General features: G+C 67.8%; 47 protein-coding genes (2 of these 47 cut by a window edge). 27 read left to right on the top strand and 20 right to left on the bottom strand.

What is annotated here, in order from left to right; genetic code table 11:
- The 5 genes from CRT60_RS18845 to CRT60_RS18825 all read right to left on the bottom strand — a co-directional run.
- On the bottom strand, window positions 1-939 hold the 5' portion of the coding sequence (locus tag CRT60_RS18845; RefSeq protein WP_098738093.1) for a LysR family transcriptional regulator. The gene continues 9 nt to the left of window position 1, outside the view; the window shows 939 of its 948 coding nt (coding positions 1-939); its start codon is at window positions 937-939; its stop codon lies beyond the left edge, outside the window.
- A gap of 55 nt (window positions 940-994) precedes the next feature.
- The gene (locus CRT60_RS18840) at window positions 995-1564 is read right to left on the bottom strand and encodes a hypothetical protein (protein WP_098738092.1); all 570 of its coding nucleotides are present in this window, start codon (window positions 1562-1564) and stop codon (window positions 995-997) included.
- On the bottom strand, window positions 1561-2223 hold the full coding sequence (locus CRT60_RS18835) for a ParA family protein (protein ID WP_098738091.1): 663 nt from the start codon (window positions 2221-2223) through the stop codon (window positions 1561-1563). Before CRT60_RS18835 ends, CRT60_RS18840 begins: the two co-directional genes overlap by 4 nt.
- Window positions 2224-2371: 148 nt before the next feature.
- Window positions 2372-3016: a hypothetical protein gene (locus tag CRT60_RS18830; protein WP_098738090.1), complete on the bottom strand. Its 645-nt coding sequence runs from the start codon at window positions 3014-3016 to the stop codon at window positions 2372-2374.
- On the bottom strand, window positions 3013-3939 hold the full coding sequence (locus CRT60_RS18825; RefSeq protein ID WP_098738089.1) for a helix-turn-helix domain-containing protein: 927 nt from the start codon (window positions 3937-3939) through the stop codon (window positions 3013-3015). The genes CRT60_RS18830 and CRT60_RS18825 overlap by 4 nt, the downstream gene beginning before the upstream one ends.
- Before the next feature lie 669 nt (window positions 3940-4608).
- On the opposite strand from CRT60_RS18825, the gene CRT60_RS18820 reads away from it, so the two are divergent.
- Window positions 4609-5841 (top strand): plasmid replication protein, encoded by a 1233-nt coding sequence (locus tag CRT60_RS18820; RefSeq protein WP_098738088.1) that lies wholly within the window; start codon window positions 4609-4611, stop codon window positions 5839-5841.
- A gap of 4 nt (window positions 5842-5845) precedes the next feature.
- On the opposite strand, the gene CRT60_RS18815 is transcribed toward CRT60_RS18820, so the two are convergent.
- The 4 genes from CRT60_RS18815 to CRT60_RS18800 form a co-directional block, all read right to left on the bottom strand.
- Window positions 5846-6496: a phosphatase PAP2 family protein gene (locus CRT60_RS18815; RefSeq protein ID WP_244592606.1), complete on the bottom strand. Its 651-nt coding sequence runs from the start codon at window positions 6494-6496 to the stop codon at window positions 5846-5848.
- 99 nt (window positions 6497-6595) lie between these two features.
- Window positions 6596-7411: an N-formylglutamate deformylase gene (gene hutG, locus CRT60_RS18810; protein WP_098738087.1), complete on the bottom strand. Its 816-nt coding sequence runs from the start codon at window positions 7409-7411 to the stop codon at window positions 6596-6598.
- On the bottom strand, window positions 7408-8946 hold the full coding sequence (hutH, locus tag CRT60_RS18805) for a histidine ammonia-lyase (RefSeq protein WP_098738086.1): 1539 nt from the start codon (window positions 8944-8946) through the stop codon (window positions 7408-7410). Before hutH ends, hutG begins: the two co-directional genes overlap by 4 nt.
- A complete protein-coding gene (locus CRT60_RS18800; protein ID WP_098738085.1) occupies window positions 8943-10307 on the bottom strand; it encodes a formimidoylglutamate deiminase in 1365 nt (454 codons plus the stop codon). Before CRT60_RS18800 ends, hutH begins: the two co-directional genes overlap by 4 nt.
- Window positions 10308-10403: 96 nt before the next feature.
- Between CRT60_RS18800 and hutI the strand changes: the two genes are divergently transcribed.
- The 3 genes from hutI to hutU are packed head-to-tail and all read left to right on the top strand — an operon-like array spanning window position 10404 to window position 14117.
- A complete protein-coding gene (hutI, locus tag CRT60_RS18795; protein WP_098738084.1) occupies window positions 10404-11657 on the top strand; it encodes an imidazolonepropionase in 1254 nt (417 codons plus the stop codon).
- Window positions 11654-12382 carry a histidine utilization repressor gene (gene hutC, locus CRT60_RS18790; protein ID WP_098738083.1) on the top strand — a complete coding sequence of 243 codons (729 nt, stop codon included), beginning with the start codon at window positions 11654-11656 and terminating at the stop codon, window positions 12380-12382. The genes hutI and hutC overlap by 4 nt, the downstream gene beginning before the upstream one ends.
- A gap of 52 nt (window positions 12383-12434) precedes the next feature.
- Window positions 12435-14117, top strand: a complete 1683-nt coding sequence (gene hutU, locus CRT60_RS18785; RefSeq protein ID WP_098738082.1) for a urocanate hydratase — start codon at window positions 12435-12437, stop codon at window positions 14115-14117.
- A 50-nt stretch (window positions 14118-14167) separates the two neighbouring features.
- Here the strand turns inward: hutU and CRT60_RS18780 are convergent, their stop codons facing one another.
- The gene (locus tag CRT60_RS18780; protein ID WP_098738081.1) at window positions 14168-15496 is read right to left on the bottom strand and encodes a GH1 family beta-glucosidase; all 1329 of its coding nucleotides are present in this window, start codon (window positions 15494-15496) and stop codon (window positions 14168-14170) included.
- 212 nt (window positions 15497-15708) lie between these two features.
- On the opposite strand from CRT60_RS18780, the gene CRT60_RS18775 reads away from it, so the two are divergent.
- The gene (locus tag CRT60_RS18775; RefSeq protein ID WP_167421767.1) at window positions 15709-16734 is read left to right on the top strand and encodes a thioredoxin domain-containing protein; all 1026 of its coding nucleotides are present in this window, start codon (window positions 15709-15711) and stop codon (window positions 16732-16734) included.
- 49 nt (window positions 16735-16783) lie between these two features.
- Here the strand turns inward: CRT60_RS18775 and CRT60_RS18770 are convergent, their stop codons facing one another.
- Both CRT60_RS18770 and CRT60_RS18765 read right to left on the bottom strand, forming a co-directional pair.
- Window positions 16784-17857, bottom strand: coding sequence for a transglycosylase SLT domain-containing protein (locus tag CRT60_RS18770; RefSeq protein WP_098738079.1), 1074 nt, complete (start codon window positions 17855-17857; stop codon window positions 16784-16786).
- A gap of 234 nt (window positions 17858-18091) precedes the next feature.
- Window positions 18092-18484 carry a hypothetical protein gene (locus tag CRT60_RS18765; protein WP_244592605.1) on the bottom strand — a complete coding sequence of 131 codons (393 nt, stop codon included), beginning with the start codon at window positions 18482-18484 and terminating at the stop codon, window positions 18092-18094.
- Between the two features lie 504 nt (window positions 18485-18988).
- Between CRT60_RS18765 and CRT60_RS18760 the strand changes: the two genes are divergently transcribed.
- On the top strand, window positions 18989-20944 hold the full coding sequence (locus CRT60_RS18760; protein WP_161958092.1) for a methyl-accepting chemotaxis protein: 1956 nt from the start codon (window positions 18989-18991) through the stop codon (window positions 20942-20944).
- 184 nt (window positions 20945-21128) lie between these two features.
- Here CRT60_RS18760 and CRT60_RS18755 read toward each other — a convergent pair whose 3' ends face one another.
- Window positions 21129-22580 (bottom strand): catalase, encoded by a 1452-nt coding sequence (locus tag CRT60_RS18755; RefSeq protein WP_098738076.1) that lies wholly within the window; start codon window positions 22578-22580, stop codon window positions 21129-21131.
- A gap of 121 nt (window positions 22581-22701) precedes the next feature.
- On the opposite strand from CRT60_RS18755, the gene CRT60_RS18750 reads away from it, so the two are divergent.
- The 3 genes from CRT60_RS18750 to CRT60_RS18740 all read left to right on the top strand — a co-directional run bounded on the left by CRT60_RS18750 (window position 22702) and on the right by CRT60_RS18740 (window position 27254).
- Window positions 22702-23673 (top strand): LysR substrate-binding domain-containing protein, encoded by a 972-nt coding sequence (locus CRT60_RS18750; RefSeq protein WP_098738075.1) that lies wholly within the window; start codon window positions 22702-22704, stop codon window positions 23671-23673.
- A gap of 109 nt (window positions 23674-23782) precedes the next feature.
- Window positions 23783-26107 carry a glycogen debranching protein GlgX gene (gene glgX, locus CRT60_RS18745; protein WP_244592604.1) on the top strand — a complete coding sequence of 775 codons (2325 nt, stop codon included), beginning with the start codon at window positions 23783-23785 and terminating at the stop codon, window positions 26105-26107.
- Window positions 26108-26174: 67 nt separating this feature from the next.
- Window positions 26175-27254 (top strand): zinc-binding metallopeptidase family protein, encoded by a 1080-nt coding sequence (locus tag CRT60_RS18740; protein ID WP_098738074.1) that lies wholly within the window; start codon window positions 26175-26177, stop codon window positions 27252-27254.
- A 7-nt stretch (window positions 27255-27261) separates the two neighbouring features.
- Here CRT60_RS18740 and CRT60_RS18735 read toward each other — a convergent pair whose 3' ends face one another.
- Window positions 27262-28953 carry a GGDEF domain-containing protein gene (locus CRT60_RS18735; protein ID WP_098738073.1) on the bottom strand — a complete coding sequence of 564 codons (1692 nt, stop codon included), beginning with the start codon at window positions 28951-28953 and terminating at the stop codon, window positions 27262-27264.
- Between the two features lie 454 nt (window positions 28954-29407).
- On the opposite strand from CRT60_RS18735, the gene CRT60_RS18730 reads away from it, so the two are divergent.
- The 6 genes from CRT60_RS18730 to CRT60_RS18705 all read left to right on the top strand — a co-directional run bounded on the left by CRT60_RS18730 (window position 29408) and on the right by CRT60_RS18705 (window position 35818).
- Entirely contained in the window at window positions 29408-30505 is a 1098-nt protein-coding gene (locus CRT60_RS18730; RefSeq protein ID WP_098738072.1) for a TRAP transporter substrate-binding protein, read from the top strand.
- A gap of 326 nt (window positions 30506-30831) precedes the next feature.
- A complete protein-coding gene (locus CRT60_RS18725) occupies window positions 30832-31941 on the top strand; it encodes an ABC transporter ATP-binding protein (protein ID WP_098738071.1) in 1110 nt (369 codons plus the stop codon).
- A 65-nt stretch (window positions 31942-32006) separates the two neighbouring features.
- Window positions 32007-33053: an ABC transporter substrate-binding protein gene (locus CRT60_RS18720; protein WP_098738070.1), complete on the top strand. Its 1047-nt coding sequence runs from the start codon at window positions 32007-32009 to the stop codon at window positions 33051-33053.
- 314 nt (window positions 33054-33367) lie between these two features.
- Window positions 33368-34618 (top strand): ABC transporter permease, encoded by a 1251-nt coding sequence (locus CRT60_RS18715; protein WP_098738069.1) that lies wholly within the window; start codon window positions 33368-33370, stop codon window positions 34616-34618.
- Complete coding sequence (locus CRT60_RS18710) at window positions 34615-35445, top strand: ABC transporter permease (RefSeq protein WP_161958091.1); 831 nt, start codon at window positions 34615-34617, stop codon at window positions 35443-35445. The genes CRT60_RS18715 and CRT60_RS18710 overlap by 4 nt, the downstream gene beginning before the upstream one ends.
- 91 nt (window positions 35446-35536) lie before the next feature.
- A complete protein-coding gene (locus CRT60_RS18705; RefSeq protein WP_098738068.1) occupies window positions 35537-35818 on the top strand; it encodes a hypothetical protein in 282 nt (93 codons plus the stop codon).
- 32 nt (window positions 35819-35850) lie between these two features.
- On the opposite strand, the gene CRT60_RS18700 is transcribed toward CRT60_RS18705, so the two are convergent.
- Entirely contained in the window at window positions 35851-36417 is a 567-nt protein-coding gene (locus CRT60_RS18700) for a cupin domain-containing protein (protein WP_098738067.1), read from the bottom strand.
- 220 nt (window positions 36418-36637) lie between these two features.
- Here CRT60_RS18700 and CRT60_RS18695 point away from each other — a divergent pair, with 220 nt between their 5' ends.
- From CRT60_RS18695 to CRT60_RS18685, 3 genes are all read left to right on the top strand, one after another.
- Window positions 36638-38098: an NAD-dependent succinate-semialdehyde dehydrogenase gene (locus CRT60_RS18695; RefSeq protein WP_193548456.1), complete on the top strand. Its 1461-nt coding sequence runs from the start codon at window positions 36638-36640 to the stop codon at window positions 38096-38098.
- 23 nt (window positions 38099-38121) lie between these two features.
- Window positions 38122-39411, top strand: a complete 1290-nt coding sequence (gene gabT, locus CRT60_RS18690) for a 4-aminobutyrate--2-oxoglutarate transaminase (protein WP_098738066.1) — start codon at window positions 38122-38124, stop codon at window positions 39409-39411.
- A 180-nt stretch (window positions 39412-39591) separates the two neighbouring features.
- Complete coding sequence (locus tag CRT60_RS18685; RefSeq protein ID WP_098738065.1) at window positions 39592-40794, top strand: CaiB/BaiF CoA transferase family protein; 1203 nt, start codon at window positions 39592-39594, stop codon at window positions 40792-40794.
- Between the two features lie 45 nt (window positions 40795-40839).
- Here CRT60_RS18685 and CRT60_RS18680 read toward each other — a convergent pair whose 3' ends face one another.
- On the bottom strand, window positions 40840-41880 hold the full coding sequence (locus CRT60_RS18680; protein ID WP_098738064.1) for a zinc-dependent alcohol dehydrogenase family protein: 1041 nt from the start codon (window positions 41878-41880) through the stop codon (window positions 40840-40842).
- Window positions 41881-42015: 135 nt separating this feature from the next.
- Between CRT60_RS18680 and CRT60_RS18675 the strand changes: the two genes are divergently transcribed.
- Entirely contained in the window at window positions 42016-42495 is a 480-nt protein-coding gene (locus CRT60_RS18675; protein WP_098738722.1) for an Lrp/AsnC family transcriptional regulator, read from the top strand.
- Between the two features lie 169 nt (window positions 42496-42664).
- Window positions 42665-43567 (top strand): DMT family transporter, encoded by a 903-nt coding sequence (locus tag CRT60_RS18670; protein ID WP_098738063.1) that lies wholly within the window; start codon window positions 42665-42667, stop codon window positions 43565-43567.
- A gap of 21 nt (window positions 43568-43588) precedes the next feature.
- On the opposite strand, the gene CRT60_RS18665 is transcribed toward CRT60_RS18670, so the two are convergent.
- From CRT60_RS18665 to CRT60_RS18655, 3 genes are read right to left on the bottom strand one after another with little or no spacing between them, the layout of a single operon-like run.
- The gene (locus tag CRT60_RS18665) at window positions 43589-43963 is read right to left on the bottom strand and encodes a hypothetical protein (RefSeq protein ID WP_098738062.1); all 375 of its coding nucleotides are present in this window, start codon (window positions 43961-43963) and stop codon (window positions 43589-43591) included.
- A 35-nt stretch (window positions 43964-43998) separates the two neighbouring features.
- A complete protein-coding gene (locus CRT60_RS18660) occupies window positions 43999-45312 on the bottom strand; it encodes a hypothetical protein (protein ID WP_098738061.1) in 1314 nt (437 codons plus the stop codon).
- Window positions 45313-45314: 2 nt separating this feature from the next.
- Window positions 45315-46418, bottom strand: coding sequence for a hypothetical protein (locus CRT60_RS18655; RefSeq protein ID WP_098738060.1), 1104 nt, complete (start codon window positions 46416-46418; stop codon window positions 45315-45317).
- A 213-nt stretch (window positions 46419-46631) separates the two neighbouring features.
- On the opposite strand from CRT60_RS18655, the gene CRT60_RS18650 reads away from it, so the two are divergent.
- The 4 genes from CRT60_RS18650 (at window position 46632) to CRT60_RS18635 (ending at window position 51533) form a co-directional block, all read left to right on the top strand.
- The gene (locus CRT60_RS18650; protein ID WP_098738059.1) at window positions 46632-48671 is read left to right on the top strand and encodes an AsmA family protein; all 2040 of its coding nucleotides are present in this window, start codon (window positions 46632-46634) and stop codon (window positions 48669-48671) included.
- Window positions 48672-48741: 70 nt separating this feature from the next.
- The gene (locus tag CRT60_RS18645; protein WP_098738058.1) at window positions 48742-50517 is read left to right on the top strand and encodes an SLC13 family permease; all 1776 of its coding nucleotides are present in this window, start codon (window positions 48742-48744) and stop codon (window positions 50515-50517) included.
- Window positions 50518-50634: 117 nt separating this feature from the next.
- Window positions 50635-51114, top strand: a complete 480-nt coding sequence (locus tag CRT60_RS18640) for a hypothetical protein (protein WP_098738057.1) — start codon at window positions 50635-50637, stop codon at window positions 51112-51114.
- A gap of 128 nt (window positions 51115-51242) precedes the next feature.
- Window positions 51243-51533, top strand: coding sequence for a hypothetical protein (locus tag CRT60_RS18635; protein WP_098738056.1), 291 nt, complete (start codon window positions 51243-51245; stop codon window positions 51531-51533).
- A 53-nt stretch (window positions 51534-51586) separates the two neighbouring features.
- Here CRT60_RS18635 and CRT60_RS18630 read toward each other — a convergent pair whose 3' ends face one another.
- A complete protein-coding gene (locus CRT60_RS18630; protein ID WP_098738055.1) occupies window positions 51587-52618 on the bottom strand; it encodes a purine-nucleoside phosphorylase in 1032 nt (343 codons plus the stop codon).
- 204 nt (window positions 52619-52822) lie between these two features.
- Between CRT60_RS18630 and CRT60_RS18625 the strand changes: the two genes are divergently transcribed.
- The 3 genes from CRT60_RS18625 to CRT60_RS18615 all read left to right on the top strand — a co-directional run.
- On the top strand, window positions 52823-53986 hold the full coding sequence (locus CRT60_RS18625) for an aminotransferase (RefSeq protein ID WP_098738054.1): 1164 nt from the start codon (window positions 52823-52825) through the stop codon (window positions 53984-53986).
- A gap of 230 nt (window positions 53987-54216) precedes the next feature.
- On the top strand, window positions 54217-55809 hold the full coding sequence (locus CRT60_RS18620) for a sensor histidine kinase (RefSeq protein WP_244592603.1): 1593 nt from the start codon (window positions 54217-54219) through the stop codon (window positions 55807-55809).
- 187 nt (window positions 55810-55996) lie between these two features.
- Window positions 55997-57671, top strand: partial view of an alpha-2-macroglobulin family protein gene (locus CRT60_RS18615; RefSeq protein ID WP_244592602.1) — the 5' end (the start) only. 3107 nt of this gene lie beyond the right edge of the window; 1675 of the gene's 4782 nt are visible here — the first part of the coding sequence; it begins with the start codon at window positions 55997-55999; its stop codon lies beyond the right edge, outside the window.

Below are 57671 nucleotides of genomic sequence, written 5' to 3'. Positions count from 1 at the left end.
TTCTAATGCGTTCCGGCTCGCCCCTGTGGCGTGCGGCGCCTCGTTGCCGGTCGTCGCTTCGTAATCGGCCGCCACCGCGGCGGCCAGATCGGCGACGACCGACGCCATATGGTTCTCCGCCGTGGCGGAATGGGCGGCGCAGAAGGTCATTCCGGGCAGGGGCGCCTGCGAGCGGATCAGGCGGAGCCGGCCCTCCGCCAATTCGCGCTGGACGATCACCGTCGGGATGACGCTGACCCCGACCGCGTCCACCGCCATGCGGACGACGCTGGCGAGCGAGCTGTTGCCGAACATCCGCACCTGCAATCCGACGGCGGAGAACATCTCGCGGATCACGCCATAGGGCTGGGTGGTGCGGGAAAAGGTGATGATCGGCCAAGACGCCAGATCGCGCAGCGACACCGGTTCCTCAGGCAGGGGCAGCGTCGGGCTCGCCACCCAGCCCAGCGGGTAGTTGCCGACCGGGATCGCCCGGAACCGCACGTCGGTGTAGGAGGCCAGCATCACCGCCACGTCCAGCTCGTGGCGGGCGAGCGCATCGCGCAGGCTGGGCGAGGTTTCGACCTCGATCTCCAGAGACACGGCGGGGTAGAGGGCGTTCAACCGCTCGATCAGCTGGCTGAGCCAGGTATGGACCACCGTCTCCGCAACGCCCAGCCGGATGACGCCGCGGATGGCGCTGCGGTCGGCCACCGCGGTCAGCAGCTCCGACCGCAGCGCCATCATCTTCTCGGCATAGGTCAGCAGCACCATCGCCTGCGGCGTCGGCGCCACCCGCCGGCCGACGCGGTCGAACAGGACAACGCCCAGCTCGTCCTGCAGCTGGGCGATGCGGGCGGAGATGGCGGGCTGGGTGGTGTTCAGCCGTTCAGCCGCCCGGCGGAACCCACCGAGCCGCATCGTCCAGATGAAGGTCTCCAGCGACTTCAGGTCCAGCATGCCTCACTCATCCTCGTTTCGGATCATCGCACGCCGTACCACCGCCGCAGCCCTGTCAGTCCCGGCCGTCCAGCGCCGCCAGTTCAACCTCGATCACTGCCAGCCGTTCCCGCAGCCGGTCGCGCTCGGCCTCCAGCGCCTCGCGGCGGCTGACATGGTCGAGGGCGCGGTTGCGCAGGTCGCGCTTGAACCGGACGATCTCCGGCCGGGTCACGTCGGGCCGGATCAGGTTGCTCTGGTCGGCCAGCCGCAGTTGTTCGCCGGTCAGGGTGGCAAGCTGGTAGACGGTGGCGTAGCTCGGCGGCAGCTTCGCCCCCGGCAGGCGACCGCTGTCCACCGCCTCCGCCACCATGCGCAGCTGGTAGGCGACCTGATAGCCGAAGGGCAGCTCGTTCTCGACCATCGCCTGGAACTCGCCATGCGGCAGGCGCGCCCGCGCCTGGACCAGATAGCGGCCGATCAGCAGGAACTTCTCCTGTGCGCTGCGCCAGAGGGTGGAGATCTCCTGGACGAACTCCTCGCGCCGGACCAAATCGACCGTCGCCTCGGACATGCGCTCGATCCGCTCGTCCACCGCGATGTGGCGGCGGGCCTGGGCTTTGGAAACCTGCTTGAACCCGCTCATTGCGCCAGCTCCAGTTCGTGGCGGACAAAGGCCCAGACGCCGGCGACATGCTCGGCCCCCTTGCCCCCCTTCAGCTCCAAAAGACCGAGCCCGCGGCCGGCGGTGAACTGGATGTCCTCGTAATCAGGCACCTCGACCGGGCAGATCCGGCCGTCGCCCAGCAGCTTGCGCTGCGCCTCTGTGAAGCCGCGGGTGCGCGGCTTGACGCGGTTCATCACGAAGGCCGCGTTCTTGCCGTAGCGGCGGACGAAGCGCATCCAGGGCCGGACGGAGTCCAGATCGTCGTCGCTCTGGCCGGTCGGCACGACGATCAGGTCGGACGACAGGGCCAGCAGCTTGAATTCCTCCGGATGGTCCTCGATCGACGGCGGCGTGTCGATGACCAGCAGGTCGAAGCCCGCGATGCCGTCCAGGGCCGCCCGGATGTCGAGCGGCGTCATGCCCGCCTCGAAATGGGTGATGGACGCCATGCCGTCCGGGCGCTTGGCGAACCACTTGGTCAGGCTGCGCTGCGGATCGAGGTCGAGCGTCGCCACCGCGCAGCCATCGAGCGCCGCCGCCACCGCGATGTTGCGGCTGAGGGTCGTCTTGCCGATCCCGCCCTTCGGGCCATTGACCAGCAAGCGTTTCACCGGCACGTGTCCCGTGTCGTTGCTCATTCCCGTGCCCCTTATCGCCATCGGCTGTCCGCCCCTTTTACCAAAGCCCGGCCGTGGCGCAAATCTAAGACATGTCTTAGCTTCGCAGCGGCCGGACAGGGTGTCGCCCCTGCCACAGATTTGCGATCTAAGACAGAAAATCCTCTCATCATCGCATACGACGCATCACCGATGCCAGCACCGGGCGCACCGCACCGGTCGGGTTGCCGCTCTCCCCGGTCCGCTCGCCCGCCATGGCGATGGCGCGCAACCGGTCGGCAAGGGCATTTTCCTCAGCACAGGCATCCTCGCACAGGGCGCGGATCTCGGCGATGCTCGGCCGCCATTTGCGGGTGCGCCGCCAGCGGCGAGCCGCCTGATCGATGGCCCAGGCAGGGAACTCGCCCAGATCGTCGGCCCAATCCATCGCGAGCAATTGCTCCACCTCCGGGCTGGTCGCCTTTGCCGGAAAATGGCTCAGCAGAGCCAGCACCCGTCCCAACAGATGGTTGGCAGATGCCGGCGCCAGGATGGTGTCGGCGATCTCCGACAGAGCGCGGCGGGCCAGTGCAGCATGGCGCGGTGTCACCCCGTCCGGTGGTGTCCAGTCCTCCACGACATCGGCAAAACCGTCTTCGGTGAAGCGGCTATGGCGTCCGACCTGTCCACGGTCGAGAAGGCGCTGCAACGGTTCCGGCAGGGCGTCGCGCAGCATACGGCTGCGCAGGGCCGGCGCCATCGCCGGGTCGAAGGGCAGTGGCAGGCCCGGCGGTGCGGTGGAGGAGGATGTGGGGAACTGGTGCAGGTTGCTCATGCGATCCCCCAGGGGGTAGCGGGCGTGTTCGACACTGTGTTCGGCGGCGTGTTGTTGAGACGGGCGGCAACGCTGGCCCAGGCCGACAGGCGCTGTTCGGCGTTGGCGGCTGCGGAATTCGACCCGGAAGCGGCGGTACGGGACGTCGTTCGCGCTACCCGTTCGTTCGGTCCGCGGCTGTTCGGTCCGCGGACGGTTGCCGCGGGCTGTTGCGCCATACGGTCGGCATCCTGCAGCAGCCAGGACCGCCATGCGGCGGCCGGATCCCGGTAACGATAGCCATGGGCTTGGCATTGCTGGACGAAGCGCTCGGCATGGCTATCGACGTCGATGTCGGGAAAGCGCTCTGCCGCCCATTGCCGGTCGGCCGGAGGGGGCGCCCAATCGGAAGCAACCGGTTCAGGGTCACCGGCAGAGCTGGACGGTGTCCCTTCGTCCGCACGCCGGTGGAGCGTCTCAGGAATCTGTTCTGGTTCAGGCTGTTCATGACTCGCCGCTGAACAGGGGGAGTCCGCGGATGAGTCAGCGGGGGTGTCCATCCTTGCACCGTCCTGCGTCCCGTTCGAGGAGATCAGCGCCAGCCGGTAGCGGCAGCTGAGACGCCCGCCATTGGCTGAGCGGCGGTGTTCGATGCCGACCAGCCCAAGCGCCTCCAGCCGGCCCAGGATTCGGTTGACGGTCGGTCGGCTGCGTTTCAGCTTGTCGGCCAGCGTCGCCTGCGACGGCCAGCACACCCCCGCCTCGTCGGCGTAGGTGCTGAGCGCCGCCAGCACGGCGAGGCCGTCGGCGTCGAGATCGGGATGGTCGAGCCACCAGGCCGGAATCCGGCCCCAGCGGTTTTGCCTCGTATTATTTTGGCCGGCATGGGTTTGCCGGGTACGGGTTTGCCCGGGGCGGTTCGGGCTTGCAGTGCGGTTTGTCATCTGTAGCGATACTCCTCCGCGCCGTGGGCGCAATATTGGCCGCATGATCGGCCGTCGCGATTGGCGCAGAGGATTCGAAGCGGTCGGTGGAAGAGTCGAATCGCGGGCTCGCGCTCCATGGAGCCGCAGCCCGCGGATGGTCAGCGACAGCCCGCGACCGTAAAGCCCCTGCCCGCGACCATGGAGCATCGGCCCGCGATTGGCCGGCGATGCCGCGCCGAATCGGGATCCTGGCGCCTTTGGCCGCGGATGTGGAGCCATTGCCCGCGATTGCCGTCGGCCCGCGGCCCGCGATGCTGGAGCAACAGCCCGCGATTGACCGCCTATGCCATGACGATGGTGTGAATCGCGGGCAATCCGGTGCCGAAGCGATCCGTCTCCGTCCCCTATGGAGCGGCAGCCCGCGGTTCGCCTCGCCGCGATTCCCGGCGGGTGGGGCCGATTCTCCCCGATTCTTCAAGGGCTCGCGGAGCCCTGCCCCGGGGATGCCGCGTCCGGGCGGCTATCGCGGGCTATCGCTCTATGACCGCGGGCCGTTGCTCCATCATCGCGGGGTGCTGCACCATATCCGCGGGCTGTCGCTCCATCCCGGATGCGGTAAACTCACTGCGTTCTGTTGCACCGGCGGGTCCGCCGCGCCATGGTTGTTTCCGACACCCGGAGACGTTCATGACCAAGATGGCCCCGACCAGCGCCGCACAGCTCATCCTGTTCGAGCTGGAAGACCGTTCGCAATCGCACCTGATCGCGCTTTACGATCTGGCGCCGCGCTTCGTCTTCGTCTCCCGCGACAACGACAAGGAAAAGACCGCCAAGGACAAGGGCGAGCTGGTCACCAAGGACAATTTCATCAAGTCGGTGCGGCGCGAGTTCGCCTTCCGCGGCCGCAACTACCGCCTGACCGTGCAGCCCGCTCGTATCGACCGGCTCAGCACCGCAAAGAGGGACGACCGCGCCCCCGGCGCCGGTCCGGATCTGGTCGAAGTCGAGATCTTCCCGTCGGAGCGCGAACAGGTGGTGGAGCAGGTCGTCCGCCGCCTCGCCATGGACCGCTCGCGCCTGTCGCTGACCGGCGAGAACCGCGACAAGGTGCAGATGCGCTTCAGCCTCTACGAGATCCAGCGGGAACTGCGGGCGGTCAACCACACCCTGTCGATCCAGGACATCCGCGAATCCCTGACCATCCTGGCGCGGTCGCGCATCATCATCTCCACCGGTGGCAGCGCCGAGCCGGGCAAGAAGAGCCGGGGACAGAACCTGCTGGAATCGACCGCCTTCCCGGTGCTGGCGATCCGCTCGCGCCCCGATCTGGTCGATGAGGACGGCGGGGTCGAGGAGACCTATCTGGAGTTCAACCCGCTGGTCTCCGCCGCCATCCGCGACCTGGAGTTCAAGCCGGTCTCCTATGCCTGGCTGATGAAGCTGAAGTCGCCGGTCTCGCGCTGGCTCTACAACCGCCTGTCCATCGAGTACGACACCGCCGACGACGAAGCGAAGCCGGTGTCGATCAGCGCCGACGAGATCATCAAGAACAGCGGCATGAACGAATGGTCGCGCCGCCGCGACACCCTGCGCGTGGTGACCTCCGCCGTCGACGCCCTGGTGGACGAGGGCATCCTCGACATTGCCGACAAGGAATACACCAAGGTCGGCAAGCGCATCGACGCCATCGACTATGTGCTGACCCCGTCGCAGAAGTTCCTCGATCAGGTCCGCCGCGGCCGCCGGGTGCAGATCACCAACATCGACCTGCTCAAGCAGATCGTCGGCAACGCCATGCGGCCCGACGGCTTCGTGCCGTTGAAGGCTGGCGAGGTGGCGGAAATGCGCAACAAGCGCGCCAAGCGGCTGGCCGATCCGGCCAAGGCCGAACAGGCCAGCCTGCCGCTGCCGAAGAAATAGCGGCTCAGCGCGCCAGCAGGCGCCGCGCCGCCAGCGTGATGGCGGTTCCCAGCAGGGCGCCGGCCACCACGTCGGATGCCCAGTGCCGATGTTTCACGACACGGCCGCTGGCAATTGCTGCTGCGGCTCCGTAAATCATCAGACTTTGCGTCGGCGACCGGCTGACCGTGGCGAGCGCGGTCGCGGCGGCGAAGGCGCTTCCCGCATGGCCGGACGGCAGCGAGCGGGCGCTGATCCGCTTGCCCGGCCGCTGCCGCGGCTCGCATTCGTCGGGGCGGCGGCGCTTTACGTAGCGTTTGATCGAGCGGCTGGCCGTCGCCGTCGCCACCAGCCCCAGGACGCCGACGATGCCGGCGCGGCGCAGATCCTGCTGTCCGGTCATCAGGCCGACGATGCCGGCGATGGCGAAGCTGGGGATCAGCACATGCCGCTTTATGGCGTAATGGCCCGCGGTCGCCAGGGCCTTGCTGACCGGGCCGGGATCGCAGGTGACGATGTCGTGGACCTGCGCATCCAGCGTGTCGACGGCGGTCAGGGCCGGTTGAAGGGCGGCGGGAGCCGGGCGTCCGCCGTAGCCGATGCCGCCGCCGGGATTCTCAATCCCTTGATTCTCGATGCTGCCCTGGTCGCTGTTCTGTTCGATGATGTCGCTCAACGCCGGTCCCCTGCATGCCGCGCCGCAAATGCCGGCGCAGCAGGGGAACGCGGCGGACGCAGGGGCGGTTCCCCACCCCCGCACGCCTGTCGGCTCCTGTCAGCCTTGCGCCGGCCGCCGGCCGGTGAAGGCGTCCAGCAGCGCGGTCAGCACCCTTTGCAGCTTTTCGGCCCGGTCCGGACGGTAGGCGAAGGGCGGCGCCTCCTCGTCCATATAGCGGTCCTGCGCCAGTTCCATCTGGAGGGCGTGGACGCCGTTCGCCGGCTGGCCGTAAGCGCGGGTGATGTGGCCGCCGACGAAGCGGCCGTTGGTGACACAGGTCATGCCCTCCGCCGCAGCAGCAGCCTCCATCGCCGCGACGACGCGGGCGGCCAATGCGGGATCGACGCTGGTGCCGCGCGCCGTTCCCAGATTGAGGTCGGGCAGACGGCCGTCGAACAGCCGCGGCACATGGCTGCGGATCGAATGGGCGTCATAGAGCAGGGCGAAGCCGTGCCGTGCCTTCACCCGTTCCAGCTCCGCCGCCAGCGCATCGTGATAGGGCTGCCAATAGCCCTGCACCCGCTGCGCCACTTCGGCCTCGTCGGGAGCCTGGCCGTCGCGGTAAAGCGGCGTGCCGTCGAACAGCGTGTCGGGGCACAGGCCGGTGGTCGCCTGTCCGGGATAGAGGCTCTCGCCGGTCGAGGCGCGGTTGAGATCGACGACATAGCGGGAATAGCGGGCGCTGAGCAGCGTGGCGCCCATGTCCTTGGCGAAGCCGTACAGGCGCGGGATGTGCCAGTCGGTGTCGCGCAGGGTCAGCGCCTCCTCCGTCAGCCGCTCGGCCAGACCGGGGGAGAGGTCGGTGCCGCAATGGGGCATGCTGATGACCAGCGGCCCGTCGCCTTGCACCAGATCGAAGATGCTGTCGCTCATTGTGCGGTCTCCAGGGATACCGGCATCAGATGGTCGAGCGACCCGTCGCGCACCAGGGCACCGATGGCGGCCAGATCCGGGGCGAAGTAGCGGTCGACCTCATAGCGCGGCACCTGGGCGCGGATGGTGGCGATGGCCTGCTCCAGCCGCTCGGTGGTCTTCAGCGGGCGATGGAACTCCAGCCCCTGAATCGCGGCCAAAAGCTCTATACCGACGATGTCGGCGACGTTGCCGGCGATGTCGCCCAGCCGGCGCGCCGCGAAGGTCGCCATGCTGACATGGTCCTCCTGGTTGGCGGAGGTCGGCAGGCTGTCGACGCTGGCAGGGTGGGCGAGCGTCTTGTTCTCCGACGCGAGCGCGGCGGCGGTGACATGGGCGATCATGAAGCCGGAGTTCAGTCCCGGCTCGGCGACCAGGAAGGGCGGCAGGCCGCTGATGGTGGTGTCGATCAGCATGGCGATGCGGCGTTCGGCCAGCGCGCCGATCTCCGACGCGGCGATGGCGAGCTGGTCGGCGGCCATCGCCACCGGCTCCGCATGGAAGTTGCCGCCGGACAGCACCTCGCCGGTATCGACCAGCACCAGCGGGTTGTCGGTGACGCCATTCGCTTCGATCACCAGCGTGCGCGCCGCCTGCCGCATCTGGTCGAGCACGGCGCCCATCACCTGCGGCTGGCATCGCAGGCTGTAGGGATCCTGCACCCGGTGGCAGTCGGGGCCCTGGTGGCTGGCGTTCAGCTCGCTGCCGGCCAGCACCTCGCGGAAGGCGGCGGCGACGGCGATCTGGCCGGGCTGGCCGCGCAGCGCACTGATGCGGGCGTCGAAGGGACGATGGCTGCCCATCACCGCCTCGACCGACAGGGAACCGGCGACCAGCGCCGCCTTGAAGGTGCGCTCGATCTCGAACAGGCCGGCGAGCGCCAGACCGGTCGAGACCTGGGTGCCGTTGATCAGCGCCAAGCCTTCCTTGGCCTTCAGGTCGAAGACGGGCAAGCCGGCGATGCGCAGACCCTCTTCCGCCGGCAGGGTCACGCCCTGCACCCGGACATGGCCGATGCCGAGCAGCACGCCGCACAGATGGGCCAGCGGCGCCAGATCGCCCGACGCGCCGACGGAGCCCTTGCCTGGCACCACCGGCAGCACGTCGGCCTCATAGAGCTTCAGCAGCGCATCGACCAGCGCCGGCCGGACGCCCGAGGCGCCGACGGCGAGGCTGACCGCCTTGATGACCAGGATCAGCCGCACCACGCCATCGGCCAGCGGGGCGCCGACGCCGGTGGCGTGCGACAGGATCAGGTTGCGCTGGAGCTTTTCCAGATCGCTTGCCGCGATGTGGGTGTGGGCCAGCTTGCCGAAGCCGGTGTTGACGCCGTAGACCGCCTCGTCACCGCCGGCGATCTTATCGATCAGCGCGCGCGAGCGCTCCATCCGCGGATAGGCCGCCGGGTCGAGCGTCAGGGCCGGACGGTCGCGGTAGATGCTGCGCAGCGTGTCGAGCGACAGCGCGCCCGGAACCAGAGTGATGGTCTCGCTCATCCCAGAAGTCTCCCAAGTGTCTTTTTGAAGCGGTCGGCGATCTCCTCCTCGCGCGGGTGGCGGCGGTCGCGGACGACGGCGCGTCCGGCAATCACCACGTCCCGGACGAGGGGAGTGTTTCCGGCGAAGATCCAGCCGTCCAGCAGCGCGTCGCCCTTGCGCGCCGCCAGCAGCGGGTGGTCGGTGTCGAGCACGACGATGTCGGCGCGGAGACCGGCGGCGATGCGCCCGGCCTCGAAGCCGGTAGCCTGCGCGCCGCCGGCCTGGGCGTCCTCCACCAGCCGGCGGGCGGTGGAGCGGCGGGGGCCGCCGGCCAGCACGGTGCGCCGTTCGCTGGTCAGCCGCGTGCCGTACTCCAGCCAGCGCAGCTCCTCCACCGGGCTGACGGAGATGTGGCTGTCCGACCCGATGCCCCAGCGTCCGCCCTGCGCCATGTAGGATTGGGCGGCGAAGAAGCCGTCGCCGAGATTGGCTTCGGTGGTCAGGCACAGCCCGGCGATGGCGCCGCTGGCGGCAACGCCCGCCACCTCGGCGTCGGTCATGTGGGTGGCGTGGATCAGGCACCAGCGGCCATCGACCGGCTGGGTGTCGAGCAGATGCTCCACCGGCCGGCGGCTGCGGTAGGCGACGCAGTCCTCGACCTCCCGGCGCTGCTCGGCGATGTGGATGTGGATCGGGCCTTGCGGGTTGGCGGCGACGGTCTCGGTCAGCAACCCGTCCGGCACCGCGCGCAGCGAATGCGGAGCGATGCCGAGTTGCACGTCGGATGATTCGCCGTAGCTGCGGCGCAGCGCCGTGGTCAGCCGGTCGAACCTCGCCCCGTCATGGATGAAGCGGCGCTGCCCGGCGGTCGGCGGTGTGCCGCCGAAGCCCGACGCGTTGTAGAGCACCGGCAGCAGCGCAATCGGCAGACCGGCGGTGCGCGCGGCGGCGATGGCGCGGTGGCTCATCTCCGCCGGGTCGGCATAGGCGCTGCCGTCGCGGTCGTGGTGCAGGTAATGGAATTCGGCGATGGCGGTGAAGCCGGCCTTCAGCGTCTCGACATAGAGCTGGGCGGCGACCGCCTCGAAATCCTCCGGCTGCATGCGGTCGAGCGCCCGGTACATCACATCGCGCCAGCTCCAGAAGCTGTCGGATCCCTCGCCGGAGGACTCCCCCATGCCGGCGATGGCGCGCTGGTGGGCGTGGGAATGCAAATTGGCGATGCCGGCGACCGCCGCCCCGGCAAAGCGCTCCGCATCGGCCGGGCAGGCGGCGCCGGAAGTCGCCGAGACGATCCGGCCACGCTCGTCGACCGTGACCAGCACATCCTCCGCCCAGCCGTCCGGCAGCAGCGCCGAGGCAAAAAACAGGTTGCTCATGAGGGCGCCCTCGCTATTATAGACAACACTATACAAGTATAGGCAATCTGATGCCAAGAGGGTTGCTGCACGAACTTGTAGGAAGGAGCCGAACCGATGCCGACCAGCGCGCCGTGGGATTCCCTGTGGATCGACCTGTCCGTTGCCACGATGAACGGCGATGACGGCTACGGCGCCATCGCCGATGCGGCGGTGGGCATCAAGGACGGCCGCATCGCCTTCGTCGGCCGCCGTGCCGAGCTGACCGATGCGCCGGACGCGCTGGCGACCGAGGTGCATTCGGGGCAGGGCGGCTGGATGACTCCCGGCCTGATCGACTGCCACACCCACCTCGTCTATGGCGGCAACCGCGCCCGCGAGTTCGAGATGCGGCTGAACGGTGCCACTTATGAGGAGATCGCGCGGGCCGGCGGCGGCATCCTGTCCACCGTCACCGCCACCCGTGCCGCCAGCGAGGACCAGCTTCTGGCCGCCAGCCTGCCGCGGCTCGACAGCCTGCTGGCCGAAGGCGTGACGACGGTGGAGGTGAAGTCCGGCTACGGGCTCGACACCGAAACCGAGACGCGCATGCTGTGCGTCGCCCGCCGGCTGGCCCAGGTCCGCCCGGTGGAGGTGCGGACGACATATCTCGGCGCCCATGCCCTGCCGCCGGAGTTCAAGAACGACCCGGACGGCTACATCGACCGCATCTGCGCCGAAACGCTGCCGGCCATCGCCGAAGCCGGGCTGGCCGATGCGGTGGACGCCTTCTGCGAGGGGATCGGCTTCTCCGTCGCCCAGACCCGCCGGGTGTTCGAGACGGCGAAGCGGCTCGGCCTGCCGGTGAAGCTGCATGCCGAGCAACTCAGCAATCTCGGCGGCGCCCGGCTGGTGGCGGAGTTCGGCGGGCTGTCGGCCGACCACATCGAGCATCTGGACGAGGAGGGAGTCGCCGCCATGGCCAAGGCCGGCACGGTGGCGGTTCTGCTGCCCGGCGCCTTCTACGCTCTCCGCGAGACCAAGCTGCCACCCATCGAGCTGCTGCGCCGCCATGGCGTGCCGATGGCGCTGTCCACCGACAACAACCCCGGCACCTCGCCGGTGACCTCGCTGCTGCTGATGCTGTCGATGGGCTGCACCTTCTTCCGCCTGACCCCGGCGGAGGCGCTGGCCGGCATCACCCGCCATGCGGCCAACGCCCTGGGGCTGGACGACCGCGGCGTGATCGCACCGGGCAAACGCGCCGATCTGGCGGTCTGGCGCATCGAGCATCCGGCGGAACTGGCCTACGCCATCGGCCTCAACCCCTGCATGGCGGTGGTCAATGGCGGGGTGGTCCGCAAGCCGCGCGTCGAAGCGGGGGCCGCATGAGCGACACCATCTCCACCGCCCAGCCGCGCTACGCCCAGATCAAGGAGGCGATCCGCCGCCGCATCAGCTCCGGCGACTGGCCGGAAGGCTTCCAGATCCCGTCCGAGCACAAGTTGCTGGAGGAATTCTCGGTCAGCCGCATGACGGTCCACCGCGCATTGCGCGACCTGACCGACGAGGGGCTGCTGACCCGCGTGCAGGGGCTCGGCACCTTTGTCGCCGAACGGCCGCCCAGCACCGACGTGGTGGAACTGCGCAGCATCGCCGACGAGATCGCCGAGCGCGGCAACGTCCATGCCTGCCGGGTGGAGCGATTGCTCGCGGTTGCCGCCGATGCAGGGCTGGCCCGCCGCTTCAACCTGCCGGTCGGGGCGCGGCTGTTCCATTCCATCGTCGTCCACAGCGAAAGCGACGTGCCGGTCCAGTTGGAGGAACGCTGGGTCAACCCGGCGGTGGCGCCCGACTATCTCGACCAGGACTTCACCCGCCAGACGCCGGGCGAGTACCTGATCCGGCTGGAGTCCTCGCCGCAGGTCGAGCATGTCATCGAAGCGGTGTCGCCGACGCCGGAGATCGCCCGCCTGCTCGACATCCCCGTCACCGAGCCCTGCCTGCGCGTCACCCGCCGCACCTGGGTCGGCGGGCGGGTGGTGACGGTGGCGATGCTGGTCCATCCCGGCAGCCGCTACCGGCTGGGCGCGCGCTTCCAATTGCCGCCCCATTAGCAAGAACCGATCCCCGAACAAGCACATCCCTCCCACCAGGAGCCATCACCAGATGTCATCCCGCCTCGACAACCAGCGCGTCATCCGTGCCCCGCACGGCCCCGAACTGAGCTGCAAGAGCTGGCTCGCCGAGGCGCCGATGCGCATGCTGATGAACAACCTCGACCCCGACGTCGCCGAACGGCCGCAGGAGCTGGTCGTCTATGGCGGCATCGGCCGCGCCGCCCGCGACTGGGAAAGCTTCGACCGCATCGTCTCGGCGCTGAAGACGCTGAACGACGACGAGACCCTGCTGGTCCAGTCCGGCAAGCCGGTCGGCGTCTTCCGCACCCATGCCGACGCGCCGCGCGTGCTGATCGCCAACTCCAACCTCGTGCCGCGCTGGGCGACCTGGGAGCATTTCAACGAGCTGGACCGCAAGGGTCTGGCGATGTACGGCCAGATGACCGCCGGCAGCTGGATCTACATCGGCAGCCAGGGCATCGTGCAGGGCACCTACGAGACCTTCGTCGAGGCCGGGCGCCAGCATTACAACGGCGACCTGAAGGGCAAGTGGATCCTGACCGGCGGCCTGGGCGGCATGGGCGGGGCGCAGCCGTTGGCCGCGACGATGGCCGGCGCCTGCATGCTGGCGGTCGAATGCCGCCCCAGCAGCATCGAGATGCGCATCCGCACCGGCTATCTCGACCGCCACACCGCCGACCTGGACGAGGCGCTGGCCTGGATCAACGAGGCCTGCGCCAAGGGCGAGGCGATCTCGGTCGGCCTGCTCGGCAACGCCGCCGACGTCTTCCCCGAACTGGCGCGCCGCGCCGGCACCGACATCAAGGCCCGGCCGCACATCGTCACCGACCAGACCTCCGCCCACGATCCGGTGAACGGCTATCTGCCGCAGGGCTGGACGCTGGAGGAGTGGGAGAGCGCCCGCGAAAGCCAGCCCGCCGCCGTCGCCGCCGCCGCGCGCCAGTCGATGCGGGTGCAGGTGGAAGCCATGCTGGCCTTCCACGCCATGGGCATCCCGACCGTCGATTACGGCAACAACATCCGCCAGATGGCGAAGGAGGAGGGGCTGGAGAATGCCTTCGACTTCCCCGGCTTCGTCCCCGCCTATATCCGTCCGCTGTTCTGCCGCGGCATCGGTCCCTTCCGCTGGGCGGCCCTGTCGGGCGACCCGGAGGACATCCGCAAGACCGACGCCAAGGTGAAGGAGCTGATCCCCGACGATCCGCACCTGCACAACTGGCTCGACATGGCGGCCAAGCGCATCCAGTTCCAGGGCCTGCCGGCGCGCATCTGCTGGGTCGGGCTCGGGCAGCGCCACCGGCTGGGCCTCGCCTTCAACGAGATGGTGAAGTCGGGCGAGCTGAAGGCGCCCATCGTCATCGGCCGCGACCATCTCGACAGCGGCTCGGTCGCCAGCCCGAACCGCGAGACCGAGGCGATGAAGGACGGCACCGACGCCGTGTCGGACTGGCCGCTGCTGAACGCGCTGCTGAACACCGCCAGCGGGGCGACCTGGGTCAGCCTGCACCATGGCGGCGGCGTCGGCATGGGCTTCTCGCAGCATTCGGGCATGGTCATCGTCTGCGACGGCAGCGACGCGGCGGCCAAGCGGCTGGAGCGCGTGCTGTGGAACGACCCGGCCACCGGCGTGATGCGCCACGCCGACGCCGGCTATGACATCGCCATCGATTGCGCCAAGGAGCAGGGGCTGAACCTGCCATTTCTGAAGTAAAGCGGGGGACGTGAGATCTCCCTCTCCCGTCCCGGGAGAGGGCTTTTTCCTCACGCCCCCCGGATCAGGTCCGAATACCAGCGCGCGGACTCCTTCGGGATCCGCGCCTGGGTTTCGAAATCGACCCGGACGATGCCGAACCGCGTGCCGTAGCCGCCGCCCCATTCGAAATTGTCCAGCAGCGACCAGACGAAATATCCCTGCACGTCGGCGCCCAGCCGCTTCGCCTCCGCCATCTCCGCGATGTAGGCCTGGAGATAGGCCAGCCGCTCCGTATCGACCACCCGGCCGTCGGCGTCCGGCGTCTCCGCCGCCTTGGTACCGTATCCGTTCTCCGTCACATAGACTGGCAGGCGGTAGCGCCGGGTCAGGTCGAGCAGCGTGTCGCGGAAACAGCCGGGGTCAAAGGGCCAGTCGATGGCCGTCCGCTTCATCCCCGGCGGCGGCGAGCCGAAGCCGAAGCCCCAGATCAGGCTGTCGTCCCGGCGCCCATAGACCGGCGCATAATGGTTCAGCCCGAACCAGTCCACCGGCCGGGCGATGCGCGCCATGTCGCCGGGCTGGACATAGGGCTCGATCACCTCGGCGATGCGGCGCGGGTAATGGGCCAGCAACTGCGCGTCGGGGAAGGCGCGGTTCCAATGCTCGTCGAACAGGGCTGCCGCCTCGACATCCTCCTGCCGGTCGGTCTCCGGCCGCATCGGCTGGACGCTGTGCACCGCGCCGATGGAGGCATCCGGCACCAGGGCGCGCAGCACATCGACCCCGGCGCCATGGGCGAGGTTGACGTGGTGGATCACCTTCAGGTGGGTGGCGCGGTCGGCGATGCTGGGCGCCCCCCAGCCGAAGGCCCAGCCGAACAGGGTGAAGACCGAGAACTCGTTGAAGGTGGCCCAGCGCTTCACCCGGTCGCCGTAACGCCGGGCGCAGAGGGCGGCATAATCCTCGAACCAGCCGATGCTGTCGCGGGTGGCCCAGCCGCCCAGGTCCTGCAAGGCCTGCGGCAGATCCCAGTGATAGAGGCAGAGCCAGGGCTCGATCCCCTTGTCCAGCAGCCGGTCGATCAGCCGGTCGTAGAACTCCAGCCCCTTGCCGTTCGGCGCCCCACGCCCGCGCGGCAGCACCCGCGGCCAGGAGACGGAGAAGCGGTAGGCCTGCAAGCCCAGCTCCGCCATCAGATCGACGTCCTGAGGCATCCGGTGATAGTGGTCGCAGGCAATGTCGCCGCTGTCGCCGTTGTCGACCCGGCCCTTCAGCTTGCAGAAACTGTCCCAGATGCTGGGCGCCCGCCCGTCGGCCTCGGCTCCGCCCTCGATCTGATAGGCGGAGGTGGAGGCGCCCCACAGGAACTCTTTGGGAAAAACCGGACGTTCGGCCATGGCGGATCACCCGAAAGGAGAGTGCCTGAATCCTACCCCTTTCCCGTCGGCGGGGAAGGGGCCAATCGTCGCTGGCGTCGTCGCCGTCCCCCGGGGCATCCCCCAGGGTATCCGCCCGGTATTCCGTCACCATATCGCGGTCGACAGGACGGCGCGGCGCTCCTATGGTCTCGCCGACCGGACGAGCGAATTCAGAAAGGAACGGGCGCATCATGGCGAAAAAGGACGGAGTCAACGGCAAGGGCGGCCAGTTCAGCGGGACGCCGGCCGACCGGCTGGTCCGGCTGTGGCGCAACAACGACGAGCGCTTCGGCGCCCTGCTGGACGAGGTGCTGGACGGCAACCGCCAAGGCGTGATCGAGGCCGCGGTGGGCAAGCTGCGCGAGGAGGAGAGCTACGACTTCATGGACGAGGTCGAGGCCTTCTCGGAAACGGCGCAGAGCACCGACGAGCAGGGCGACCCGACCCTGTCGACCCTGTTCTGGGTGGCGCTGGAGATCGATGGCCGGCTGGACGAGCCGCCGTCGGTCGACACCATCGAACGCGCGCTGGATTCGGCCGGGCTGCTGGAGAAGGCGTCCGACATGCGCCTGCTGCCGCTGTGGCTGGATCCGGAACCGCTGTCCTACCTTGAGGCCGCCGACCGCCGCACCCTGCTGCGCCGCCTGATCGACTCGACGGAGGCGGCGGAGGCCTTCGTGCGCGAACAGGATCTGGTGGCATCTCCCGACGACGCCGGCATCCGCCTCGTCGGCGTCGTCGGCCTGGTGATCGAGGAGGATGCCGAGCAGGATGGCGAGGCGATGCCCGACCCGCTCAACCTCGGCTTCGCCGGCGAAGGCCAGGAGATGGAGATCGACCCCATCGAGCAGGAGCGCATCCGCCAGTCGATGGCCGCCTTCACCGAGGCGGTCGCCGCCGCCGACCCGCGGGTCAAGCGCTGCGAGCCGGTCGGCGGGCTGAACGACCTGCTGGACTTCACCGCCGAAGGCGTGTGGCCGGACGACGTGGATGCCAATTTCGACGAGGTCAACGACTTCCTCGACATCGCCGGCAACGAGACCGGCGACGGCGTCCTCGACGTGACGGTGAGCGAGGGGCCGGACGGCTTGCAGCTGCGCGCCTACAACTCCGACGGCGTGCTGCTGGACGAACGGTCGTTCGACCTGAGCGGCGACCGCGCGGAAGAGGCGCTGGCCCTGATCAAGCGCCGCTGCCGCCGCGTCAGCGAAGGCTGACCGCTATATATTTCCCTCTCCCGGGGCGGGAGAGGGCATTGGCTTCCAATCAGGCCCCCGGCGCCACCACGAAGCAGGCCATGCCCTGGTTGACCAGCCCGCTGCACGCGTTGGCCGCGTCCTGCTGCGACAGGCCTGACAGGCGGGCGCGGTAGAGCGGCCCGGTCTGGGTATCCACCGCCTGCACGATCCTTTGCGAGCGCGACAGCACCGGCACCGAGCTGCGGGCGCGGTCGATCACGCGCTGGCTGTCGTCGGGCGAGCGGAAGGCGCCGAGCTGCACCGTCCACACCCCGCCGCCGGCGGTCGCCGCACCTGCCATCGTCGCCACCGGCCGCGGCGCCGGAGCATCGGGGGGGGAGGTATCGGGCGCCACCACGCGCACGGCCGGGGCCGGAGCGGGGGAGGGCAGGGCCGCCACCGCAATCGGCGGACGGCTGGCTGCCGGCCGGCTGCCGGCGGGCGGCGTGTAGGACGGCGCGGGATTGACGGGCGCCGAATAGGAGGAGGACGGCCGGGCGTAGGGCGAGCCGTAATCCGGCGGCGAATCGGACGAGGTGGATGGCGGTGCGCTGACCAGCACGATGTCGGCGCCGTTGGGGGCCGGGGTGCGGTTCAGCCGCGGCCCGACCGACGCGATATAGCGCCTGGTCTCGCCGGGCAGGCTGCGCTTGCCGGCCAGATAGTCGCCGTAGCAGCCGGGACCGCAATTGTAGGCGCCGAGGAAGCCCGGCGCGCCGAACAGATTGTACATCTCGCGCAGGTAGGCGGTGCCGGCGATGATGTTGTCATGCGGATCGAACGGGTCGGACCCCAGATTGTGCTTGCGCCGCATCTCGTCATAGGTCGCGGGCATCACCTGCATCAGGCCCATGGCGCCGGCCTTGCTGACGATGGGTTTGCCGTTGACGGTGGTACGCCCGCCGCTCTCCTGGCGAATCACCTCGCGGATCCACAGCTCCGGCATGTCGAACCGCTTGGATGCCTCCGCGACATGGGCATCGACCTCCTCCGGAGAGGCAACGCGATGTGAACCGCTCCCGCTGGCGCAGGCGCTCAGCAGGGCGGTCAAGGCGGCGCAGGTCAGCAACGGCTTCAGGCGACGCACGGAACCCCCGGTCATCGTTCAGTTCAATCTTTTGGATAAGCCCGATTTGGAGGTACGGACATTTGCACATTCCCGGCCCGCCGTAAACCGTCCCAGCTGTGACCTTCGACGCGGCCGGAGAGCGCGGAGGGGGAGGGGGCTGTATAGTCCTTCGGACGCGCAAGCGGCCGTCCGGGCATCTGCCGTCCGGGGCGGCCTATGGCGGGATTTCCGTTGCCGGGATTTTGCGGCGACCGGCTTTCGCGGCTCTCAGCTCTCCCGGTCATCGTTGGGATCGCGGCGGGTGGCGAGTTCGCGCATCAACCGTTCCTTGGCGGTCTTCCGGCTCGGCCGGCCGCCGCCGCGCCCGAAGAGCCCGCCCAACAACCCGCCCGGCTTCGGCGCGTCCTCCGGCTCCTCGGTCATCTGGGCACGCTCCGCCTCGCGCCGGGCCAGCATGGCGGCGCGGTCGACCAGCGGGGTGCGCAGCCGGCGCGGCAGCGCCTTGAAGGCGAGGTTGGCGCGTTCCAGGTCGGCGATGTCCTCGGTGGAGCGGGCGATGCGCAGCGCCACCCGCAGCAGGTCGAGCCGCCACGCATCCTCCGGCGCATGGGGCAGCGTCTCCGCCGCCGCCAGCAGGGTATCCAGCCCCTTGCCGGTCAAGGCGCTGGTGGATCGTTCCCCGCTGGATTGCTCCCCATTGGGTCTGTCGGTGTCGCGGTCCCGTCCCATTCCGTCATCGAAGCTGTCGCACCGAAGGCGGACTTTAGGACGCCGACCGCCGCTTTGTCTGCCCCCAAGCGGGGGCCACACCGTTTGGGTGGGGGAGGGCAGGGCATTTGGCTGTGCCGGGAGAGGCAAGACGTCGGGTCGTCTGCTGGAGAAACCTGGGAATTGGACATGGCTTGTGGCGCTGCTTTGGGCTCAGGTGCCGAATATCTATGCACATGATTCTTCACTAATGCTTTACTCGATCAAGGTGTCGCCAGAGCAAGACGGAATGTTCCTGGGAAGATGTGGTTGCTCCGCAAATACAGTTAGCGTTTTCTTCATCATTTCCGACCGTAGCTAATTTTATAGTATGCAGAGACGGTATGGCCGGGCGAAGGCCAGGGCAGCTCTATCCGATCCTGCGGTACAGCCAGGAGAGCGACCATGTTCCGCGGAATGAAGATCGGTGCCCGTCTGGCGGTTGCTCTGGCGGGAAGCGTCGTGCTGGCGGTCGGTGCGACCACGCTCAGCAATTTGTGGCTCAGCCACCTGCTCGTCGAACATGCCGCCGACAACCAACTGAAGACGCTGCAGGAATTCCTGGATGCGAATGTCGCGAGCGAGGCCCGGCGTGCCCTGACCCTTGCCCAGGCGCTGGCGGGGAACGGGGAAATCCAGGCTGCGTTCGCCGCCCAGGACCGCAACCGTCTTGCGGGCATGCTCGTGCAGGGGTTCAAGGATCTCAAAGAACAGCACGGCATCACCCAGATGCAGTTCCACACGCCGGCATCGGTATCGTTCCTGCGGGTTCATCGACCGGAGAAATTCGGCGATGACCTGTCCTCGTTCCGCTTCACCGTGGTCGAGGTGAACAAGAGCCACAAGCCGGTCTTCGGGCTGGAGAACGGTGTGGAAGGCCTTGGCATCCGCGGCGTCGTGCCGATGGTCAGCCAGGGTGCCCAGATCGGCTCCTTCGAGGTCGGCCTCTCCTTCGGCAAGCCGTTCTTCGAGGCGTTCCACAAGGAGACCGGTGCCGAGGTCGCGTTCCATACCGTGAAGGACGGAGGCTTCGAAACCTTCGCCTCGACCTTCCGCGAGGCGCTCGCCCTCGGCCAGGATCGGATGAAGGACGCGCTGATCCGGGAATCGGAGGTGCAAACCTACCAGCTCGGCGGCGCCAATTACGCCGTCCGGCTCGCTCCCGTCCGCGACTATCGCGGAACCGCCATCGGCTTCTACACCATCGCGATGGACCGGAGCGCGTTCGACACGGAAATTGCGGAGGCGCGAACCTCGGCGATCCTGATCGGATTGGCGGTGCTCGCGGTGGCGCTCGGTGTTGCCTGGCTGGTGAACCGGGGCATCGCACGTCCCATTCAGGGGATGACCGAGTCGATGGGCGACCTCGCCAGGGGGAACACCGATATCCGCGTTTCCGGGATCGGGCGCCGCGACGAGATCGGCGCCATGGCGGACGCGCTCGAGGTTTTCCGCCACGGCATGATCGAGACCGAGGCGCTGCGGGCCGAGCAGGAGGTTCTGAAGCAGCGGGCGCAGGAGGACCGGCGGGCGGCGATGCTCGACCTTGCCGACCGTTTCGAAGAAAGGGTCGGCCGTCTGGTCGGGGCCGTATCCTCGGCTGCGACGGAAATGGAGGCGTCCGCAGGGTCGATGTCGTCCACCGCGGAGCAGACGAACCGGCAATCCGCCGCGGTGGCCGCGGCCTCGGAGCAGACGTCCGCCAATGTCCAGACGGTGGCGGCGGCGACCGAGGAGCTTGCCGCCTCCATCACCGAGATCGGCAGCCAGGCGTCGCAGTCGCAAAGCGTGGCGGGCAATGCCGTGACCGATGCGAGGCAGACCGACGAGGCCGTGCGCAAGCTGGCCGACAGCGCGAAGCGGATCGGGCAGGTCGTGGATCTGATCCAGGATATCGCGAGCCAGACCAATCTCCTGGCCTTGAACGCGACCATCGAGGCGGCAAGGGCCGGTGAAGCCGGGAAGGGCTTCGCCGTGGTGGCTTCCGAAGTCAAGGCGCTCGCCACCCAGACCGCACGGGCGACGGAGGAGATCAGGCAGCAGATTTCCCAGATGCAGCAGGATTCGGACGGTGCCGTCGACGCCATCAAGGGGATCGGCGGAGTGATCGGCGAGATCAGTGAGATCGCCGCGGCGATCGCGGCGGCGGTCGAAGAACAGGGCACCGCCACGCAGGAAATCTCGCGCAATGTCCAGCAGGCGGCCGTCGGAACTCAGGAGGTGTCCTCGCACATCGTCAGTGTGCGCGAGGCTGCCAACGAAACCGGGGCGGCGGCGGCGCAGGTCCTCGGTGCGGCCCAGGAACTGTCGCATCAGGCGGAGGTCCTGGCGGCCGAGGTCAAGGGCTTCCTCGACAGCGTCCGGGCGGCATAGCGGACAGCCGGTCGGCGGGCCGTCGGAATAAAAGCGGTCCTCTTTCCATTCCGGGAAGAGGACCGCAAGTTACTCGGGGAACTGCGCGGCTGGATGCCGGCAACCATGCCGGCGCCCGCAGGGGCAGGCGCGGCATCTCGAACCCGGCCCTTCGCAATGGCGCGGAAGGGCCGGAGCGTTCACCTCATTCCGCGGCCTGCGCCACGGTCAGGCCCAGCCGCTTCGCCACGCCCTCGCCATAGGCCGGGTCGGCGGCCAGGAAATGGTTCAGCTGGCGCTGCTGGATGGTCAGCGGGGCGTTGCGCAGGCTGCCGGCGATGTTGTCCATCAGACGGCCCTGCGCCTCTGCGCCGATCAGGCGGAACAGGGCACCCGCCTGGGTGTAGTCGTCGTTGCCTTCGCGGTGGTCGTAGTGGGCGGCATCGCCGCTGATGCGCAGCGGCGGCTCGCTCGCCACGCCGGTCTGGGTCGGGCCGCCGAAGCTGTTCGGTTCGTAGTTCGGCCGGCCGCCGCCGTTGCCGTCGGTGCGCATGGCGCCGTCGCGCTGGTAATTGTGCACCGGGCAGCCCTGCGGCTTGTTCACCGGGATGGTGGCGTAGTTGCCGCCCAGCCGGTAGCGGTGGGCGTCGGCATAGGCGAACAGCCGGCCCTGCAGCATCTTGTCGGGGCTGAAGGAGATGCCGGGAACCACGCTGGCCGGGCTGAAGGCCGACTGCTCGGTCTCGGCGAAGAAATTCTCCGGATTGCGGTTCAGCACCAGCTCGCCGATCTCGACCAGCGGGTAATCGGCATGCGGCCACACCTTGGTCAGGTCGAACGGGTTGATGCGGTAGCCGTCGGCCTCGACCTCCGGCATGATCTGCACCGAGACGGTCCAGGCCGGGAAGTCACCGTCCTCGATGGCGGCGTACAGGTCGCGGGTGGCGTGATCGGGGTCGATGCCGCTCATGGTTTCCGCCTGTTCGGCGGTCAGGTTCTGGATGCCCTGGCGGGTCTTGAAGTGGTACTTGACCCAAAAGCGCTCGTTGGCCGCGTTGATCCACGAGAAGGTATGGCTGCCGAAGCCGTCCATGTGGCGATAGCCGCGCGGGGTGCCGCGGTCGCTGAACAGGATGGTCAGCTGGTGCATCGTCTCCGGCGACAGCGAGAAGAAGTCCCACATCGCGGTGGGGTCCTTCAGGTTGGTGGCCGGGTTGCGCTTTTGGGTGTGGATGAAGTCCGGGAACTTCAGCGGATCGCGCAGGAAGAAGACCGGCGTGTTGTTGCCGACCAGATCGTAATTGCCCTCTTCCGTATAGAACTTCACGGCGAAGCCGCGCGGGTCACGGGCGGCGTCGGCGGAGCCCTTCTCGCCGCCGACGGTGGAGAAGCGCAGGAAGACCTCCGTCTCCTTGCCCACGCCCGACAGGAAGGCGGCCTTGGTCCACGCCGTCACGTCGCGGGTGACGCGGAAGGTGCCATAGGCGCCGGCGCCCTTGGCATGCACCACCCGCTCCGGAATGCGTTCGCGGTTGAAGTGGGCCAGCTTCTCGATCAGGTGGAAATCCTGGAGCAGCAGCGGACCGCGCGGCCCGGCGCTCAGCGAATTCTGGTTGTCGGGAACGGGCTGGCCGAAGCTGGTGGTCAGGGTGCTCATCCGGGTCATCCTCGTTGGGGCGGTGTCGCCTGAAGCGGCATCATTGTCTCGCCCCTGGTTATCCGGCGTCTTGAACGATATATCCAAGACATAGAAGAAAATGCACCAATAGGCGCTGTCTATGAATGTCTCCGGCACTCTCTCCGGCCTGTCCCTGCGTGACCTGGAATATGTCGTCGCCGTCGCCGAACTGCGCCATTTCGGCCGCGCCGCCGAACGCTGCGCCGTCAGCCAGCCGTCGCTGAGCGCCCAGATCCGCAAGCTGGAGGAACTGCTCGGCCTCTCCCTGTTCGAGCGGACCAGCCGCAAGGTGCTGCTGACCCCGCGCGGCGAGGCCATCGTGGCGCAGGCCCGCATCGTTCTGGAGGAGGCGCGGCGCCTGCTGGCGCTGGCCAACGGGTCGGACGGGGCGCTGAGCGGACGGCTGCGGCTGGCGGCGATCCAAACGCTCGGCCCCTACCTGTTCCCGCACATCCTGCCGCAGCTGCGCAGCGCATGGCCTGAGTTGACCCTGATCCTGTCGGAGGGACGCACCGACAGCCTGCTGGACGAACTGCGCGACGGCCGGCTCGACGCCGTTCTGCTGGCCCTGCCGGTGGAGGCCGACGGGCTGACCGCCGAAGCGCTGTTCTTCGAACCCTTCCTGCTCGCCCACCCTGCCGGTCATCGCCTGTGCGGCGCCCCCCACCTGTCGCTGGGCGATCTCGATCCGGCGGAGCTGCTGCTGCTGGAGGAGGGGCATTGCCTGCGCGATCAGGCGCTGGCCGCCTGCGGCCTCAGCGCGCGGGGCGGCGGCGTGCATGCGACCGGGCTGGAAACCCTGCGTCACATGGTGGCGGCCGGGGCGGGCTGCACGCTGATGCCGTTGCTGGCGACCAGGGGGGATGAGGGACGGACCGCCACAGTCGGCGGGCTGGTCGATTACCGCCCCTTCGACGGGACATCCGCAGGGGGGCGGCCGCCCGGCCGCGTCATAGGTCTGGTCTGGCGGAGCAGCGATCCGCGCGACCGCGGCCTTCGCGATCTGGCGGCCTTGCTGCACCGCACCCTGCCGCCGGGCACGGAATCCGTTCTATCCCGAAGAGATGACTGAAGCGGGAGGAACAAGCGCCCATCGGCCGGGTTGAAGGCTCGGTTCGTGCTCCTCACTGTCCAGGAGGACCGGACAATGACTTTCGATCCAGGCGGAGAAACGGGCGACCATGGCAAACATCCTGAAACAGGCAACGCGGCTCGGTGAAGGATTGCCCTTTCCCCTGGGGGCTACATGGGACGGGCTCGGTGTCAACTTCGCCTTGTTTTCCGCAAACGCCACCAAGGTCGAACTGTGTCTGTTCGATGAAAGCGGCGAGGAGGAGCTTGAGCGCATCGAGCTTCCCGAATTCACCAACGAAATCTGGCACGGCTATCTGCCCGACGCCCGTCCCGGCCTGCTCTATGGCTATCGCGTGCACGGCCCCTACGAGCCGGAGAACGGCCACCGCTTCAACGCGAACAAGCTGCTGCTGGATCCCTATGCCAAGGAGCTGGTCGGCGAAATCCGCTGGAACCCGGCCCATTTCGGCTATGTCATGGAGTCGGGCGACGACCTGACCTTCGACGAGCGCGACAGCGCGCCCTTCATGCCCAAGTGCAAGGTCATCGACCCCGCCTTCACCTGGGGCCGCGACCACAAGCCTGGCACCGCCTGGGACCGCACCATCTTCTATGAAACCCATGTGAAGGGCTTCACCAAGCTGCATCCGGCGGTGCCCGACAGCCTGCGCGGCACCTATGGCGGCATGGCGGTGAAGGAGGTGGTCGACTACATCAAGTCGCTCGGCGTCACCTCGGTCGAGCTGCTGCCGGTCCACGCCTTCGTCCAGGACCAGCATCTGGTCGACAAGGGGCTGGCGAACTATTGGGGCTACAACTCCATCGGCTTCTTCGCGCCGGAGCCGCGCTATGCCGCATCGGGCAACACGATCAAGGAATTCAAGGAGATGGTCGCCCATCTCCACAATGCCGGGCTGGAGGTGATCCTCGACGTCGTCTACAACCACACGGCCGAGGGCAACGAGCGCGGGCCGACTCTGTCCTTCAAGGGCATCGACAACGCCTCCTACTACCGCCTGCTGCCGGACCAGAAGCGCTACTACATCAACGAGACGGGGACCGGGAACACCGTCAATCTCAGCCACCCGCGCGTGTTGCAGATGGTGACCGATTCGCTCCGTTACTGGGCGACGGAGATGCATGTCGACGGTTTCCGTTTCGACCTCGCCACCATCCTGGGCCGCGAGCCCTATGGCTTCGACGAGGGCGGCGGCTTCCTCGACAGCTGCCTGCAGGACCCGGTCCTCAACAGCGTCAAGCTGATCGCCGAGCCGTGGGACTGCGGCCCCGGCGGCTATCAGGTCGGCAACTTCCCGCCGGGCTGGGCGGAGTGGAACGACAAGTTCCGCGACACCGTCCGCGCCTTCTGGAAGGGCGACGAGGGCAAGCTGCCGGAGGTGGCGCCGCGGCTCTGCGGTTCGGGCGACGTCTTCAACAAGCGCGGCCGCAAGCCGTGGGCCAGCGTGAACTTCATCACCGCCCATGACGGCTACACGCTGAACGACCTCGTTTCCTACAACGACAAGCACAACGAGGCGAACGGCGAGGGCAACAACGACGGCCATTCCCACAATCTGTCCTGGAACCACGGGGCGGAAGGGCCGACCGACGATCCGGAGATCAGGTCGCTCCGCGAACGGCAGAAGCGCAACCTGCTGGCGACGCTGCTGCTGTCGCAGGGTTCGCCGATGCTGCTGGCCGGCGACGAACTGGGCAACACCCAGCACGGCAACAACAACGCCTACTGCCAGGACAACGAGACGGCCTGGCTGAACTGGGACGATATCGACGAGGACGGCCAGTCGCTGATCGAGTTCGTCCGCCGCGTCATCGCCATCCGCCAGTCCTTCCCCATGCTGCGCCGCGGCCGTTTCCTGTCGGGCGAGTACAACGCCGAGTTCGACGTGAAGGACGTCACCTGGCTGACCCCGGCCGGGGACGAGATGGAGGAGGGCCATTGGCACGACGGCAACGCCCGCTGCCTCGGCATGCTGCTGGACGGCCGCGCCCAGGCCAGCGGCATCAAGCGCCCGGCGATGGACGCCACCCTGCTGCTGGTCATCAACTCCCACCATGACGTGGTGGAGTTCACCCTGCCGGAAGTGACCGGCGGCAGCGTCTGGCGTTGCCTGCTCGACACCAACCTGCCCGACCCGGACGAGGTGCCGCGCGTCAACACCGGCGAGGGCTATATGGTGACCGGCCGCTCGCTGCTGCTGCTGGCGCTGGAACCGGACGGCAAGACCTCCTTCGCGCTCCGCCGCGCCGCCCGCGCGCTGCGCAACGTCGCCGAAAGCCCGACCCTGTCCTTCGGCGAGGAAACCGCCGAGACGGCGAAGCTGGCGGAAACCCCGGCGGAGACCGCCAAGGCTGGCAAGAAGAAGGAGCCCGCACCGGCGACGGGCGACGCCTCCGCGAAGACATCCACCTGACCCATCGCCTTGTTTCCCCCTCTCCTTGCAAGGGAGAGGGGGCCTCCCGGACCCCGGACCACCCGCCATGAAACTCTACGAATGCCAGAACTGCCACCAGCCTCTCTATTTCGAGAACACGCTGTGCGAGCGCTGCGGCTACCGGCTCGGCTATCTGCCGGATGCCGGAACCCTTTCGGCCATCGATCCCACCGACCATGACGGGGTGTGGAGCGCGCTCGCCACCAGCGAACCGCTCTATAAATTCTGCGCGAATGCCGAACTGGACGCCTGCAACTGGATGCTGCCGGCCGATTCGGCCGATACCCACTGCGCCGCCTGCCGGCACAACCACATCATTCCCGACCTGTCCGACACCGACAATCTAACGCGCTGGCGCAAGCTGGAACTGGCCAAGCATCACCTGTTCTACACCCTGACCAACCTGAAGCTGCCCTTGCAGACCCGGATCGAGAATCCGGAGGAGGGGCTGGCCTTCGATTTCCTGACCGACACCGTGGCCCCCGACGGCACGGTGACGCCGGTGCTGACCGGCCATGCCAACGGCCTGATCACCATCAATGTCGCCGAGGCCGACGACGCCGAGCGCGAGAAGCGCCGCACCGACATGGGCGAGCCCTACCGTACGCTGCTCGGCCATTTCCGGCACGAGATCGGCCATTACATATGGGACCGCCTGGTGCGCGACGACCCGGCCCTGCTGGAGCGGTTCCGCTCCCTGTTCGGCGACGAGCGGGAGGATTACGGCGAGGCGCTGAAACGCCATTACGCCAACGGCGCGCCGGCCGACTGGCAGGCCAACTTCGTCAGCACCTATGCCACCGCCCACCCGTGGGAGGATTTCGCCGAGACCTGGGCGCACTACCTGCACATCGTCGACACGCTGGAGACCGCCCGCGCCTTCGGCCTGAAGATCCGGCCGCGCATCACCGAAGGTGCCGAACTGGAGGCGGAGGTCGACTTCAATCCGCACAAGGCCCGGCGGATCGAGGATCTGATCGAGCCGTGGCTGCCGCTGACCTATGCGGTGAACAGCCTGAACCGCAGCATGGGCCAGCCCGACCTCTACCCCTTCATCCTGTCGCCGGCAGTGATCGAGAAGCTGGGCTTCATGAACGGGATGGTGCGGGGGCTGGAGGGTCGCTGAACGCCCGCTAACCCTCCGCCCCCATTACCGACCTGATCCAGCGCACCGCGCGGTTGCGCCCGTCGCGTTTCGCCTTGTAGAGCGCGGCGTCGGCGTGGCGCATCACCGTCGCCATGTCGCGGTCGTCCTCCGGCCAGGAGGCGATGCCGATGGAGCAGCCGACCCTGATCCGCTCGCCGTTGAACGACACCGGTTCGTTGACGGCGGCGATGATCCGGGCGGCCAGCTCCGCGGTGTCCGGGGCCGGGCGGCCGGCGCGGCGGGGAAGCACGGCGGCGAACTCGTCGCCGCCCAGCCGGGCGACCACGTCGTCGTCGCGGAAGATGCTGGCCAGCCGGCCGCCGATCTGGCGCAGCACGACATCGCCGGCATCGTGGCCCAGCCGGTCGTTCACCGGCTTGAAGCCGTCGAGATCGATGTACATCACCGTCGCCGAGCCGCCGCCCGTGCCGGTGGAGGCCTCGACATACTGCTCGAAATAGCGCCGGTTCGGCAGCGCCGTCAGCCGGTCCTCATAGGCGATGTCCTCCAGCCGCATCAGCGCGGCGTCCTTGTTGGTCAGGCTGTCGATCATCTCGCGCAGCGATGCGGAAAGCCGGCGGATCTCCGCCGCACCGCCGACGTCGGGGATGGCGACGCCGCGCTCGCCCTTGCCGATCTGCTCGGCGGCATCGGCGATGGCGCCCAGCGGACGGGCGATGCGGCCGGCGGCGATCCAGCCGAGTCCGCTGAACAGCAGGGCCAGCAGCGCGCCCACCCCGACGATCATCGTCCGCAGGCGGTTGGTCTCGGCATTGACGATGTCGGCCGGCTGGCTGGCGACGACGGTCCAGCCCAGCCCGGCGTAATCGTGCAGCCCCTTGCCATGGGCGACGCCGGTCACGTAGGTGATGCCGTCGGGCCAGACCTCGCTGCGCCAGCCGTCGCGCTGCCTTGAGGTCAGCGTCGCCACCGGGAGGGGTTTCCCGACGGCCGGATCGGGGCCGATCAGCACGGTGCCGTCAGCCGACAGGATGTAGAGCGTCAGTCCCTTGTGGTCGGCGAGCGGCTCGACCAGCTGCCGGATCAGGGCGTGCGCCCATTCCCAGCTGTAATGGGTCGCCAGCACGCCCACCGTGCTGCCGTCCGCTTTTTGCAGCGGGGCGGACACATCGACGAATTTTGGCGTTTCGCCTTCCAGGTAGGGCACCTTGCCGCGCAGCGCCACCGCCTCGTGCACGTCGCCGACGAACAGGCCCTTCATGCCTTCCTGATGGACCGGACGGCTGGAGATGTCGGCCCCCATCAGCAGCCCGTTGGACGCGGCGACCACCCGCCCGTTCACATTGGTCATGCCGATCCAGGCGATGGTCGGGTCGCGGCGCTTCAACTCGTCGATGGTCGACTGCGCCACCGCCGGGTCCTTCAGCGCGTCGATGCGCGACAGCGCGGCGATCTGGTTGGCGCGCGCCCACATGGTCGAATCGAGCTGCCGCGCCAGCGATTGCGCCAGCCCGGTCATCGAGTTGCCGACCTCCTTCGCCAGCGCATCCGCCGCACCGTTGCCGACCACCAGCCCCTTCACCAGCGTCGAGCCGAGCAGCAGGACGGCGACGGTGACCGCAACGGTCGCCCGCAACCCTATGGCCCGGCCCGGCTTGCGGGCCGGCCTGCTGCGCTCTCCGGCAGTGCTGCCGCTCGGCTGTCCGATGGCCGTCATCGTGGCATGATCCTTTCGGGCGATCTCGGCCCAGGCCGGATAAGGAACGGTCTGTGAAGACGCTCTATCATCCCAGCCCTTTATAAAGGGTCAAGCGGAACCATGACTTTACTGTGCAATCTGCGGGCGTGTCCGGTCGCGCTCCGGACCCGTTTCGAGCGCATGGCGATCAAAAAAGTTCGCAAAGCTGACTTTCAGCATATTGCGTAAAAAGGAAAAGGCCGCTAGCTATACAGCCGCGGCCCGAGTTTAGGGAGGAAACGCCTGAAAGGCGATAGAAACAACAAATAATGCTGCGTCGCCGAAAATCCAGCCCGATGAGGCTGGATTTTTCGTTTCCGCCGCAAGAATCTTCCTCTCAGCGCCGTCGCCCCGTCAATGGGGGATTCCCCGGAGGGTTGGTTGCGCTATCATGTCGGCCCAACGAACCATAAGATCGGGAAGAGTCCTCATCATGAAACGGCGTGCGTTTCTCACCAGCGCCGGCGTCGGCCTTGCCGCCGCCGGGACCGTCGCGGCTCCGGCCATCGCGCAATCCTCCCAGCCCGAGATCAAGTGGCGCATGGCGTCGAGCTATCCCAAGAGCCTCGACACCATCTATGGCGCGGCCGAATTCATCGCCAAGCGCGTGTCCGACGCCACCGACGGCAAGTTCCAGATCCGCACCTTCGCGGCCGGCGAGATCGTCCCGGCGTTGCAGGTGCTGGACGCGGTGCAGAACGGCACGGTCGAGTGCGGCCAGTCGGCGGCCTATTTCTATGTCGGCAAGGATCCGACCTTCTGCTTCGACACCGCCATGCCCTTCGGCCTGAACACCCGCCAGCACATCGCCTGGATGATGCATGGCGGCGGGCTGGAGCTGATGCGGGAGGTGTTCAAGGACTACAACATCCACCACATCCCCGCCGGCAACACCGGCGCCCAGATGGGCGGCTGGTTCCGCAAGGAGATCAAGAGCCTGGACGACCTGAAGGGTCTGAAGATGCGCATCGGCGGTCTGGTCGGCCAGATCCTGACGCCCTTCGGTCTCGTGCCCCAGCAGCTCGGCGGCGGCGACATCTATCCGGCGCTGGAACGCGGCACCATCGACGCGGCGGAGTTCGTCGGTCCCTATGACGACGAGAAGCTCGGCTTCCACAAGGTCGCCAAATACTATTACTACCCCGGCTGGTGGGAGGGTTCGGCCCAGATCCCGCTGATGTTCAACATGCAGGCTTGGGAATCCCTCCCGAAATCCTACCAGACCATCCTGGAGCAGGCCTGCTGGGAGGCCAACAGCTGGATGATCGCCAAGTACGACACGCTGAATGCCTCCGCGCTGAAGCGTCTGGTCGGCGCCGGCGCCGTGCTGCGTCCCTTCCCGCGCGACATGATGCAGGCCTGCGAGAAGGCGGCGTTCGAATTCTACGACAAGCTGGCCGCCAGCAATCCCCGCTTCAAGAAGGTCTATGACGGCTGGAAGCCGTTCCTGGAGCAGGAGCGCCTGTGGTTCCGCGTCGCCGAGAACGGCTTCGACAGCTTCGTCTACAGCCAGGCGGCCCAGCAGAAATAAGTCTGGAACGCTGAGCCGCAATGGGGCGGGTCGCCTGCGGCGATTCGCCCCGGCTTTCATGGCAAACACTGATTTTCATGCCGCCGTATGTCCGCTATCTCGATCATCGGTCTTCTCAATCGCACGCGGATGGAGCACACTGACGGTCTAAGTGTGGGCATCGCCTTCGCATTTGCACAAAAAATCGGCAAACTGTTGAATTGATCAAGACATAGCCATTCCTCTTGTCTATTTTCTTAAACGCGTGTTACCGTCAGGGCCAGAAAGACGGACCGGGTTGGGGTGGCGTACCCGGCCCTCAGGTCGCCTGTGACGGGAGCGGACGGATGGACGGCGGGATGATCGCGACGACAGATACCCTGGTGCGCTTCACCGGGGTGCAGAAGACCTACGATGGCGAGCATCTCGTGGTGAAAAGCCTCGATCTCGACATCCGCAAGGGCGAATTCCTGACGCTGCTGGGGCCGTCGGGGTCGGGCAAGACCACCACGCTGATGATGCTGGCCGGGTTCGAGGTGCCGACCCAGGGCGACATCTTCATCGGCGACCGCCCGATCAAGAACGTGCCGCCGCACAAGCGCGACATCGGCATGGTCTTCCAGAACTACGCCCTGTTCCCCCACCTGACCATCGAGGAAAACGTCGCCTTCCCGCTGTCGGTCCGCGGCGTTTCCAAGGCGGAAACCAAGGATCGGGTCCGGGCCGCGCTCGACATGATCAAGCTCGGCAACCTCGCCGGCCGCCGTCCCGGCCAGCTGTCGGGCGGCCAGCAGCAGCGCGTGGCGCTCGCCCGCGCCCTGGTCTTCAATCCCGCACTGGTGCTGATGGACGAGCCGCTGGGTGCCTTGGACAAGCGGCTGCGCGAGCATATGCAGCTGGAGATCAAGCGCCTGCACGAGACGATGGGCCTGACCGTCGTCTACGTCACCCACGACCAGGGGGAGGCGCTGACGATGTCCGACCGCATCGCGGTCTTCAACGACGGCATCGTCCAGCAGATCGACCGGCCGGATGCGCTGTACGAGCGGCCGGTGAACAGCTTCGTTGCCAACTTCATCGGCGAGAACAATGTTCTGAGCGGCGTTGTTGAAAATATCGAACAGGGCTGGGCGCGGGTCGCGCTGGATGCCGGCGGTTCGGTGGTGGCGCAGGCGGTGAACATCGGCGGCACCGGCAACCGCACCTCGCTGTCGCTCCGTCCGGAGCGCGTGGCGATCGAGACCGGCGACAGCGGCGACAGCACGATGAACCGGCTGCCGGCGACGCTGACCGACCTGATCTATCTCGGCGATCACACGCTGGCGGTGCTGAGCACCCCGGCCAACCCGGAATTCATGGTCAAGCTGCCGGCCGGCTCCTATGCCGGCCTGGCGCCCGGCCAGGACGTCTACATCGCTTTCCGCCCGGAGGACTGCCGGGCGCTCGATCCGGTCTGAGGACGTGGTTCTCAGGACCAGGGTGCCTTCAGCAACAACAACCACGACGAATAAGGACGGGGATCATGTCGAAGATTAAGGTGGCTCTCGGTTTCGCTGCGACCTTCACCGCCCTCACGGCCCTGTCATCGGCGGCCAGCGCCCGCGACCTCACCGTCGTGTCGTGGGGCGGCGCCTATCAGGACGTCCAGAAGAAGGTGTATTTCGAGCCGTTCAAGGCCACCGGCACGGCGATGAACGACGAGTCCTGGGACGGCGGCGTCGGCGTCCTGCGCGCCAAGGTCCAGGGCGGCGCCTCGACCTGGGACGTGGTCCAGGTCGAGAGCGAGGAGCTGGCGCTCGGCTGCGACGAGGGCCTGTACGAGAAGATGAACTTCTCCAAGATCGGCGGCGAGGATGCCTATCTGCCGTCGACGGTCAACGCCTGCGGCGTCGGCGCCATCGTCTATGACTTCGTCCTGGGCTACGACAAGGACAAGCTGAAGGACGCGCCGAAGAGCTGGGCCGATTTCTTCGACACCAAGAAGTATCCGGGCAAGCGCGGCCTGCGTCAGGGCGCCAAGACCACGTTGGAAATCGCACTGATGGCCGACGGCGTGGCGCCTGCCGACGTCTACAAGGTTCTGGGCACCGAGGCCGGCATCGACCGCGCCTTCAAGAAGCTCGACACCATCAAGAGCGACATCGTCTGGTGGAAGGCCGGCGCCCAGCCGCCGCAGCTGCTGGCGTCGGGCGAAGTGGCGATGACCTCGGTCTACAACGGCCGCATCGACGCCGCCAACAAGAAGGAAAAGAAGAACTTCGGCATGGTGTGGAACGGCGCGCTCTACACCGTCGACAGCTGGGTCATCCTGAAGGGCAGCCCGAACGTCGATGCCGCCTACAAGTTCCTGAGCTTCGTCGGCAAGCCGGAGAACCAGGCCAAGCTGTCCGAAGGCATCGCCTACGGCACCTCGAACAAGAAGGCCCCGGCGCTGCTGCAGAAGGCGGTCCTGGCCGACCTGCCGACCGCGCCGGACAACATGAAGAGCGCGGTGGAGATCAACACCGACTTCTGGCTGGAGAACATCGACCGCCTGACCGAGCGCTTCAACAAGTGGGCGGCCAAGTAAGCGTTAGCTTTTCGTAACTGCGCTCTACACCCTCTCCCCCCTGGGGGGAGAGGGGCGGGGTGAGGGGAATGCACAGCAGCACACATCGGGCCGCGATGTATTTCCCAACTTAAGTTTTTGCGGATCACTTTCCGCCCTTCGGTGACCGGACGCCATGCGTCCCCCTCACCCTAACCCTCTCCCCGCTTTCGGCGGACCTATGGTCCGCCTGTCGCGGCAGCGCAAACTTTGTTTGCGCGTAAGCGGGGGGGAGAGGGGATGGTCCCGGTTTTTGGGGCTTTATGCACCTGCGTCTTTCCAACAGGACAATGCCGATGACAGCCGCATTCGTTGCCGGCGCCGACGTGCCGTTGAAGCGTCGATTGAAACGGGCCGAGCGGACCCGGCAGTTCCGTGCGCTGGGTCTGGTGCTGCCGCTGCTGGCCTTCCTGCTGTTCACCTTCGTCGTGCCGCTCGCCGGTATGATCTGGAAGTCGGCCGACGACTGGGAGGTGCCGCAGGTGATGCCGCAGACCGTCTCGGCGCTGGAACATTGGAACGGCCAGGGCCTGCCCGACGAGGCCGCCTTCGCCGCACTCGCCGCCGACATGCGCACCGCGCGCGAAGCCGGAACGCTGGCTGTCGCGGCCAAGCGGCTGAACTACATCGTCAACGGATACCGCACGACGCTGCTCTCCACCGCGCGCAAGCTGAAGGAGCAGCCCGCTCCCGGCACCGCGAAGGAGACGCTGATCGGCCTCTCGCCCGCCTGGGGCGAGCGCGAGAGCTGGACGGCGATCAAGAGCGCCAGCGGCCCGGTCACCAGCTATTACCTGCTGGCCGCCGTCGACCTGACCCGCAACGCCGACGGCGCCATCGTGGCCGCCCCGCCGGATCAGGCGATCTACCGCGACGTCTTCATCCGCACCTTCACCATCGGCTTCGGCGTCACCGCGCTCTGCCTGATCCTGGGATTCCCGGTCGCCTATCTGCTGGCGAACCTGCCGACCGGCCGGTCGAACCTGCTGATGATCTTCGTGCTGCTGCCCTTCTGGACCTCGCTTCTGGTGCGCACCTGCGCCTGGATCGTGATTTTGCAGAGCGAGGGCATCGTCAACGGCTCGCTGCAATGGCTTGGCGTGATCGACGAGCCGATGCGGCTGATCTACAACCGCTTCGGCGTCTACATGGCGATGACCCATGTGCTGCTGCCCTTCATGATCCTGCCGCTCTACAGCGTCATGCGCGGCATCTCGCCGGCCTACATGCGGGCCGCCGCCTCTCTGGGCGCGCCGCCGGCCACCGCCTTCCTGCGCATCTACCTGCCGCAGACCATTCCGGGCATCGGCGCCGGCTGCCTGCTCGTCTTCATCCTGGCCATCGGCTACTACATCACGCCGGCGCTCGTCGGCGGGGCCGCCGACCAGATGATTTCGTCCTTCATCGCCTTCTACACCACGGAAACGGTCAACTGGGGCCTCGCCTCGGCGCTGGGTGCGGTTCTGCTGCTCTCCACGCTGGTGCTGGCGCTGGTCTACGGCAAGCTGGCGCTCGGCCGCCAGACGACGGGAGGTCTGAAGAATTGAGCGCGAACCATTCCCCCCAGACAGCCAGCCAGCGCTTCGCCTGGATGGCGACAATCGTCGCCTCGACGCTGGTGTTCATCTTCCTGATGGCGCCGATCCTGGCGATCGTTCCGCTCTCCTTCAGCTCCAGCACCTACCTGACCTATCCGCTGCCCGGCCTGTCGCTGCGCTGGTACGAGGATTTCCTCGGATCCGCGCGCTGGATGAACGCGCTGAAGAACAGCGTCATCATCGGCGTGGCGTCGTCCATGCTGTCGATGGCGCTGGGCACGCTGGCCTCGCTGGGGCTGGCCCAATGGAAGAGCAAGTGGAAGCCGCTGGTGCTGGCCATCGTGCTGTCGCCGATGGTGGTGCCGGTCGTCATCACCGCGGTGGGCGTCTATTTCTTCTTCGCGCCGCTGGGTCTGACCGGCAACTATCTCGGCCTGATCCTGGTCCACACCGCGCTGGCGACCCCCTTCGTCGTCATCACCGTGTCGGCGACCCTGCAAAGCTTCGACATGACGCTGGCGAAGGCCGCCGCCTCGCTGGGCGCGCCGCCGCTGCTGACCTTCCGCAAGGTGATCCTGCCGCTGATCCTGCCAGGTCTGGCGTCGGGTGCCCTGTTCGCCTTCGCCACCAGCTTCGACGAGGTGGTGACGGTGTTGTTCCTCGCAGGTCCCGAGCAGCGCACGCTGCCGCGTGAGATGTTCAGCGGCATCCGCGAGAACATCAGCCCCACCATCACCGCGGTGGCGGTGGTGCTGACGGTGATTTCGGTCTGCATGCTGTCGACGCTGGAAATCCTGCGCCGGCGCAACGAGCGGCTGAAAGGGAAGGCGGAGTAGGGGGCCTGTAGAGCGGCTGCGGCATCGCCGTGGTGGAAAGTCCGGCCGCTCTGCCCTATCTTTTCGGTGGTTGTTGTGATGAGGGATCGCGATGTCCGCTGTGCCGTTCGACACGTTGCGCTTTGCCACGAAACTGCAAGCCGGCGGCTTCTCGGTGGAGCAGGCGCGCGCAGCGGCGGAGGCTTTCGCCGAAGCGACGAGCCAGGAAATCGCGACCAAGGCCGACATCGCCACCTTGCGCAACGATATCCGCAGCGATGGTCAGATCATGGAGCGGGACCTGAAAATCTGGTTCGGCAAGATGATGGCATGGCAGCTCACCGCGATTGCCGGCCTGCTGGGCATCGCAACCGCGGTGGTCAAGCTGATCTGATCCGGCGTGATTCGATCCGGTGGAAGCGGCCGTTACAGATAGGGCGGGGTGCAGGCGCTGATCACCTCGCACTCCACTTCGCCGATGTTGCGGAAGCGGTGGCTGACGCGGCTATCGAAGAAATAGGCGTCGCCGGGGCCGAGAAGCTGCTTGCGGTCACCAACCGTCAGTTCGATCTGCCCCTTGATGACGATGCCGCCTTCCTCCCCCTCGTGCTGGAGCATGGTGCGGCCGGTGTCGGCGCCGGGGGCGTAGCGTTCGTGGAGGATTTGCAGGTTGCGGCTGCGCAGGTCGCCGACCTGCCGGAAGGAAATCTGGCCGACGGTGCCCTTCAGTTCGCCGGCCAGTTCGATCAGCTCGCCGCCCTTGAAGAAGATCTGCTCGGGTGGCGGCAGATCGTCGGAGGAGAAGAATTCGGCCAAGGTCATCGGGATGCCCTGAAGCACCTTGCGCAGCGACGACACGGACGGGCTGCTGCGGTTCTGCTCGATCAGAGAGATCGTGCCGTTGGTCACTCCGGCCCGCTGGGCGAGCGCCCGCTGCGACAGCCCATGCTGTTCGCGGATCTGCTTCAACCTGGCGCCGACATCGAATTCCATCACCGGACTCCTGCTCCTCACCCACTCTAGGCAATAGCCCATTCGCGCAACCCCGTCATTAGAATATGAACAGCTAAACAGGGGTTGTTTAATTTATTAAACATGGTAGGCTTCTGTCCAAGGTCCAGGCCCCCGCGCAGGAAATCCTTGATTACCAAGGAAGTTTTCGCCGGGCGTGGCCGGCCGGTTCCATAAATCCTTCATCCAGGGCGGATCGAACATGCTGTCGCTGAACGACCAGGGCCTTCTCCGAACCAAGGGCTACGTGAACGGTGCGTGGCGCGCGGCCGATTCCGGGAAGAGCTTCCCGGTCACCAACCCCGCCACCGGCGCCGTCATCGCCGAAGTGTCCGACATGGGCGCTTCCGAGACGCGCGAGGCCATCGACGCCGCTAACGCCGCCCTGCCGGCGTGGAAGGCCAAGACCGCCAAGGAGCGCGCGGCCATCATGCGCCGCTGGTACGAGCTGATCCTCGCGGCGCAGGAGGATCTGGCCCAGCTGATGACCGCCGAGCAGGGCAAGCCGCTGACCGAATCGCGCGGCGAGGTCGTCTATGGCGCGTCCTTCATCGAGTGGTTCGCGGAGGAGGGCAAGCGCGCCTACGGCGACGTGATCCCGAGCTTCGCCGCCAACAAGCGCATCGTCGTGCTGAAGGAGGCGATCGGCGTCGTCGCGGCGATCACGCCGTGGAACTTCCCGAACGCCATGATCACCCGCAAGGTCGCTCCGGCGCTGGCCGCCGGCTGCACCGTGGTGGTCAAGCCGGCCGAGGACACCCCGCTGTCGGCGCTGGCGCTGGCCGAACTGGCCGAGCGCGCCGGCTTCCCGGCCGGCGTCTTCAACATCGTCATGGGCAGCGAGCCGGCCGCCATCGGCAACGAGCTGACCCACAGCCCCATCGTCCGCAAGGTCAGCTTCACCGGCTCGACCGAGGTCGGCAAGCTGCTGATGCGGCAGGCCGCCAGCACGGTCAAGAAGGTGTCGCTGGAGCTGGGCGGCAACGCCCCCTTCATCGTCTTCGACGACGCCGACCTGGACGAGGCGGTCAAGGGCGCCATGGCGTCGAAGTACCGCAATGCCGGCCAGACCTGCGTCTGCGCCAACCGCCTCCTGGTCCAGGCCGGCGTCTATGACGCCTTCGCCGCCAAGCTGGCCGAGGCCGTCAAGGCGCTGAAGGTCGGCGACGGCACCGAGGCCGGCGTCACCCAGGGTCCGCTGATCAACGCCGACGCCATCGCCAAGGTGGAAGAGCTGATGGGCGATGCGCTGGAGAAGGGCGCCACCGTCGCTCTCGGCGGCAAGCGCCACGCGCTGGGCGGCACCTTCTTCGAGCCGACCATCCTGACCGGCATCACCACCGAGATGCGCGTCGCCCGCGAGGAGATCTTCGGACCGGTCGCCCCGCTGTTCAAGTTCGAGACGGAAGAGGACGCCATCCGCATGGCGAACGACACCGAGTTCGGGCTTGCCGCCTATTTCTACAGCCGCGACATCGGCCGCGTCTGGCGCGTGGCGGAAAAGCTGGAATACGGCATCGTCGGCATCAACGAGGGCATCATCTCGACCGAGGTGGCTCCCTTCGGCGGCGTCAAGGAGTCCGGCATTGGCCGCGAAGGCTCCAAGTACGGCCTCGATGATTTCATGGAAGTCAAATATCTCTGCGTCGGCCTCGGCGCCTGACCGTCGTCAAAGGAACACAGACCATGAGCACCAACCAGTCCTTCGTCGCCCGTCGCGAGGCCGCCGTCTCCCGTGGCATTTCCGCCGGCATGCCGTTCTACATCGACCGCGCTGAGAATGCCGAGATGTGGGATGTCGAGGGCAAGCGCTTCATCGATTTCGCCGGCGGCATCGCCGTGCTGAACACCGGCCACCGCCACCCGAAGGTGATGGAGGCGGTGAAGGCGCAGCTGGAGCGTTTCACCCACACCTGCGCGATGGTCACGCCCTATGACAGCTTCGTCGAGCTGGCGGAGAAGCTGAACGCGCTGGTCCCCGGCCCGACGCCGAAGAAGACCGCCTTCTTCACCACCGGCGCCGAGGCGGTCGAGAACGCCGTCAAGGTCGCCCGCGCCGCCACCGGCCGTCCGGGCGTGGTCGCCTTCTCCGGCGGCTTCCACGGCCGCACGCTGCTGACCATGGGCCTGACCGGCAAGGTCGTGCCCTACAAGGTCGGCTTCGGTCCGTTCCCGGCCGAGATCTTCCACGTGCCGTTCCCCAACGCCTATCGCGGCATCAGCGAGGCGGAGAGCCTGAAGGCGCTGGACAATCTGTTCAAGTCCGACGTCGATCCGGCCCGCGTCGCCGCGATCATCATCGAGCCGGTGCAGGGCGAGGGCGGCTTCAACATCGCCAGCCCGTCCTTCCTCCAGTCGCTGCGTGCGGTCTGCGACAAGCACGGCATCGTCATGATCGTCGACGAGATCCAGACCGGCTTCGCCCGCACCGGCAAGATGTTCGCCTTCGAGCATGCCGGGATCGAGCCGGACCTCGTCACCATGGCGAAGAGCCTGGCCGGCGGCTTCCCGCTGTCGGCGCTGACCGGCAAGGCGGCGCTGATGGATGCCCCGATCCCCGGCGGCCTGGGCGGCACCTATGCCGGCAGCCCGCTGGCGACCACCGCCGCGCTGGCCGTCATCAACGTCATCGAGGAAGAGAAGCTGGTCGAGCGCAGCGAGCAGCTGGGCGAGCGCATCGCCGGCCGCTTCCGCACCATGGCCCAGCGCAACAGCCTGTCGGTGATCGGCGACGTCCGCAACCTGGGCGCCATGGTCGCCATGGAGCTGGTGACCGACCGCGAGACCAAGGAGCCGGCCGCGGACCTGACCAAGGCGCTGGTCGCCAAGGCGGCGGAAAAGGGCCTGATCCTGCTGTCCTGCGGCACCTACGCCAACGTCATCCGCATCCTGGTCCCGCTGACCGCCTCCGATGCCCTGGTCGACGAAGGCCTGGACATCATCGAGCGTTCCCTGGAAGAACTGGTGTCGGCGTAACGAGACTCCCTCTCCCGTCCCGGGAGAGGGAAGGGGCCCAAGCGAAGCTTGGGAAGGGTGAGGGGTGATCCGAGGATATGAATCCATGTCTGGACCACCCCTCACCCTCCCGCCTTCGGCGGGTCCCTCCCTCTCCCGGGGCGGGAGAGGGCTATAAAAAACCAACAGGAGGAAGACACCTTGGCCGGACCCTTGTCGCACATCCGGGTGCTGGAGCTGTCGCGCGTGCTGGCCGGGCCGTGGTCGGCGCAGACGCTGGCCGATCTCGGCGCCGACGTGATCAAGGTGGAACGGCCGGGTGCCGGCGACGATACCCGTGCCTGGGGCCCGCCCTGGGCCGGCGACCAGTCGGCCTATTTCCTGTCGACCAACCGCGGCAAGCGGTCGATCACCATCGACTTCGAGCGGCCGGAAGGGCAGGAGCTTGTCCGCAAACTCGCCGCCCAGGCCGATGTCGTCATCGAGAATTTCAAGGTCGGTGGGCTGGTCAAATACGGCCTCGACTATGACAGCCTGAAGGCGGTCAACCCGCGGCTGGTCTATTGCTCGATCACCGGCTTCGGCCAGACCGGGCCGTACCGCAACCGCGCCGGCTACGACTTCATGATCCAGGGCATGGGCGGGCTGATGAGCATCACCGGCCAGCCCGACGGTGAGCCGGGTGCCGGGCCGGTCAAGGTCGGCGTTGCGGTGACCGACATCTTCACCGGCCTCTACGCCACCATCGGCATCATGGGCGCGCTGGCCCACCGCGACCGCACCGGCGAGGGGCAGCAGGTCGATCTGGCACTGCTCGACGTGCAGGTGGCGGTGCTGGCCAACCAGGCGATGAACTGCCTGGTCGGCGGCAAGGCGCCGCAGCGGCTCGGCAATGCCCATCCCAACATCGTGCCCTATCAGGCCTTCGCCACCCGCGACGGCTACATCATCCTGGCGGTCGGCAATGACGGCCAGTTCGCCAAGTTCTGCACGGTCGCCGGCCGTCCCGAGCTGGCGAAGGACGAACGCTACGCCACCAACCCGGCCCGCGTCGCCAACCGCAAGGAACTGGTGGCCCTGCTGGAGGAGCTGATCCGCACCCGCGACAGCCACGACTGGCTGGGCGCGCTGGAGCAGGTCGGCGTACCCTGCGGCCCGATCAACGATCTGGCCGCGGTCTTCGAAGATCCGCAGGTCAAGGCCCGCAACATCCACCAGGATCTGCCGCACCCGACGCAGGGCAGCGTGCCGACGGTGGCGAGCCCGATCCGCTACAGCGGCACCCCGCTGGTCCACGACACCGCCCCGCCGACGCTGGGCCAGCACACCGACACGGTGCTTGCCGAGTCCCTCGGCCTGGGCGAGGCCGACATCGCCGCCCTTCGCGAGAAGGGCGTGATCTGAGCGCTGTTTTGGAAGCCGGAAAGCGCGAGCTTTCCGGCTTTGTCGTCAGAACTCCGTCACCACGGTGACGCCGGTGCCCTCGAACCTGTCCATGGTCATCAGGGCGTCGATGGACTGTTCCAGCGTGATCGTCCGGCCGATCAGCTTCTCCGGCGCCAGCTTGCCGGACCGCATCAACTCCAGCATCGCGTCATAGCGGTGAGCCTGCATGCCGTGGCTGCCGAGGATTTCCAGCTCGTTGGCGATGACGCGGCTCATCGGAATGGCCGGCGTGCTGTTCTCGGCCAGCATCAGCCCGACCTGCACATGCTTGCCCCGCTTGCGCAGGTTGCCGATCGAGTTGAAGCAGGTGGTGGGATGGCCCAGCGCGTCGAGCGAGACATGGGCGCCGCCGCGGGTGGTCTCGATCACCGCTTCGGCGACCTCTGCGACCTCTGAGGCGTTCACCGTGGCGACGGCGCCGAGCGCGCGGGCCAGGGCGAGCTTGTCCTCGGAAATATCGATGGCGACGACATTGGCGCCCACCGCATTGGCGATCATGATCGCCGACAGGCCGACGCCGCCGCAGCCGTGAACCGCCACCCACTGGCCGGCGGAGGCCTTGCCCTGGTCGATGACGGCGCGGAACGAGGTGACGAAGCGGCAGCCGAGGCTCGCCGCCGTGGTGAAGTCCATGCTCTCCGGCAGCCCCACCAAATTGATGTCAGCCTGATGCAGGCCGACATACTGGGCGAACGACCCCCAATGGGTGAAGCCGGGCTGGAACTGCCGGTCGCAGACCTGATGGTTGCCGGAATGGCATTCGGGACAGGCGCCGCAGCCGCCGACGAACGGGACCGTGACCCGGTCCCCGACCTTCCATTTCGTCACGTCCCTGCCGACCGCCTCGACGATGCCGGCCAGCTCATGGCCGGGAACATGGGGAAGCTGGATGTCGGTGTCATGGCCGACCCAGCCGTGCCAGTCGCTGCGGCAGACGCCGGTCGCCATCACCTTGACGACGACGCCATGCGGCTCCGGCGTCGGATCGGGCACGGTCATGATGTGCGGCGGGGCGGAAAATGCCTCGTAGACCACGGCTTTCATCGGGGGGACTCCGTCTGGACGCTCCCGCAGTCTACGACGGACCCGCTGAAATTGGCTTTCAATTGAAGATCGGCAAAACCGGAGATATGAAGGGTTCTTTCTTTCGATGGCTTATTCGTGAAGGAGTTCTTCGGCATGGACCCGCTGGATAAAATGGATGCCGCGATTGCCGACCGGCTGCAACAGGATGGCCGGCTGTCCAACGCCAGGCTCTCCGAACAGCTGGCGCTCAGCGAGGCGTCCTGCTGGCGGCGTCAGAAGCGTCTGGAGGAAAGCGGGGTGATCAAGGGCTATCAGGCGGTTCTCGACCGCCGCAAGCTCGGCTTCGGCGTCATGGCCTTCGTGCAGATCGTCTGCACCCAGCATGGCGAGGAGGTGACCGCGGCGTTCGAGCGGATCATCCAGGACTGCCCCTCCGTGCTGAGCTGCCACAACACGACCGGAGAGGCGGATTTCCTGCTGGTGGTCGTCGCGCGCGATCTCGACGACTACAGCGGGTTCGTCGACAGGGTGCTGCGGAAGCTGCCGGGCGTGGCGAGCATCCGGTCGAACCTGTCGCTGCGGGAGATGAAGGAGACCAACCGGCTGCCCGTTCAACAGGCGCCCTATCGCTGACCGCCCCAGCCCTGCCGGCGGGTTCAATCGGGCGGATGGAATTTTCGCATCGCTCCTGCCCGCCGGGCGGGGGTTGCGTTCGTCCGCCATTCCAGCAATATCGCTGCCCGCGCAGGTCTCCGGCCTGTTCCCGCGGATCCCACGCCCTCAACCATTGCCGGACCCCTCCATGACCGCGGCCCCCGCGACCGACACCCGCCGTGGCATCCTGATGATGCTGGGCGGGATGACGCTCTTCACGCTGAACGACGCGCTCGGCAAATGGCTGGTGGCCGACCATCCGGTCGCCATGCTGCTGGCCGTGCGCAGCCTGTTCGGTCTGGCGGTGCTGGCGCCGATGATCTGGCGCGAGGGCATCGCCGCGGTCTTCGCCGTCGACCGGCTGCCGCTGCACATCCTGCGTGTGGCTCTGATGACGGTGGATGTCGCCTGTTTCTACTGGGCGGTCGGTTATCTGCCGCTGGCCGACGTGATGACCATCTACATGTCGGCGCCCCTGATCGTCACCGCGCTGTCGGTGCTGATCCTGCGGGAAAGCGTCGGCTGGCGCCGCTGGGTGGCGGTGCTGGTCGGCTTCGTCGGCGTCGTCATCGTGCTGAACCCGACCGGCCGCTTCGACCTGTGGCCGTCGCTGGTGGCGCTGATCGGCGCCTTCATCTTCTCCAGCGGCGTGATCTCCACCCGCGTCCTGCGCTCCGCCTCCAGCCTGACGCTGGTCGGCAACCAGATGGTCGGCGGCCTGCTGATCGGCGGAGTGACGCTGCCCTGGAGCTGGGAGGCGCCGGGCTGGCTCGGCTTCATCCTGCTGGGGCTGCTGGGCGTCACCGCGCTGGCCGGCCACGCCATGATGAACCGCTCGCTGCAACTCAGCCCGGCCGCGGTGGTGGTACCGTTCCAGTATGTGTCGATCCTGTGGGCGGTGATCCTCGACCTCGCCGTCTGGGGTACGGCCCCCACCGCGCGCATGGGGGTGGGCGCGGCGCTGATCATCGGCAGCGGCCTGTTCATCGTCTATCGCGAACAGCGCCTCAAGCGCGGCGTCGCCGCCGAAGGTGTGGCAGAGGTGCCGTAGGCTGCCAGGTGAGGCTCCGGCTTACAGCGCGAAATACCGTGGCACCAGTCTGACCGTCACCGGGTCCACCGGATGCCAGCCATAGTCGTGGATGACGTCGTTGGACTCCACCGGGCGCCGCCCGTCCGCCAGCGACCAGGTGATGTGGTAGGTCGATCCGTCCGGCCGGTCGCTGGCGCCGTCGACGGCGACGACCAGCGCCTGAACCCCCTCGCCGTCGTCGGCATAGCCGATCACGTCGGCCTCGGTGGCGGCGGGCAGCGGCTCCTGCGGCCCGACGCCGAAGCTCAGGGTCACATGGTCGGCGACCAGCCTTTCATAGCGGGGCGGAAGCAGGGCCAGCAGGCGCCCGCGCTCGTCCGCCGGCAGTTCCCACCCGGTGTATCCCGATCCCATCACCCACTCCTCCGAACCGCAAGGCGCCGACACACTCACCGCCGGCCGCCGCTCATGATGTCGTCCATGATCTTATTCGCTTCTGCCGGTCCGGCAATCAGTTCGATCATGCGGATGGCGGTGTAGCCGGTGCGGGTGCTGCCGGCGGGACCGGCCAGCGCCTGCTGCGCCTTTTCCGTCAGCGAGGCGGTGGTCTTCTGCGTCATCTCCCGCAGCTCGCCGCGCAGTCCCAAAGTGTCGGCGATGGTCGCGCATTTGCGCAGCGCACGAGCATGGTTCTCGGCCTGGGCCAGCTGGGCGCGTCCCTCGCTGGCGCCGATGGCGCAATTATCCAGTGCGCCGACGGCCGCGACGATGCCGGCATCGGCGTCCTGCAACACCTGGGACTTCACCATGGCGTGGACGGAGCTGCGCACCTGCTTCAGCCGCTGGTCGAACTCCTTGTTGCGGCTATGCTCCATCGCCGCCCGCGTGGCGTCCAGGCTGGCGACGAGGTCGAGCGCCAGATCGGCCACCGCCATGCGGTCGCTGGCCGGGGTGTCCTGCCAGTGGCGCGAGCGGTCCTCGATCTGGGCGACGACGGTGCCGCTCAGCTGCATGAACAGGGCGGCGCGGTCGGCCGGCTTCTGGCCCAGATCCATGTCCCACAGCCCGCTCAGCAGCACCGACGGATCGGTCAGGCGCGAGGCGGCGAGCAGGATGAAGATCTTCAGCGATTCCGGTCTGGCGCGGGACAGCCGGCGGCCGATGGTCTGGATCGCCTCGATATGGTCGCCATGGAGCTTCGGCACCGGCTTGGGCGACAGCGCCGCCTTCAGCTCCATGATCTCGGGTGCGATGGACAGGATGATGGCGATGTCCGCGAGCGCCCGTATCCGGTTGGGGTTCATCCGCAGGTCGAGCGCTTCGCTGAAATGCCCGGACACCGCCCCCTCGGCGATCTTCGACACCGCCGCGGCGCATTCCCCCCAAAAGGCTTCGGTCAGCGCCTTGCGCTCCGGCCCGTCCTGCAGGGCCGGACGGAAGGCGCGCACGTGTTCCTTGCCGACCTCGGCCTCGACCAGCGGCCACAGGCTGTTCATCAGCGACCGCTCGATCACGCTCAGCGGCACCGGGTCGGCCTTGCCCAGCGCTTCGAACAGGTCTTCGAACGGGTCGCAGAACAGCCGCTTCAGCGTCGGCCGGCGGTGCAGCCGCAGCTCGACCAGGCGGGGGCGGATCACGGCGATGGTGCGCTGGATGTCGGGATGGTCGTTCATCTGCTCCAGCAGATCGACGATCTGGCGGAACTTGGGCTCGTCGATGTCCAGAAGCTTGTCGCCCAGCGCGACCAGATCCTTCATCTCCATGATCAGGCCGCTCTCCCTTTGATCGTCTCGATCCGCATGACCAGATCGACATCGAGCTGGCCGCTGCGCCAGTCGACATAAGCGCGCACCGACCGCTTGTGGCTGGTGGTCAGCTTGTCGGCCAGCGTCGACTGGTCGGCGCGCCCTTCGTCCTTCGGCAGCAGGGGGATGACGCGGAAGATGTCGTGGACGGCCATGTCCTGGGTATAGCGGTCCTGGGTCAGCGCGTCGTTCCACAGCAGGATCAGATATTCCCAGCCGTCGAGCAGCCAGGACAGCCGGCTCGACGCCTTGCGGATCTGTGGGCGCTTGGTCTCCCACTGGCGCAGCAGCACCTCGAACGACGCCATCGCCTGGTCGAACTGGCCGATGACGTTGCGGGCATGGTTGACCGTATGTTCCGCCACCTCGGCGCAGAAGCCGCCGATGGGGGCCGCTTCCGACACGTTGTCGGTCGCCCAGTCGGTCATGCTGTCGCGGAAGCCCTGGAGATCGCGCATCAGCCGCCGCAGCCGCGCCAGCTTGGGCGAGCTGGCGAGCCCGATGGCCTCCATCATCAGCGCCAGCTCGGCGATGCGGCCATAGAGTTCCTTCGGTTCCAGAGCCAGACGCTGCGCCGCCTTCATCATCAGGTCGCGCGTCAGCTTCTGCCCTGCGGCGGAGGTCAGGCCGACCTTCAGGATCTCCGTCGATTCCAGGCCGACCGCCTTCAGCGCCTCGACGATCAGCTGGTAGTTGATGAGAAGCCGCTGGTCCTCGTCGTCGCTCAGCGCCGCTTCCGCCGCCGTCACGGCGCCGCCGCCGGCCAGCCCGCAGCGCGCCGCCTCCAGCACGGCCTTGCGGATGTCGTCGGGCGAGCAGCCGTCGGCCTTGGCGATCAGATCGTGCAGCATCCGGTCATGCACGGTCATCGGGAAGGCCAGCGGCAGCGACTTCCACGGAACCACATAGACGCCGCGCCCTTCCGACAGGTTGGGCACCAGCACCTCCAGCTGGTCGCGGCTGTCCTTGCGCACGCGGGTCTGCGCCAGCACCGGCGTGGTGAAGGCCACGGCGGCACCGCGTTCCTCGAAGGTGGACGGGGCGAAATTGGTCAGAGAACGCATCGTGTCCTGCGGCCCTGGCTGCGGGGGTGGGGCATCGTTCGATTACGGTGCTGCGATACTGAATTTTGCGTTAAATCCAATATAAGCGCCAACGGAATATATAACTTTCGGGCAGGAACGTCGGATCTCTTGCGGTACCCCCCGCCTCCGGCCTTCGCTGTTCGGCCCCCTTGTCCGTTGTCAGGGAAGGGACGGTGCGCGGAGGGCAGGGGGATGAAAGCGGGTGCGGGATCGGTGTTCAAATGGATCGGCTACGGCCTGCTGGGCCTCGTCGGTCTTATCGTCGTCGGGGTCGGCGCGGTGCTGCTGCTGTTCGACTGGAACGACGCCCGCGGCTTTGTCGCCCGCCGCGCCTCGGCCGCGCTGAACCGCGAGGTCGCCATCGACGGCGACCTGCGCGTGCATCTCGGCAACCCGATCCGCATCCATCTGGAAGGGTTGCGCATCGCCAACGCCGACTGGGCCCAGGACAGGACGATGGCGGAGATCAGGGCGCTGGACGCCTCGCTGCGCCCCTGGCCGCTGCTGCGCGGCAACTGGGAACTGCCGGAGCTGAAGGTCGAAGGGCCGAAGCTTATCCTGGAAAGGAACGGCAAGGGTGACGCGAACTGGAATTTCGGCCCGCCCAACGCGGAGAAGGCGGTGGCGAAGGAGGCCGTGACCCCCGACAAGCGCGGCGACATCCCGGTGATCGGACGGCTGCTGATCGCCGACGGCAGGATGCGCTACCGCGACCCCACCAGCGACATCGACATCGACAACACCATCAACACCGCGACCGGCGACAACGACAGCGACACCGTGCAACTGAACGGCAAGGGCAACTTCGCCGGCAAGCCCTTCACCCTGGCGGTGGAGGGCGGCTCGCTGCTCACTCTGCGCGACGATCCCAAGCCCTATCCGCTGAAGATCGACGCCGCCGTCGGCAAGACCAAGGGCCGCATCGAAGGGTCGGTGGCCGAGCCGGTGAAGCTGGAGGGCGTCGACCTGTCGGTGGCGCTCAGCGGCGACGATCTGGCGGAGATCTTCCCGATCCTCGGCATTCCGACGCCGAAGACCCGGCCCTATTCCATTTCCGGCCATCTGTCGCGCGAAGGGGGCCTGTGGGCCTTCCACGGCATGAACGGCAAGGTCGGCGAGAGCGACCTTGCCGGCGACCTGTCGGTCGACACCAACGGCGAACGCCCGATGGTGAAGGCCGACCTCACCTCCAACCGGCTGGCGGCCCAGGATCTGGCCGGCCTGATCGGCGCCTCGCCGCGCGGCAGCGGCGACTACCCGACCCGCGGCAACGGCCGCGTCATCCCCGCCACCCCGGTGAATGTGGAGATGCTGCGCAACACCGACATGGACGTCCGCCTGCGCGGCAAGCGGGTGGAGGCGCCCTTCGCCCCGTTGCAGGATCTGGACATGCGGGTCAGGCTGACCAACGGCGATTTGCATTTCGATCCGCTGTCGCTGGGCATCGGCGGCGGGCGGATCGTCGGCACGGTGCAGGTGGACGGCAGCCGCAAGGTGCCGGCGATGCGCACCAACCTGGACATCCGCGCGATGAAGCTGTCCACCTTCTTCAGCGAAACCTCCCTGGCGGGCCAGATCGGCGGCACGGTGGCCGGGCGCATCCAGCTTGCCGGTTCGGGCAAGACGGTGGCCGACCTGTTGGGCAGCTCCGACGGCAAGATCGGCGTCGCGGTGGACGGCGGACGGGTCACCAGCCTCGCGGTCAAGGGGCTGAAGACCAACATCCTGGAAACACTGGGCGTGGTCATTTCCGGGTCGAAGCCGATGCCCTTCAACTGCCTGGTCGGCAACATGGCGGTGCAGAACGGCGTCGCCCAGGTCGAGGCGCTGGTGCTCGACACGCCGGAAACGCTGGTCACCGGCAAGGGCCGGATCAGCCTGCGCAACGAGGCGCTCGACCTGCGCATCGTCGGCGATTCGAAGTCGCCGCAGGTCTTCGCCACCCATGTCCCGGTGCTGGTCGGCGGCACGCTGGGCAACCCCGACATCGGCGTCGATCCCACCGAGTCGGCGGCGCGGGGGGCTGCGGCGGTGGCGCTGGGCGTGCTGCTGACCCCGCTGGCCGGCGTGCTGCCCTTCCTTGACCCGGGCAGTGAGGAACAGCCACAGTGCGGTCGGCTGGTGCAGGATGCCCGGTCCCCCGACAAGGGGGCGGCGGCATCCGGCAGGACAGGGGCCGGCAAGTCGGGCGATGGCCGTGGGGACGGGAAGGCGTCGGGTTCGGCGCGCTGACCGGACGCACAACCGCGTTCCCCTGTCCGGCCCGGCTTCGGATCACAGGATAAGGACGCTGCCTTTCCCAATGACCATCGACCAGATGTTATCGTTTGGGATCATCGGCGCGGTGATCGCGCTGCTGATCTGGGACCGGCTGCGGTACGACCTTGTCGGGATGATCGCCCTGCTGGCCTCGGTCGCCGCCGGAATCGTGCCGGCGAAGGAGGCGTTCCAGGGCTTTTCCGACGACATCGTCATCATCGTCGGATCGGCCCTGGTGGTCAGCGCCGCCGTCGGCCGCTCCGGCGTGGTGGAGGCGGCGATGCGCCCGCTGACCGCGCGGATGACCGGCGTCTGGACCCAGGTGGCCGTCCTGGCCGGGGCGGTGACCCTGCTGTCGGCCATCGTCAAGAACATCGGCGCGCTGGCCATCTTCATGCCCATCGCCTTGCAGGTCGCGCGGCGGAGCGGCACGCCGGTGTCGCTGCTGCTGATGCCGATGGCCTTCGGCTCGCTGCTGGGCGGGCTGATGACGCTGGTCGGCACCTCGCCCAACATCATCGTGTCGCGCGTGCGGGCGGAGATGACGGGCGAGCCCTTCCACATGTTCGACTTCACGCCCGTGGGGCTGGTGATCGCGGTGGTCGGCGTCGCCTTCCTGACGGTCGGCTACCGGCTGCTGCCGAAGGGGCGGGCGGCGGGGGCCGGACCCGCCTTCAACATCGACGACTACACGGCGGAGGCGCGGCTGCCCGCCGGCTCGCAGTTCGTCGGCCGCACGGTGGCGGAGCTGGAGACCTTCGGCGAGGGTGAGGTGACCGTCGCCGCCATCGTGCGCGAAAATTACCGCCGCTATGTCCCGTCGGGCCATTGGGTGCTGTTCGCCGACGACATCCTGGTGCTGGAGGGCGACACCACGGCGCTGGGCGATCTGGTCAAGCGCGCCGGTCTGCGCATGATGCATGACAAGGACCAGGAGGGGGTCGAGAACGAGGACGACATCGCCGTGGTCGAGGCGGTGGTGGAGCAGCGCTCCGCCATGATCGGCCACAGCATCGAGGAGGTGAACCTGCGCGAGCGGTTCGGCGCCAATCTGGTGGCGCTCAGCCGGCGTGGCCGGCCGATCCGCCAGCGGCTGCGCCGCATCCGCCTGCAATCGGGCGACCTGGTGGTGCTGCAATGCCGGCAGGCCGCCGTCTCCGACACGCTGGCCGAGCTGGGCTGCCTGCCGTTGGCCGAGCGTAACCTCGCCATCGGCCGCACGCCGAAGCGCGCCGCGGCGGTGGCGGTGCTGGGGCTGACCGTCACGCTGGTCGCCACCGGGCTGGTGCCGGTCGCCATCGCCTTCTTCGGGGCGGCGGTGGCGATGACGGCCCTGAAGGTGGTCAGCCTGCGCGACGCCTACGAGGCCATCGAATGGCCGATCCTGGTGCTGCTGGGCTCCCTGATCCCGGTCAGCGAGACGCTGCGCACCACCGGCGGCACCGAGCTGATCGCCGGCTTCCTGTCGGAGATGTCGCAGGGCCTGCCGCCGGTGGGGGCGCTGGCGATGATCATGGTGGCGGCGATGGCGGTGACGCCCTTCCTGAACAACGCCGCGACGGTGCTGGTGATGGCGCCCATCGGCGCCAGCCTCGCCACCCATCTCGGCCTGCGGCCCGACGCCTTCCTGATGGCGGTGGCGATCGGGGCGGGCTGCGACTTCCTCACCCCCATCGGCCACCAGTGCAACACGCTGGTGATGGGCCCCGGCGGCTACCGTTTCGGCGATTACTGGCGGCTCGGCCTGCCGCTGTCGATCATGGTCGTGGTGTTCGGCACGACGGCCATCGCGATCTTCTGGCCGCTGGTGCCGCGCTGAGGCCGAGGCGCGCCGGAACCCGACCGTTCACGGGATCGTGTGTTCATGAGCGGTTCCGTGTTCCCTCCGTCTGGTGTAGGCTTCGCATCGGGGCTGAATGCCTGACGGGAGGCGGGAATGTCGGTGTGGCGCCGCTATCTGGTGAAGGACGTGACCGGCCGGCTGGTCGATCTGCCGAGCCGCCTGCTCGACCGTGCCGATGACGGCACAGCACCGCTGCCGCATTTCGCCGGCCGTTGCGTGGAGGTGGTGGCTGCGGTGATCGTCGGCGACCGCGAGGCCCAGGCCCGCGTCACCGAACTGGCCTTCACCAAACTCTATTTCGACCAGATGGGCTATGTCGACGCCGCCAAGCGCGAGCGGATGATCCGCCTGATGCTGGAAAGCTGCGCCGACCGCCGCTGCCCGCCGCCGAGCCGGGGAAAAGCGCCGGACGGATGCGCCCATCTGTCCCGCCGCGCCGTCGCCGCCCGCGACCAGCTGATCCGCGAATTCGGCTGGGAGCCCAAGCCCGCCGAACGCGACGCCGCCCTCAGCCGCCTGGACCCGGCCCGCCTGCGCGCCGCGCCGCCGGAGCCGATGCGCACGCTGCATTGAGATACAGCCTCCTCCGGCGCGGGAGAAGACGCGCTCCCACACCTGCAAAGGGGAGGGGGGCCTTTTCGAGCCGCTCCCCCAGGCCCATATGCGGAAGACCGCGAAGCTTGGAGCCTGTCGAACCGCAGATGAGTCCTCCCGATACCGCCCAGTCGCTGTCTTTCGCGCGCGTGCGACAGCTGGCCCTGATCGGCGCCGGATGCACGATCATCCTGCTCGGCCTGCTGATCGCCCCCTTGCCCGGTCCCGGCGGCCTGCCGGTGATGCTGCTCGGCGGCGTGCTGGTGCTGCGCAACTCTGCCGACGCCCGCCGTCTGTTCGTGCGGTCGAAACGACGCTATCCCCGCATCTTCAGCCCGGTCGAACGCATCCGGCTGAAGCTGCGCAACCGCCGCCTGCGCAAGATTTACGGCGAGTGAGCCGCAAGCGCCTGCCGGGCGGGTTTCCCGGCAGGCGTTGACGAGTCTGTTCGTCAGGGAGCGGGCAGGGCCGGAACGCCGTCCTTCCACTGGTCCCAATGGCCGACGATGTGGTCGACCATGCGCGACCCGACCAGCTCCACATTCTCCACCGTCTCGGCGAAGCCGCCGGCGGTCTCGCCCGGCTTCGGGTCGAGGTGCTGGAGCGTGGTCTCGTTCGGGTTGCCCTGGTCGAAATTGACCGCGCCGCGCAGGCTCATCACCCGGTCGGAGCCTTGCAGCCGCTTGATGACCAGCGTGATCGCCGCCGCTTCCATCTCGGTGATGACGTAGTCGTCCGCGCCATAGAGCTTGGCGATGTACTGCGCCTGGGCCGACATGCCGGGGCCGTGGAAGAAGGTGTCGCCCGTCATGTGCGTGCCGGTGCCCACAAAAGGAGCACGCTGTGCCGCTTCCTGCGGATAACGCTTGCGGTAGGCGCGGGCGGAGTCGCTGTCCTTCAGCGGCGTGTCGGCGGTCAGCCGCATCGCCCAGGACACCAGCGCCGGGTTCATTGGGAACAGCCGCACCGCCTCGTAGCCCTTGCGCGGCATGAAGGTCGGCTCGCCCGGCTTGTTCTCCTCCGGCGCCCAGCGGTGGCCGAGGTCATAGTCGACCACCCAGGTCGCCCAGCTCACTTCGCCGATGGTGCCGCGCGACGGCGGGGTGCCGGCCACGCCGGTGACCATGAAATAGGCTTGCGACAGGTCGAGCTGCGGGTTCAGCAGGATCGCCTGCATCGAGGCCGACGAGCTGACTTTGCCCATGCCGAGCACCGATCCGCACACGCCGTCGGCGTTGCAGTAGACCGGGTTCAGCGCGCCCTTCACCGCGATCGGCTCGGCCGTCTGCCAATAGCGCTCGTACCAGTGCTGGAACTCGCCGGCGCGGTCGCCGGTGTTCTTGCCGATCTCGAACATCGAGCCGACGAACACCTTGACCTTGATCGGTTCCGCAGCCTGCACGGAGCCGGCCAGCCCGAACAGCACCAGGGCCGGGACCAAAGCCGACAGGGCGGCACCGCGGCAGCGGGAGGAGAATGACATTGGAATTACACTCCTTGGGACAGAAACTTACCTGAGTATGCAACAGCCATACCATGGCCGTCTCCATCGCTCGGTGGGAGTCCAAACGATTTTGCCGACCGCCGACAACCGCTCCCCTGCGGTCTGCCCTGCGGAAGCGGGCACTGGACAGCGTCGCCCCGCAGCGGCCATCTTGTGCGTCCGTTCGCATGAGGAGGCTTTCCGGTGAAGTCGGGCAACGCGCTGCTGTCCAGCTATGGCACCACCATTTTCGAGGTCATGTCCCGCCTGTCGGAGGAGCATGGCGCGATCAACCTGGGCCAGGGATTCCCCGACGACCGCGGGCCGGCCGACGTGCTGCAAACCGCGGCCGATGCGCTGCTGACCGGGTGGAACCAGTACCCGTCGATGATGGGCACGCCCGATCTGCGTCAGGCGCTGGCCGCCCACGCCGGCCGCTTCTACGGGCTCGACGTCGACTGGAAGACCGAGACGATGGTCACCTCCGGTGCGACCGAGGCGCTGACCGCCTGCCTGCTCGGCCTGATCAATCCGGGCGACGAGGTGGTGCTGTTCCAGCCGATGTACGACAGCTACCTGCCCATCGTCCGGCTGGCCGGCGGCGTGCCGCGCTTCGTCTCGCTGAAGGCGCCGGACTGGAGCTTCAGCCGCGCCGACCTGGAGGCCGCCTTCTCCCCGCGCACCAAGCTGGTGCTGATCAACGATCCGCTGAATCCCGCCGCCAAGGTCTTCGACCGCGCCGAGCTGGAGCTGATCGCCGAGTTCGTGCAGCGTCACGACGCGCTGGCGGTCTGCGACGAGGTGTACGAGCACATCGTCTTCGACGGCCGCCGCCACATCCCGCTGATGACCCTGCCGGGCATGCGCGACCGCTGCCTGAAGATCGGGTCGGCCGGCAAGACCTTCTCGCTGACCGGCTGGAAGGTCGGCTACGTCACCGCCGCCCCGCACTTGCTGCAGCCGGTCGCCAAGGCGCACCAGTTCCTGACCTTCACCACCCCGCCGAACCTCCAGGCCGCCGTCGCCTACGGGCTGGGCAAGGAGGAGGGCTATTTCACCGGGCTCGCCGCCGGGCTCCAGGCCAAGCGCGACCGGCTGTCGGCCGGGCTCGCCTCGGTCGGCTTCGACGTGCTGCCCAGCGCCGGCACCTATTTCGTCGCCGCCGACATCTCGCGCTTCGGCTTCGACGGCGACGACCAGGCCTTCTGCCGCTGGCTGGTGGCGGAGGCGAAGGTCGCGGCCATCCCCGTCAGCGCCTTCTTCGTGGAAAACGCGCCGACCAACGTCGTGCGCTTCTGCTTCTCAAAGAAGGACGAAGTGCTCGACACCGCCATCGGGCGGCTGCGGGACCGTTTCGTGTCAAAATAGAAATCCACAGGCACAAATAGCAGGTAGACAAACAGTCCGGATATTTGACAAGTCTTAACCGATTGGCGCGATGATCGGCTCCACCCCCGCCGCATCGCGCCCGACGTTACGGATCGGCGCTGCGGACCGGATGCGGGGGGCGGTGGAACGGCGGAGCGCAGGGCATGCCACGTCTCCCGACCTTTCGGTTCCCCTCCGTCAGGGCGCTGTCCATCCGGAACGGCATCCTGATGGCAACCATCCTGGCGCTGGCCGGGGTGTGGGTCGGCTATGTCCTGGTGGCGTCCTCCATGCTGGACGGCCAGATGCGGGAGGCCATCGTCAACGCCCAGACGACGGCACGCGCCTATGAGAGCAGCACCAGCCGCACCGTGCACGACGTCGACACCACGCTGCGCTCCTTCGCCGAACGCTATGCCGAAGGCGGCTTGCCCCGCGCCCGCCGCATCATCGACGACGGCCTCTACGACACCGGCCTGATCCATCACTTCAGCGTCTTCGGTCCCGACGGCGCCCAGCTTTTCCGCAGCGAGGGCATGGGGCCGTCCGAAGGGCTGGAGGGCAGCGGACTGATCGCCTATCACCAGGGAGAGGGGCGGTCGCTGATGAAGATCGGCCTGCCCTTCAACGGCTCGGCGACCGGGCGGCCGCTCTTACGCTTTTCCCGGCGGCTGGAGGATGCGGCAGGGGACTTCGCCGGCGTGGCGGTCGCCAACGTCGATCCCGATTACCTCTCGGGCTTCTACCGGCAGGCCGATGTCGGCCGCAACGGGGTGGTCACGCTGGTCGGGCTGGACCGGATCGTCCGCGCCCGCGGCTCCAAGGACGGAAAGGATTCCGTCGGGGTCGACGGTTCCAACTCCAACCTGTGGGTGGCGTTGCAGCAGTCGCTGAGCGGGGTTTTCTGGCAGGACAGCATCGCCGACGGCATCCGCCGCGCCTACGCCTACCGGCCGGTCGAGGGCTACCCGCTGATTCTCGTCGTCGGCATCGCGGTGAAGGACATCGACGCCGCGGTCGCCGGCTTTCGCGGGCAGATGCGGATCATCGCGGCGCTGCTCAGCGTCTCCATCCTGCTGGTCGCCGCCTTCCTGCTGGTCCAGCAGCGCAACGCCGAACGGCTGGCGGCGGCGCTGGCTGTCAACCGCGATTTCCTCGCCCGCGTCAGCCACGAGCTGCGCACGCCGCTGAACGCCATCCTCGGCTTTTCCGAGATCATCAAGGACCAGATGTTCGGGCCGAACGCCGGGGATCGCTACGCCGACTATGCCCGCGACATCCACACCTCCGGCCAGCATCTGCTAACCCTGATCGACGACATCCTCGACCTGTCGCGTCTCCAGGCCGGCAAGTTCGCCCTGCTGATGGAGGATGTCGACCCGGTCGCCGCCGCCGAATGGGCGCTCCGCATCGTCGCCCCCCAGGCGGAGCAGAAGTCGATCCGGCTGGAGATCAACCGCCCGCTGTCGCCCACGCTGGTGCGTGCGGACGACCGGGCGCTGAAGCAGATGCTGCTGAACCTGCTGGGCAACGCCCTGAAATTCACGCCCGAGAACGGGCGCGTGCTGGTCAGCGTCGCGCGCGGGGTGAATGGCCGCTGCGTCGTCCGCGTCACCGACAACGGCATCGGCATGACGGCGGAGGAGTTGCGGCAGGCCTCCATCCCCTTCGGCCAGACCTCCGCCCTCACCACCCAGCCCGGCCGCGGCACCGGCCTCGGCCTGCCCATCGTCAAGTCGCTGATCGAGGCGCATGGCGGCAGCCTCCGCATCGACAGCCGGCCGGGCCAGGGCAGCCAGGTCACGCTGGAATTCGCCGCCTGACCCTGCCGCCGCCTCCCATTTCCGGCGCGCGATCAAAGCGATCTTCGTGCCGGCGCCGCAAAGCCATGGCGAAACCATTGCCGCTTGGGCATACTCCGCGCCGGTTTTATCCAGGTCCGAGCCGACGCCAGGGCTGCCCCCGGCCGCGTGCCTTCGGATCCACCCGCGGAATTGGGGCCTGTCTATAATGTTGCGTGCGCTGGCGCGTGTCTGTGCCGTTCTTGCCGCGTGCTCCGGCACGCTCACCGTATCCCAGACCTTCGCCGCCGACCCGCCGGCCGAGCCGGTGCCCTTCGGCGTATCCAGCGTCGAGGTGGTGGCGGAGCGCGATACGCCACAGGCCTGCTTCACCTTCACCGACCGGCTGGAGCGCTCGCGCGCCGTCAACTACCGCGACTATGTCACGGTGGAGCCGGCGGTCGACGGTGCCGCCATCGCCCGCGACCGCACGCTCTGCGTCGAGGGTCTGCGCCACGGCGACAGCTACCGCGTCACGCTGAAGGACGGGCTGCCCGGCGCCGACGGCAAGCGCCTACCGGCCGCCGACACCCGCGAGGTGCAGGTGCCCAACCGCAAGCCGTCGCTGGCCTTCCGCGGCGCCGGCTACATCCTGCCGCGCGTCGGCGCCGAAGGGCTGCCGCTGCGCTCGATCAATCTGGACCGGGCGAAACTCCAGGTCCTGCGCATCGCCGACCGCGCGCTGGTCGAGAAGATCTATTTCGGCCGCATCACCCAGCAGATGACCGATTACGACATCGGCGAGATCCTGGACAAGTCGGGCCAGGAGGTGTGGCGCGGCGAGATGGGCATCGGCAACCAGCCGAACCGCACCGTCACCACCGCCTTCCCGATCGACGCCGTGCTGGGCAAGCTCGACCCCGGCGTCTATGTCGCCATCGCCGGTGCCGACGAGATCAAGCCGGGTGGCTGGGACCGCAAGGCGACCCAGTGGTTCGTCGTCTCCGACCTCGGCCTCAACACCATCCTCGGCGACGACTCGCTGGTGGTGTTCTCCCGCTCCGTCCAGACCGCCGCACCCGCCACCGGGGTGGAACTGCGTCTGGTCGCCCGCAACGGCACCGAGCTGGGCCGCCTCCAGACCGGCGAGGACGGGCTCGGCCGCTTCGACCTAGCAGCATTGCGCGCCGCCGGGGCCGAGCCGGTCCAGGCGCTGTTCGCCGCGCGCGGCGACGGCGACTTCGCCGTTCTCGACCTGACCGCCGGCGGCGCCCCGCCGGCCGAGGCGCAGGACAAGCCGGTCGGCGTCGTCCGGCCGGCAGCCGGCGGACTAGACACCTATCTCTACACCGAGCGCGGCATCTACCGGCCGGGCGAGACGGTGCAGCTGACTGCCCTGCTGCGCGACGCCGACCTCAACCCGCCGCCGGCCGGCAAGCCGCTGACCATCCGCGTCCTGCGCCCCGACGGGCTGGAGGTGGAGCGGCGCAGCCTGACCGACAGCGGGGCCGGCGGCTATGCCACCCGCCTCGACCTGCCGATGAACGCCTATCCCGGCAACTGGGTCGTCACCGCCCATGCCGAGCCGGACGGTCCGGCCATCGGCAGGGTCGAGTTCCTGCTGGAGGATTTCGTGCCGCCGCGGCTGGACGTGGCGCTCGCCTCTCCGACGACGGAGCTGGCCTCCGACGGCGAGGCCGACATCGCGCTCGACAGCCATTACCTCTACGGCGCGCCGGCCTCCGGCCTGCCGGGCGAGCTGACGGTGACGCTGCGCGCCGCCAACAACCCCTATCCCAACCTGCCGGGCTATCATTTCGGTCTGGTGCAGGAGGAGGTGAAGCCGGCCCGCGCCGACCTGCCGGGCTTCATCACCGACTCCAACGGCTCCGCCCGCCTGAAGG

The organism is Azospirillum palustre, from assembly GCF_002573965.1.
GTDB classification, from domain to species: domain Bacteria; phylum Pseudomonadota; class Alphaproteobacteria; order Azospirillales; family Azospirillaceae; genus Azospirillum; species Azospirillum palustre.
This window is presented reverse-complemented; position numbering and strand designations above follow the sequence as displayed.

Coding starts and splice junctions, on each gene's coding strand:
- CRT60_RS18620 (WP_244592603.1), top strand. CDS start 54,217: ATGGCAACCATCCTGGCGCTGGCCGGGGTGTGGGTCGGCTATGTCCTG.
- CRT60_RS18715 (WP_098738069.1), top strand. CDS start 33,368: ATGACAGCCGCATTCGTTGCCGGCGCCGACGTGCCGTTGAAGCGTCGA.
- CRT60_RS18800 (WP_098738085.1), bottom strand. CDS start 10,307: ATGAGCAACCTGTTTTTTGCCTCGGCGCTGCTGCCGGACGGCTGGGCG.
- CRT60_RS18705 (WP_098738068.1), top strand. CDS start 35,537: ATGTCCGCTGTGCCGTTCGACACGTTGCGCTTTGCCACGAAACTGCAA.
- CRT60_RS18770 (WP_098738079.1), bottom strand. CDS start 17,857: ATGACCGGGGGTTCCGTGCGTCGCCTGAAGCCGTTGCTGACCTGCGCC.
- CRT60_RS18675 (WP_098738722.1), top strand. CDS start 42,016: ATGGACCCGCTGGATAAAATGGATGCCGCGATTGCCGACCGGCTGCAA.
- hutG (WP_098738087.1), bottom strand. CDS start 7,411: ATGAGCGACAGCATCTTCGATCTGGTGCAAGGCGACGGGCCGCTGGTC.
- CRT60_RS18750 (WP_098738075.1), top strand. CDS start 22,702: ATGAATGTCTCCGGCACTCTCTCCGGCCTGTCCCTGCGTGACCTGGAA.
- CRT60_RS18645 (WP_098738058.1), top strand. CDS start 48,742: ATGACCATCGACCAGATGTTATCGTTTGGGATCATCGGCGCGGTGATC.
- hutI (WP_098738084.1), top strand. CDS start 10,404: ATGCCGACCAGCGCGCCGTGGGATTCCCTGTGGATCGACCTGTCCGTT.
- glgX (WP_244592604.1), top strand. CDS start 23,783: ATGGCAAACATCCTGAAACAGGCAACGCGGCTCGGTGAAGGATTGCCC.
- CRT60_RS18780 (WP_098738081.1), bottom strand. CDS start 15,496: ATGGCCGAACGTCCGGTTTTTCCCAAAGAGTTCCTGTGGGGCGCCTCC.
- CRT60_RS18825 (WP_098738089.1), bottom strand. CDS start 3,939: ATGACAAACCGCACTGCAAGCCCGAACCGCCCCGGGCAAACCCGTACC.
- CRT60_RS18670 (WP_098738063.1), top strand. CDS start 42,665: ATGACCGCGGCCCCCGCGACCGACACCCGCCGTGGCATCCTGATGATG.
- hutC (WP_098738083.1), top strand. CDS start 11,654: ATGAGCGACACCATCTCCACCGCCCAGCCGCGCTACGCCCAGATCAAG.
- CRT60_RS18650 (WP_098738059.1), top strand. CDS start 46,632: ATGAAAGCGGGTGCGGGATCGGTGTTCAAATGGATCGGCTACGGCCTG.
- CRT60_RS18835 (WP_098738091.1), bottom strand. CDS start 2,223: ATGAGCAACGACACGGGACACGTGCCGGTGAAACGCTTGCTGGTCAAT.
- CRT60_RS18680 (WP_098738064.1), bottom strand. CDS start 41,880: ATGAAAGCCGTGGTCTACGAGGCATTTTCCGCCCCGCCGCACATCATG.
- CRT60_RS18730 (WP_098738072.1), top strand. CDS start 29,408: ATGAAACGGCGTGCGTTTCTCACCAGCGCCGGCGTCGGCCTTGCCGCC.
- CRT60_RS18755 (WP_098738076.1), bottom strand. CDS start 22,580: ATGAGCACCCTGACCACCAGCTTCGGCCAGCCCGTTCCCGACAACCAG.
- CRT60_RS18830 (WP_098738090.1), bottom strand. CDS start 3,016: ATGAGCAACCTGCACCAGTTCCCCACATCCTCCTCCACCGCACCGCCG.
- gabT (WP_098738066.1), top strand. CDS start 38,122: ATGAGCACCAACCAGTCCTTCGTCGCCCGTCGCGAGGCCGCCGTCTCC.
- CRT60_RS18660 (WP_098738061.1), bottom strand. CDS start 45,312: ATGGAGATGAAGGATCTGGTCGCGCTGGGCGACAAGCTTCTGGACATC.
- CRT60_RS18760 (WP_161958092.1), top strand. CDS start 18,989: ATGAAGATCGGTGCCCGTCTGGCGGTTGCTCTGGCGGGAAGCGTCGTG.
- CRT60_RS18700 (WP_098738067.1), bottom strand. CDS start 36,417: ATGGAATTCGATGTCGGCGCCAGGTTGAAGCAGATCCGCGAACAGCAT.
- hutH (WP_098738086.1), bottom strand. CDS start 8,946: ATGAGCGAGACCATCACTCTGGTTCCGGGCGCGCTGTCGCTCGACACG.
- CRT60_RS18640 (WP_098738057.1), top strand. CDS start 50,635: ATGTCGGTGTGGCGCCGCTATCTGGTGAAGGACGTGACCGGCCGGCTG.
- CRT60_RS18775 (WP_167421767.1), top strand. CDS start 15,709: ATGGCGAAAAAGGACGGAGTCAACGGCAAGGGCGGCCAGTTCAGCGGG.
- CRT60_RS18840 (WP_098738092.1), bottom strand. CDS start 1,564: ATGAGCGGGTTCAAGCAGGTTTCCAAAGCCCAGGCCCGCCGCCACATC.
- CRT60_RS18725 (WP_098738071.1), top strand. CDS start 30,832: ATGGACGGCGGGATGATCGCGACGACAGATACCCTGGTGCGCTTCACC.
- CRT60_RS18695 (WP_193548456.1), top strand. CDS start 36,638: ATGCTGTCGCTGAACGACCAGGGCCTTCTCCGAACCAAGGGCTACGTG.
- CRT60_RS18630 (WP_098738055.1), bottom strand. CDS start 52,618: ATGTCATTCTCCTCCCGCTGCCGCGGTGCCGCCCTGTCGGCTTTGGTC.
- hutU (WP_098738082.1), top strand. CDS start 12,435: ATGTCATCCCGCCTCGACAACCAGCGCGTCATCCGTGCCCCGCACGGC.
- CRT60_RS18720 (WP_098738070.1), top strand. CDS start 32,007: ATGTCGAAGATTAAGGTGGCTCTCGGTTTCGCTGCGACCTTCACCGCC.
- CRT60_RS18740 (WP_098738074.1), top strand. CDS start 26,175: ATGAAACTCTACGAATGCCAGAACTGCCACCAGCCTCTCTATTTCGAG.
- CRT60_RS18635 (WP_098738056.1), top strand. CDS start 51,243: ATGAGTCCTCCCGATACCGCCCAGTCGCTGTCTTTCGCGCGCGTGCGA.
- CRT60_RS18665 (WP_098738062.1), bottom strand. CDS start 43,963: ATGGGATCGGGATACACCGGGTGGGAACTGCCGGCGGACGAGCGCGGG.
- CRT60_RS18820 (WP_098738088.1), top strand. CDS start 4,609: ATGACCAAGATGGCCCCGACCAGCGCCGCACAGCTCATCCTGTTCGAG.
- CRT60_RS18655 (WP_098738060.1), bottom strand. CDS start 46,418: ATGCGTTCTCTGACCAATTTCGCCCCGTCCACCTTCGAGGAACGCGGT.
- CRT60_RS18735 (WP_098738073.1), bottom strand. CDS start 28,953: ATGACGGCCATCGGACAGCCGAGCGGCAGCACTGCCGGAGAGCGCAGC.